This is a genomic window from Pseudomonas japonica, from assembly GCF_900188455.1.
Classification (GTDB): domain Bacteria; phylum Pseudomonadota; class Gammaproteobacteria; order Pseudomonadales; family Pseudomonadaceae; genus Aquipseudomonas; species Aquipseudomonas japonica.
In genome coordinates this window covers 112,287-169,957 of the sequence record NZ_FZOL01000013.1, presented here as the reverse complement: position 1 = coordinate 169,957, position 57,671 = coordinate 112,287, and the positions used below count along the sequence as shown (strand labels likewise).

The following is a 57,671-nucleotide window of genomic DNA, read 5'->3' as shown; positions in this document are numbered from 1 at the left end:
AGGAAGACCCGAAAACCGAAGCCATCGTCATGATCGGCGAAATCGGTGGTTCGGCCGAGGAAGAAGCAGCTGCCTACATCAAGGCCAACGTGACCAAGCCAGTGGTTTCCTACATCGCCGGTGTGACTGCCCCAGCGGGCAAGCGCATGGGCCATGCTGGCGCCATCATCTCTGGCGGCAAGGGCACCGCGGACGAGAAGTTCGCTGCCCTGCAGGACGCCGGCGTGAAAACCGTGCGTTCGCTGGCGGACATCGGCAAGGCCCTGGCCGAGCTGACCGGTTGGGAAGCGAAGAAGTAATTCTTCGCTGACCAGCAGAGAGAGGCCACCTTCGGGTGGCCTTTTTCGTTTCTGCATTCCGGACTCTTGCGGCTGGCGCGATCCCTGTAGGAGCTGGCTTGCCTGCGATGGACCGCTGTGCGGTCTTTCGCAGGCAAGCCAGCTCCTACGGGGGCTTGTCGCTTGATGCAGCGCAACCGTTTGCGACATTCGGGTTCACTCATCGGACAAACCGCCCTGAAACCGTGCGCCAGAGCGGCAAATTGAGTACCATGCGCGTTCATTTCGTGTCCGCTGCCCAAAAGGAAGCGCCACGCTATAAAAATCCGCCTCAATCAGGGCGGAAAAAACATTTCCCTAACCCAAGGGGAAATCCCTCTCTAAATTCCGATTTACGCAGTGTGGTATTTCCTTAAATGAAAGTTTTGAAAGGCCAGGACATCCTGGCGCTTGGCTTCATGACGTTCGCGTTGTTCGTCGGGGCCGGCAATATCATTTTCCCGCCTATCGTTGGTCTGCAGTCCGGTCCGCACGTGTGGATGGCGGCCCTCGGCTTCCTGGTCACCGCTGTCGGTCTGCCGGTGGTCACCGTGGTCGCCCTGGCCAAGGTCGGTGGCGGCATGGACGAACTGAGCAGCCCGATCGGCAAGATCGCCGGCGGTCTGCTGGCCGCGGCCGCGTACCTGGCGGTGGGTCCGTTGTTCGCCACCCCGCGTACCGCGACCGTGTCCTTCGAAGTAGGCGTCGCGCCGCTGACTGGCGAGAGCCCGCTGGCGCTGTTCCTCTACAGCCTGGTGTACTTCCTGGTGGTGCTGGCGGTGTCCATGTACCCCGGCAAGCTGCTCGACACGGTTGGCCGCTTCCTCGCACCGCTGAAGATCATCGCGCTGGCCGCGCTCGGCATCGCCGCGTTCGCCCTGCCGGCCGGGACCATCGGCGACGCGCAGCCGGCATACGTTGCCGCGCCGTTCTCGCAGGGGTTCATCCAGGGTTACCTGACCATGGATACCCTCGGGGCGCTGGTGTTCGGCATCGTCATCGTCAACGCGATCCGCTCCCGCGGCGTCGAGTCGCCACGCCTGATCACCCGCTACGCGGTGATCGCCGGCCTGATCGCCGGTGTCGGTCTGACCCTGGTCTACATCAGCCTGTTCCGTCTGGGCGCCGGCAGTCATGACATCGCCGCTACCGCCACCAATGGCGCGGTGGTCCTGCATGCCTACGTGCAGCACACTTTCGGCTCCCTGGGCAGCGGCTTCCTGGCTGTACTGATCGCCTTGGCCTGCCTGGTCACCGCGGTCGGCCTGACCTGCGCCTGCGCCGAATACTTCAGCCGTCTGCTGCCGCTGTCCTACCGCGCACTGGTGGTGCTGCTGGCCGGGTTCTCGCTGCTGGTGTCGAACCTCGGCCTGACCAAGCTGATCATGTTCTCGGTACCGGTGCTCACCGCCATCTACCCGCCGTGCATCGTGCTGGTCGGCCTGAGCTTCTGCAAAGGCATGTGGCATTCGCAGACCCGCATCATGGCGCCGGTCATGGCCGTGTCGCTGATCTTCGGCACCATCGACGCGCTCAAGGGCGCCGGCTTCAACATGCCGGAATCCCTGGCCCACCTGCCGCTGAGCGAGCAGGGCCTGGCCTGGCTGGTGCCGTGCGTGGCAACGCTGTTCGTCGCGGTGGTCTGCGACCGCCTGCTGGGCAAGCCGCGCGAAGTGATTGCCTGACGTAATGCCCGCAGGCGGACGAGGCCACAAGCCATGAACGTCCGCCAAAGGTGATTGCGCGAAGCCCCGTCTTCTATCCAGGAGACGGGGCTTTTTCATGTCGGCCTGGGGCCGCGGTGTGTCTTTTTCTGTTGTCTGGCGTCGAATGGCCGTCTATCCCGACCAGGACTGTCCATGAGCTTCATTGAAAACAACCTGACCAACCTGCTCGCCGCCCTGTGGTTCATCGTCTGCTGGGGCGGCTACACCCGTTACGCCACCTGGAAAGGCCGCGACACCGCCTGCCTGGCCAGTGTCATGCACCTCTACCGCGAAGACTGGATGCGGCGCATGCTCCTGCGCGATAACCGTATCGCCGACGCCAGCGTGATCGGCAACCTGGAGCGCAACGCGTCGTTCTTCGCCTCCAGCACCCTGATCATCCTCGCCGGCATCCTGACGGTCCTTGGCGCCTCGGACCGCGCCCTGTCGTTGCTGGCCGACCTGCCGCTGGTGCAGCAGACCTCGCAGAGCATGTCGGAAATCAAGCTGTTGTGCCTGGCAATCGTCTTCGTCTATGCCTTCTTCACGTTCAGCTGGTGCATGCGCCAATACAACTTCGCCGCGGTGCTGGTGGGGTCGGCGCCGATGATCGGTGAGCGGCAGGTCAGCGAACTGGAGCGCAAGGCCTTCGCTTCGCGGGCGGCGCGGGTAATTTCACTGGCGGCCAACCAGTTCAACTTCGGTCTGCGCTCTTATTACTTCGGCATGGCCTTGCTGAGCTGGTTCATCAGCCCCTGGGCGTTCATGGGGATGAGTGCGGGGGTCGTGTTGATTCTCTACCGTCGGGAGTTCCATTCCGACGTTCTCGATGTGATGGTCTATACCCCGACAGAGGCGGTGGTGGCCGAGCCGGGCAAAGAGGCGCAAACATAACTGCTGCGCGGAAGTGTTCTCGTATAAATAAAAAAACCCGACCGAAGTCGGGTTTTCTTATTCCAGCAGTAATTACTGCTTGGCGGGCTCGGCCGGAGCGGCTGGCGCAGCCGGTGCGGCTTCTGGGGCCGGAGCAGCAGGAGCTGCTTCTTCAGCGGCTTTTTGTTCAGCTTCGGCGGAGTCTTTGGCGGCTTCGGCGTTTTCTTTCGCGGCCTCGTTCACTTTATCCTGAGCTTCGTCCATCTTCTGCTGGGCTTGCTCGGCATGTTTTTGAGCGTCCTGAGCCTTGTCTTCGCTGGCTTTGTCGCAAGCGGCGAGGCCCAGAGCGGCGGCGAGCATGACGGCATAAGCAAAAGGTTTACGCATGGGGTGTTTCTCCTTGTGGAATAACATTACTTAAACCGTTTGAGTTGTCCCTGGTGGTTTAAGTTCCGCGCACGATACACATATATAAGTTACGGATCCATATAGACTTTTTTCTTGGCTTGTGCAGGTCTTCACAATTATGGAGAAATCTACGCGAATGAATGATTCGTCGCTGCTGGAACGGGCCAGGCGCTTCCTTGGCGCATTGCGTCATTGCCAGAAATTGAACATGCAAGTTCATTCCGTGGACCAGGACGGTATTGTCCTGCGCTTGCCTTATTCGCCATCGATCGTCGGCAACCCGCAGACTGGAGCCATTCACGGCGGTGCGATCACCACCCTGATGGACACCGCGCTGGGCATGGCCACGCTGTGTGCGCTGCCGGAGTTCGAGGTCTGTCCGACCCTGGATCTGCGGATCGACTACATGAGCCCCGGGCTCGCCGACCAGGACGTGTTCGGTCATGCCCACTGCTACCGGGTCAGCCGCGATGTGATCTTCATCCGCGGGACCGCCTACCAGGACGATCCGGCACAACCCATCGCCCAGGTGGTGGGCACCTATATGCGCCTGGGCAAGGACATCAAGGGCGGCATCAATTTCGCCCGCAAGCTCAAGGGAGAGGAGCAATGATCCCGGACGACATCCACCAGCAACTGCGCGAGGCGCACAGTCGCGGCGATTACTCTGCCTTGCTGCAACTGATCCCCTACGCCGGCCTCATCGGCATCGAATGCAGCCGCGACGGCGACGACCTGCTGTTTCGCCTGCCGGCCAACCCGGACAATATCGGCAATCCCTTGCTGCCGGCGATCCACGGCGGGGTGATCGCCGGGTTCATGGAACTGGCGGCCGCGTTGTACCTGCTGATCTTCAGCGAAAGCGCGAGCATTCCGAAGATCATCGACTTCTCCATCGACTACCTGCGCGCCGGGCACTTCCGTGACACCTACGCGCGTTGCCAGTTATGGCGTCAGGGGCGCCGCGTGACCAACGTGGCGATCACCGCCTGGCAGGGCGATGCCGGCGAGCCCATCGCCACCGCTCGCGCGCATTTCAAGATCAAAGAGCCGGGGGCGCCCTTGAAATAGCCAGCCACGTCCCCATCTGCTGTTCATCCCGCTGCGACTGGCGAGGTGTGGCCCGGAAGGCTCGCCTGCCAGCGCGACCAATGCCATCAGATCGGAGTTTTGAAGACCATGAGTGTGGAGACTCAAAAACAAACCCTGGGCTTCCAGACCGAGGTGAAGCAACTGCTGCATCTCATGATCCATTCGCTGTACTCGAACAAGGAGATCTTTCTCCGCGAGCTGATTTCCAACGCCTCCGACGCCGTGGACAAGCTGCGCTTCGAAGCGCTGGCCAAGCCCGAACTGCTCGAAGGCGGTGCCGAGCTGAAGATCCGCGTCAGCTTCGACAAGGACGCCAACACCGTCACCCTCGAAGACAACGGCATCGGCATGAGCCGCGATGAAGTCATCGCGCACCTCGGCACCATCGCCAAGTCCGGCACCGCCGACTTCATGAAGAACCTCACCGGCGACCAGAAGAAGGACTCGCACCTGATCGGTCAGTTCGGTGTGGGCTTCTACTCCGCGTTCATCGTCGCCGACCAGGTCGATGTGTTCAGCCGCCGTGCTGGCCAGCCGGCCGCTGAAGGCGTGCATTGGTCGTCGAAAGGCGAGGGCGACTTCGAAGTCGCCACCGTCGACAAGGCCGAGCGTGGTACCCGCATCGTTCTGCACTTGAAGAAGGGCGAGGAAGAGTTCGCCGACGGCTGGCGCCTGCGCAATATCGTCAAGAAGTACTCCGACCACATCGCCCTGCCGATCGAGCTGCCCAAGCAGGCAGAAGCCGCCGAAGGCGAGGACAAGCCGGCCGAGGAATGGGAAACCGTCAACCGCGCCAGCGCCCTCTGGACCCGTCCGCGTACCGAGATCAAGGACGAGGAATACCAGGAGTTCTACAAGCACATCGGTCACGATTTCGAGAACCCGCTGGCCTGGAGCCACAACAAGGTCGAGGGCAAGCTCGAGTACAACTCGCTGCTGTACGTCCCGGCCCGCGCGCCGTTCGACCTGTACCAGCGTGAAGCGCCACGCGGCCTGAAGCTGTACGTGCAGCGCGTGTTCATCATGGACCAGGCCGAGTCGTTCCTGCCGCTGTACCTGCGCTTCATCAAGGGTGTGGTCGATTCCAACGACCTGTCGCTGAACGTCTCCCGCGAGATCCTGCAGAAAGACCCGATCATCGATTCGATGAAGTCGGCGCTGACCAAGCGCGTGCTGGACATGCTGGAAAAACTGGCGAAGAACGAACCCGAGCAGTACAAGGCGTTCTGGAAGAACTTCGGCCAGGTGCTCAAGGAAGGCCCGGCGGAAGACTTCGCCAACAAGGAGAAGATCGCCGGCCTGCTGCGCTTCGCCTCGACCCATGAAGAGGGCGGCGAGCAGAGCGTGGCCCTGGCCGACTACCTGGCCCGCGCCAAGGAAGGTCAGGACAAGATCTACTTCCTTACCGGCGAGTCCTATGCGCAGGTCAAGAACAGCCCGCACCTGGAGGTCTTCCGCAAGAAAGGCATCGAAGTGCTGCTGCTGACCGACCGTATCGACGAGTGGCTGATGAGCTACCTCAACGAATTCGACGGCAAGAGCTTCGTCGACGTCGCCCGTGGCGACCTGGACCTGGGCAAGCTGGACTCGGAAGAGGACAAGAAGGCCCAGGAAGAGATCGCCAAGGACAAGGAAGGCCTGGTCGAGCGCCTCAAGGCCGCGCTGGGCGACAGCGTCAGCGAAGTGCGCGTGTCGCACCGCCTGACCGATTCGCCGGCGATCCTCGCCATCGGCGAACAGGACCTCGGCCTGCAGATGCGCCAGATCCTCGAAGCCAGCGGGCAGAAGGTGCCGGACTCCAAGCCGATCTTCGAATTCAACCCGAGCCACCCGCTGATCGAGAAGCTGGACAACGAGCAGAGCGAAGACCGTTTCGCCGACTTCTCGCACATCCTCTTCGACCAGGCGGCCCTGGCCGCCGGCGACAGCCTGAAGGACCCGGCTGCCTATGTGCGCCGGCTGAACAAGCTGCTGGTCGAACTGGCAGTCTGATCTGATGCACGAAAAGCCCGCCTCGGCGGGCTTTTTTTTTCAGGGTCCAAGGAGAATCCGATGAGCAAGGTGACAATCGAATCGCTGGTCTATCACCTCGGCGGCAAGGCCTATGAAAGCCGCCTGTTGTACACCCACGGTGCAACGCAGCAGCCGGCGCTGCTCATGGCACCGAACTGGATGGGAGTCACCGAGGGCGCCGAGCGCATTGCCCGTGCGGTGGCCGAGCAGGGTTACGTGGTGTTGATCGCCGACCTCTACGGTCAATCGCTGCGTCCGCAGAATGCCGAGGAAGCCGGTGCGGCGATGATGCCGCTGAAGAACGACCGTGCCGAGCTGCGCAAGCGCATGCAGGCGGCGCTGGCCCAGTTGCTGGGGCAGTCGAAGGCCGTCCTGACCCCGGGCAAGCTGGCGGCGTTCGGTTTCTGCTTCGGCGGTTGCTGTGCCCTGGAGCTGGCCCGCGATGGCGCGCCGCTGCAGGCCGCGGTGTCGTTCCACGGTACGCTGGATACGCCGAATCCGGCGGACGCGAAGAAGATCAAGGGCTCGGTGCTGGTGCTGCATGGCGCTGCCGATCCGCTGGTGCCGAAGGAGCAGCTGCCGGCGTTCGAGGTCGAGATGAATGCTGCCGGGGTGGATTGGCAACTGACCAGCTATGGCGGTGCGGTGCACTCGTTCACCGATCCGGGGGCGAACGTGCCGGGCAAGATGATGTACGACGCGCGGACCGCCAAGCGGGCGTTTACGGCGATGCACAATCTGCTGGAAGAAGTGTTCAAGGCTTGAGGGCCTCATCGCGGGCAACGCCCGCTCCCACAATGTCCGGTGTCCGCCGATCCGTTGTGGGAGCGGGCGTTGCCCGCGACGGCTGACTTCAGGGCAACTCGATCCTCCCGGTTTCCCCCGCAACCACCGGCCAATCCCCGGCCGCCCATCTTTCCCGGGCTTTCTCGATCAAGGCGGGATCGCTCGCCACGAAATTCCAGTTCATCCGCCGCGGTCCATCCAGCGGCGCGCCGCCGAAGATCACCAGGTGGCTCTCGCCTTCGGCATGCAGGCTGAAGGCCTCGCCTTCCGCCAGAACCACCAGGGTCTGCGGCTCCAGCAACTCGTCATCCAGGCGAACCTCGCCGGACAGCACATACACCGCCCGCTCCCGATGCTCGGTCGGCACGCACAGGGTCGTCGCCGTTTCCATGAACACCTCGGCATACAGGGTCGGGGAGAGCACCGGTACCGGCGATTCCAGGCAGAATCCGCTGCCGGCGATCATGCGGATCCGCACCCCCAGCGCGTCGCTCAGCGGCAGGCTGGTGGCGCTGTGATGGCTGTAGTGCCCGACGCCCTGTTCGTGTTCCTTGGGCGACGCCAGCCACACCTGCAGGCCATGCAACCGTGAGCCGCGCTGGAGCAGGTCTGCCGGCGTGCGCTCGACATGCGCCACCGCCGCTCCCGCGGTCATCCAGCTCACTTCTCCCGGCCCGACCCGCTGCTCCGAACCGAGACTGTCCTTGTGCAGCAACTCGCCTTCGAACAGGTAGGTCAGGGTGGACAGGCCGATGTGCGGATGCTGGCGGATATCCATGCCATGGCCGGCGGCGTAGTCCGTTTCCAGCATATGGTCGAAGAACACGAAGGGCCCGACACTGCGGCATTTCGCCGAGGGCAGTGGGCGCAGGATCGGCTGGCCCTCGACCGATTCGGCGCGCGGGCGGATTACCAGGGGCAGGGTCATGGGTGGGCTCCAGCAAGGACGACGTCGGCCTAGCATAGCGAACCGGGATGGGCGGCGCGCGGTCTACCCTGTCCGAACGATGCCTGCTGGTACAGCGCCACCGATCTCTATCTCGCCGCGGCCTGGGAAAACTGCCTCGCGGTGCTGCCGAAGCCGCGTTGAGCGGGATTGTCATCAGCCTGTCATGCCGGAGTCATAGTCTGCCGCGATCCACAACAGAGGAAGCGCAGTATGTTGACTAGCCGTTTTAGCGCCCTGGTCGGGCTGATGTGCATCGCTGGCCTGGCTCATGCCGAGGTGCGCGTGCAGGGACCGGTGGAATATGGTGTGTTCGAGACCAACCTCAAGAATCCCCAGCCCGGTGAGCGGGTGATCACCATGAACAGCCAGAATATCGACGCCACCGACGTGGTGCCGGCCAAGCTGGGCAGCAAGTTCGGCATCCGTTACCGCCTCGAGGGCAAGACCGCCGACGATACCCCGCTGACCCTGCTGTACCTGACCCCGGGCATCGTCACCCCGGACGGCAAGCGCCACGACAAGTTCGAAGTGGTGCAGAAGCTGGTTCCCGGCGCGCCGCAGGACGTCATGGCCTATGAATTCACCGAGCATCACGAAGCCGTGCCGGGCGAGTGGCATTTCATGGTGTTCCAGGGCGACCGGCTGCTCGCGGAGAAACGATTCACTGTTCGATGAGCCCGATGGTGATTGTGCTGTCGCAATCACCGGGCAATTTGATATCACCAATTCTTCTTACGCAAAAAATCAACGGTCCGATACCTTCTAAAAAGAATGTCAGCTGCCGACCTGCGCAGCACTTCCGGAAGGAACCGTTCGATGAGTCTGAGAAGCTTGAACATAGCGCCACGGGCTGGTTTGGGGTTCGGCTTGCTGGCGTTGCTGGTGGTGACCCTCGGTCTGTTCGCGCTGTCGCAGATGGCCAGCATGCGCGAGCAGTCCGATCAGGTGGAGAGCAACTGGCTGCCCAGCGTGATCAACGTCGGCACCATGAGTCAGGACATGCTGCGGATCCGTGCGTTGACCCTGCGCTTGCTGGTCAACCGCGATCCGGCGGCGCAGCAGCAGAACGTGGCGCGCATCGAATCGCTCAAGCAGGGGTTGGCCAAGGCGCAAAGCGACTACAACGCGCTGATCGTGCTGCCCGAGGAGCGCACCCTGTTCGACCGTTACCTCGACCTGCAGAAGCAGTACCTGGACATGCAGGCGCAGGTGATGAGGCTGGCGACCGGCAATCAGATCGAGGCGGCGCAAACGCTGGTCAACGGTGAAATGAACCAGGTGGCCGACAACCTCACCGTGACGCTCAATCAACTGATCGACCTCAACAACCAGCATGCCCATCTGTCCACCGACAAGGCGCAGGCGGTGTATGTCAGCGCGCGGCTGTGGGTGATGGTCCTGCTCGGCGGGGCGCTGGTGCTGACGGTGATCCTCGCCCTGGTACTGACCCGCAGCATCGTCCATCCGCTGGCGCAGTCGCTGCAGGTCGCCGAGGTGGTCGCCACCGGCGACCTGACCCCGCAGATCAGCATTCACGGCCGTGACGAGCCGGCGCGCCTGCTGGTGGCGCTGAAGAAGATGCAGCAGAGCCTGCGCGACACCATCGGGCGCATTTCCGACTCGTCGAACCAGCTGGCCTCGGCCTCGGAAGAGCTCAGCGCAGTCACCGAGGACGCCACCCGGGGCCTGCAGCAACAGACCCAGGAAATCGAGCAGGCGGCCACCGCGGTGAACCAGATGACCGCTGCGGTGGAGGAGGTGGCCAGCAATGCCGTGGCGACGTCGGAAGCGTCCCGCGAGTCCGACCGCATCGCCCGTCAGGGCCAGGCCCAGGTGCGTCAGACCGTGGTGTCGATCGAGGAGCTGGCGGCGGGGGTGAGCACCAACGTCGACGAGGTCGGGCAACTGGCCGAGCAGGTCCATGGGATTTCCAAGGTGCTCGACGTGATCGGTTCGATCGCCGAGCAGACCAACCTGCTGGCGCTCAATGCGGCCATCGAAGCGGCGCGGGCCGGCGATGCCGGGCGTGGTTTCGCCGTGGTGGCGGATGAAGTGCGGGCGCTGGCCCATCGCACCCAGCAGTCGACCCGGGAAATCGAGCAGATGATCGATGGCATCCAGCAGGGCACCGACCGCGCGGTGGATGGCATGCAGCAGACCCGCGAGCGGGCGCGCAACACCCTGGAAGGGGCGCATGCGGCGGGGGCGGCGCTGGAGGAAATTGCCCAGGCCATCAGCCGCATCAACGAGCGCAACCTGGTGATCGCCAGCGCTTCGGAGCAGCAGGCGCAGGTGGCGCGGGAGGTGGACCGCAACCTGACCAATATCCGTGATCTGGCGCTGCAGAGTTCGGCGGGGGCGAGTCAGACGGTGGAGGCGAGTCAGGCGTTGTCGCAGTTGGCGGTGGATCTGAACACCCTGGTGCGGCGTTTTTCGGTGTGATCCAAACGACCGCGCCAGCCCAAACAAAAACGCCCCGAACCAGTCGGGGCGTTTTCACAAGCGAGGCCTGAGCCTTACTTGCCCTGCCAGCGCTTCAGTACCAGGGTGGCGTTGGTGCCGCCGAAGCCGAAGCTGTTGCTCATCACGGTGTCGATCTTGGCGTTCTCGCGGGTTTCGCGCAGAACCGGCAGATCGGCGACTTCCGGATCCAGCTCGTCGATGTTGGCGGAACCGGCGATGAAGTTGCCTTCCATCATCAGCAGGCAGTAGATCGCCTCGTGCACACCCGCGGCGCCCAGGGAGTGGCCGGACAGGCTCTTGGTCGAGCTGATGGCCGGGGCCTTGTCGCCGAACACTTCGCGCACGCCCTTCATTTCCGCGACGTCGCCGACCGGAGTCGAGGTGCCGTGGGTGTTCAGGTAGTCGATCGGGGTGTCGACGGTGGACAGCGCCTGCTGCATGCAGCGGATCGCGCCTTCGCCGCTCGGGGCGACCATGTCGTAGCCGTCGGAAGTGGCGCCGTAGCCGACGATTTCCGCGTAGATCTTGGCGCCACGGGCCAGGGCGTGTTCCAGCTCTTCGACCACCACCATGCCGCCACCGCCGGCGATGACGAAGCCGTCACGGTCGGCGTCGTAGGCGCGGGAGGCTTGTTCCGGGGTGTCGTTGCGCTTGCTGGACAGGGCGCCCATGGCATCGAACAGGAACGACTGGCTCCAGTGTTCTTCTTCACCGCCACCGGCGAAGACCACGTCCTGCTTGCCCATCTGGATCTGTTCCATCGCGGTGCCGATGCAGTGCGCGGAAGTGGCGCAGGCCGAGGCGATGGAGTAGTTCAGGCCCTTGATCTTGAACGGCGTGGCCAGGCACGCGGAGACCGTGCTGCTCATGGTGCGGGTCACGCGGTACGGACCGACGCGCTTGACGCCTTTCTCGCGCAGGATGTCCAGCGCTTCCATCTGGTTCAGGGTCGAAGCGCCGCCAGAGCCGGCGATCAGGCCGGTACGCGGGTTGGAAACCTGCTCTTCGCTCAGGCCGGAGTCCTTGATCGCGTCCTGCATCGCCAGGTAGGCGTAGGCTGCGGCATGGCCGACGAAGCGATAGACCTTGCGGTCGATCAGCTCTTCGAGGTTGAGGTCGATGGAGCCGGAAACCTGGCTGCGCAGCCCCATTTCCTTGTATTCCGGGTTGAAACGGATGCCCGGACGGCTTTTACGCAGGTTTTCGGAGACGGTCTCTTTGTCATTGCCCAGGCAGGAAACGATGCCCAGACCGGTGATTACGACGCGGCGCATGCGAATAACCCTTAGAAATTGTCAGTGGAGGTGAAGACACCGACGCGAAGACCTTCGGCGGTGTAGATCTCGCGACCGTCGACGCTGACCGAACCATCGGCGATGGCCATGTTCAGCTTGCCCTTCAGGACGCGCTTGATTTGAATGTTGTAGGTGACCTTCTTCGCTTCCGGCAGTACCTGACCGAAGAACTTCACTTCGCCCGAGCCCAGGGCGCGGCCGCGGCCTGGCAGACCCTGCCAGCCGAGGAAGAAGCCGACCAGCTGCCACATGGCGTCGAGGCCCAGGCAGCCCGGCATCACCGGATCGCCTTCGAAGTGGCAGGCGAAGAACCACAGGTCCGGATTGATATCCAGCTCGGCGACCAACTCACCTTTGCCGTACTTGCCACCCTCGGCACTGATGTGGGTGATGCGATCCACCATCAGCATGTTGGGGGCGGGCAGTTGCGCGTTACCTGGGCCGAACAGCTCACCGCGACTGCAGCGCAGCAGGTCTTCCCGAGTAAAGGCGTTTTGTTTGGTCATGCGAGCTCCTCAATAATCCTCGTGCGGCAGGGGCAGTTCTTCCCGACCGTCCCAGAACCCTTGGTCTGAGGCGGCAGCCTACTCATAGACTATTGCGTTGTAGTGAAAGTCACAGCACAGCGGACGAAGATGTACACTTGTGCACTGAAATTTTTCCGACAGACCTTTCTTAGGTCAGTTCCGGCCTCTAAGACTGCCGCAATTTAGCATTATTCGCCAGTCGCGACTGCCTGACCGGGCACCCAACGCTGCAGAATTTGCTGTAAATCAGTCCGTTTGAAGGGCTTGGTCAGATAATCGTTCATTCCGCTGGCCAGACAGCGCTCGCGGTCGCCCTGCAAGGCGTTGGCGGTCAGGGCGACGATCGGCAGATCACGGCACTGGGGCATCTGCCGGATGCGCCGGGTGGCCTCGTAGCCATCGACGATCGGCAGGCGGCAATCCATCAGCACCGCGGCGAAGCGCTGCCGGGCCACCAGGCTGATGGCCTGGGCGCCGTCGGCGGCGACACAGACCTCGAAGCCCAGGCTGCGTAGCATGGCCTGGATCACTGCCTGGTTGACCGGATTGTCTTCCACCAGCAGCACCGACTGGCCGCTGACATCGCCGCAGGCCTGGACGTTGTCCGGCAGCGCTTGCGCTCGGTCGGGCAGGCGCAGGGTCAGGGGCATTTCCAGGGTGAAGGTCGAGCCCGCGCCCTCGCGGCTTTCCGCGCGCAGGCTGCCGCCCATGCGCTCGGCCAGGTTGCGTGCGATCGACAGGCCCAGGCCGGTGCCGCCGTAACGCCGGGAAATCGAGCTGTCGGCCTGCTGGAAGGCGACGAACATGGTTTCCAGGCGGGCGTTGTCGATGCCGATGCCGGTGTCGCTTACCGCGCAGGTGAACCAGATCAGTTGGCGGTCCAGCACCTGCCAGCGTGGCAGCACCTGGACGCTGCCGTGCTCGGTGAACTTCAGCGCATTGCCGATCAGGTTGACCAGCACCTGGCGGATCCGTGTCGGATCGCCGCAGACCTGCAGTTGCTCCAGGCCCTCGGGCATTTCCAGGCGCAGGGCCAACTGGCGTTGCTGAGCGGTGTGGAGGAACGATTGCACGCAGTTGCCGATCAGTTCGGCGAGGTTGAAGTCGATCTGCTCCAGCTGCAGCGCGGTGCGCTCGATACGCGAGAAATCGAGAATGTCGTTGATGACCTTGAGCAGATGCCCGGTGGACTCGCTGGCCACCGTACTGTACTCGGCCTGTTCGTCGCTCAGTTCGGTGGTCTGCAGCAGTTGCAGCATGCCCAGCACGCCGTTCATCGGGGTGCGCAGTTCGTGACTCATCATCGCCAGGAAGTCCGACTTGGCCTTGTTCGCCTGTTCGGCCTCCTCGCGGGCCTGGATCATCTGCGCCATGGCCTGCTGTTGTTCGCGGGAGGCCTGGGCCAGGGCGCTGGCGAGGTTGTTGATGTGCCGCGCCAGGTGCCCCAGCTCGCTGTCGTCGACTTCCGGCAGCGGTGTGTCGAAATCGCCTTTCTGGATGGCCTTGACCGCGTGCCCCATGTCGCTGATCGGGGTCGACAGGCTGCGTGCCAGGCGCCGGGCGAGGAGGAAGGTGAACAGCAGCGCGAACAGGGCGAGGATCGCCGCCTTGATCACGATTTCCTGCTGGCGCTGGCTGAAGGCATCGTTGGACATGCCGACGATGACCCGTCCCAGGTAGTCGTCGGCGGCGATGTTCGACGGCTGCTCGGGGTTGTGCAGGAAGTCGCCATCGAGGCTGATGCGCTGCAGGCGGATCGGCGCCTGGAACACTTCCACCTGCTGCGCCCGGTTGACGTGCTCGTCGGGCTGCTCGACGTAGACCAGGATGTGGTTGGCGTTGTCCTGCACTTCCAGGAAGCGTACGTGGGGAATGGTCAGGGTGGCGCGCATCAGGCCTTCCAGCACTTCGTCGTTGCCGGAGATCACCCCGTACTCCGAGGCCGGCGCCAGCTGGTTGGCGATCAGTTGGCCGGTGTGGTTGAGCTCCTGACGCAGGTCCTGGATACGCACGAAGGTGAAGAAGCTGATCAGCAGCAAGGTCAGGACCAGGGCCGGGCCCAGGCTGATCATCTGCGTACGAGTGCTGATGTCCCAGGCTTTCATCGAATGGGTTCTCCTGCTGACACGGCCTGGCCGGCGGCACGCGGGTCGATCGGCTCGATGCCCAGGGCGCGGGCGACCTGCTGGTTGCCGGAAACGCTGAAATGTTCGGGGTAATGCGTGCGCGGCCATTGCTCCGGGGGCTGGTCGAGCAGGCGGTCGAGCACTGCCAGCCAGTCGTTCTGGTCGCTCAGGGTGCTGGCCAGGGCACCGGCGCGGACGAAGCCGACGTTCGGGCCGATCAGTGCCATCTGCCGGGCATAGGCGCTGAGCAGCAGGTTTTTCGCGGTCTTGGGGTTGTACAGCAGCGGATCGTCGAGGCCCAGGAGCACGTCGGTGTCCTTGAGCAGGGTCTGCAACGGCCGGTTGTCGCGCAGATCGGGCCAGGGCTCGGCGTCGATCTCCAGGCCCAGCGGGCGCGCCGCCTGGCGCAGTTCATCGAGAAGGAAGCGGCTCTGTTCGCCATACAGCACGCCGACCCGCCGGGCCTGCGGCAGCAGGTACTGGATCAGGCGCAATTGCCTGGCCAGCGGCGGGTCGCTCCACAGCAGGCTGAGGTAGGGCGGACGCAGCCCGCCAAGGCGTTGCTGGGCCTGGACGCGGCTGATGCGCAGTACCAGGGCCGGTGGCCCGGCCGGCTCGCGCAGGCGCCAGTCGAGGGCTTCGGGGTCGAGCAGGATCAGTCGGGTACCGGCCTGCAACTGGCTGGGGGGCGGCAATTGCGCCAGCGGCAGGAAGCGCACCTTGTCCTTCGGCCGGCGCTCGCTCAGGGCCTGAACGAAGTCGCGCACGCCGGTGCTGTCCTGGGCGCCGGTGAGGAGAATTTCCCCGCCGGCGAACGACACCAGGGGCCACAGCAGGACCAGCAGCAGGCAGCGCCGCCACAGGCGCATCAGAATTCCAGCTCCGCGCTGAGGTACAGCAGGTGGCGGCTGTCGTAGCGGTTGTCGATGTTGCTGGTGGGTTCGTCGTCGAGACGCTGCTGCAGGGTGCCGGCCAGTTCCAGGCTGCCGCCGGGCAGGGCGAAGCGCTTGGCCAGGCGCAGGTCGATGCGTTCGAAGCGGTACTGGTTCAGGGCATCGTCTCCGTAATAGAAGAGGGCGCTGGACCAGCCCCGTCCCCAGTCGCGCATCCAGCCGGCGGAACCGCTGTTGCGCGCGCTGAGGCGCTGGTCGGCGGGGTTGCTGGCCGAGGCGTCGACGTAAGCGTAGGTCAGGCGCAGGCGGTCGGCGGGACTCAGGCGCCAGTCCAGCTGCGCCTCGCTGCCGCTGAAACGGGCCTCGTTGCTGTTGCTGGCGATGTACTGGTTGTTGCGCAGCGGTTCGCTGATCATCCCGCTGATTTCGTCGTAGAACAGCTTGACGTCGACACTCAGGTCGAGATCGGCGAAGTAACCGTTGTAGCCCAGCTCCCGCGAGCGCATCCGTTCCTGGTCGAGATCGCCCGGACCGCGGGTCTTGACGAAGTACTCGGCGGTGCGCTGGCCGAACGCCGGCGGCGTCAGGTTGCTGACCCGATAGCTCCAGTTGACGTTGTTCTCGAACATGTCCGGCGAGCGCACCGCCTCGGAATACACCGCGCGCAGGCCGTGGCGCGGGGTGATCAGGTAGTTGACCGCCAGGCGCGGGGTCAGCGAGTCACCGGCCAGTTGCGAGTTCTCGTACATGGCGCCGCCCTGGACGATCCAGTGCTCGTCGACCCGCCATTCCAGCTGGCCGAACAGGCGCCAGGTCTGGTCGTCGAGGCTGCCGTCGAAGTAGGTCTCGGAGTCGGCGCGGTCGTAGCGGTAGTTGATCCCGCTGAGCAGGCGCAGGTTGTCGGCCAGGCTCAGGGTGTCCTGGATCTCCAGGTCGTAGCGGGTTTCCCGGGTGCTCTGGTCGACGTCGCCGCAGACCACGTTCCTGCCGCCGTTGTTCCACTGTTGGCCGACCTGGGTGGCCAGGGCCTGCAGCACCGGGTCGGCATTGGGCGGCGGGCGATTGGCGTTGCGCGCCACCTGTTCGGCGTAGTCCGGGTTCAGTTGCCAGAGCCGGGTCAGTTCCGGGCTGAAGGCCAGCTGGGCGTCGCAGGCACGCCAGACCTGCTGGCGATCCCAGTGCTGCGCCGAACCCTGGATGTACAGGCTGTGGCTCGGGTCGAAGTCGATGTTCCAGCGCACCGAGCCGGCGTAGTCCTTGGCCTTGACGTCGGCATTGTCGCCACGCTCGGTGACGTAGGGGAAAACCGGCTGGTAGGTGTAGGGCCGCTGGTTGCCGCCCTCCTTGGCCGACAGTTGCCAGTCGATGCTCTGGCTCGGGTCGAGGGTATGGCTGGCGCTGATGTTGAAGCGGGTCAGGCGGCGGCTGTCACGGTAGTCGTTGCCGAAGCGGTTTTCGTCGAAGCCGTCGTCCTGCATGCCGGACAGCGACAGGCGCAGGTCGCCGCCGTCCCAGCCCATGCCCTGGCTGGCGTAGAAATCGTCGATGCCGCGCTGGCCGCGGGTCACCTTGAGCCGCGTGCCATGGCTGTCGGCCGGGCTGCGGGTGAGGATGTTGACCACCGCCATCAGCGCGTTGGCGCCGTAGCTGACAGTATTCGGGCCGCGGAACACCTCGATGCGCTCGATGTCTTCCATGGCCAGGGGAATATCGCTCCAGTCCACCGTGGCCAGGCCGGCCCGGTAGACCGAGCGGCCGTCGATCAGCACCTGCATGCGCCGCGCGTCGTTGACGTTGCTGCCGTGGTAGTTGACCGTCGGCTGGTTGCCCGCGCCGTAGCCGATCATCATCCCCGGCACCAGGCGCAGCAGTTCGGGAATGTCGCGGGCACCGCTGGCCCTGATCAGCTCGGCGTCGAGCACGGTCATGCTCCCGGGCACCGCGGCCGGCGACTGTTTCAGGCGGGTGGCGGTCAATACCTCGGGCAGGGCCTGGCTGTCGACGAACAGATCGTCGGCCATGGCGGGGGCGCCGAGCAGGGCGGCAAGCAGCAAGTAGGGAGACGCGGGGCGCGGGCCTGGGTGCACGGGGCGGCCTTGATCGATGGGACAAGCGGGCAATGTTAACTGACCAGCCGGCATTTTCCAGTGATCTGGCGCTGGTCGCGGGGCTCCGTATAATGCCGGCTTCGCCACTCATTTATGGTTTTAACGGATTGGATATGACTGAACAGCAACCTGTTGCGGTTCTCGGAGGCGGGAGTTTCGGTACCGCCGTGGCGAACCTGCTGGCCGAAAACGGTGTCGGGGTACGCCAATGGATGCGCGACCCCGAGCAGGCCGAGGCCATGCGCACGACCCGGGAGAACCCGCGTTATCTCAAGGGCATCAAGGTCCATCCGGGGGTCGATCCGGTCAGCGATCTGCTGCCCGTGCTGCAGGGCAGCGCGCTGATCTTCGTCGCCTTGCCATCCAGTGCCCTGCGCAGCGTCCTGGCCCCGCATGCCGAACTGCTCGAAGGCAAGATGCTGGTCAGCCTGACCAAGGGCATCGAGGCGCAGACCTTCAAGCTGATGAGCCAGATTCTCGAAGACATCGCGCCCAAGGCGCGCATCGGTGTGCTCTCCGGGCCGAACCTGGCGCGGGAAATCGCCGAGCACGCGCTGACCGCCACGGTGGTCGCCAGCGAAGATGAAGCACTCTGCCAGCGCGTCCAGGCCGTGCTGCACGGGCGTACCTTCCGCGTCTACGCCAGCGCCGATCGCTTCGGTGTCGAGCTGGGCGGAGCGCTGAAGAACGTCTACGCCATCATCGCCGGCATGGCGGTGGCCCTGGGCATGGGCGAGAACACCAAGAGCATGCTGATCACCCGCGCACTTGCGGAAATGACCCGTTTCGCCGTGAGCCAGGGCGCCAACCCGATGACCTTCCTCGGCCTGGCCGGGGTCGGCGACCTGATCGTCACCTGTTCCTCGCCCAAGAGCCGCAACTACCAGGTCGGCTACGCCCTCGGCCAGGGCCTGAGCCTGGACGAGGCGGTCAATCGCCTCGGCGAGGTGGCCGAAGGGGTCAACACGCTCAAGGTACTCAAGGCCAAGGCCCAGCAGGTGCAGGTGTACATGCCGCTGGTGGCCGGGTTGCACGCGATCCTGTTCGAGGGCCGGACGCTCAACCAGGTCATCGAGCTGCTGATGCGCGGCGAGCCGAAGACCGACGTCGATTTCATTTCCACCAGTGGTTTCAATTGAGCGAAACAGGAGCACATTGATGAACGAATCCCCCAACCAGATGCAGCGTGAGTCGATCATCCTGCGGGTTCTCTGGATGCTGTTGTTCCTGCTGGTATGGCAGGTCGCCGTGACCCTGCTCGGCGCGCTGGTGCTGGTGCAGCTGGTCTACCGCCTGGTCTACGGCGCGCCCAACGCCAGCCTGATGAACTTCGGCGACAGCCTCAGCCAGTTCCTCGCCCAGATCGGCCGCTTCGGCAGCTTCCACACCGAACAGAAGCCCTGGCCGTTCGCCGACTGGCCGACGCCGCGCCCGGCCGACGGCGAAGCGCCGCACAGCGTGCCGCCCGCCGCGCACCCGGTGCGTGACGAGGAGCCGAAGCTGTGAAGGTCTGGGTGTTGCGTCACGGCGAGGCCGAGCCCCAGGCGCGCAGTGACGATCAGCGCAACCTGACCGCGCACGGGCGCAAGCAGGTCCTGCGCAGTGCCGCCCATCTGCTCGGCCAGCCGCTGGATGCGATCGTCGCCAGCCCCTATGTGCGAGCGCAGCAGACCGCCACGCTGGTCCACGATGCCCTCGGTTTCAGCGCGCCGCTGACGACCGTGTCCTGGCTGACCCCGGACAGCGATCCGGCGCGGGTGATCGCTGAACTCGACGCGCTGAACCTGGACAACGTCCTGCTGGTCAGCCACCAGCCGCTGGTCAGCAGCCTGCTCGGGCTGCTGGTCCACGGCAGTCGCCAGGCCGGCGAGCCGATGAGCACCGCCAGCCTCGCCGAGCTGCAGGGCGATGCGGCACTGGCCGGGTTGATGACCCTCGAAGCGCTGCACCACGCCTGAAGCGCTGGTGCTTCACTGGTAGCTGACGGTGAAGCTCAGCGCGCCCTTGGCACTGCCCGGCCTGACCTGCGGCGCGGTGCCGGTCTGGTAGTAGCGGGCGCTGAACGGCAGGACCGTATCGCCGGACGGCGCGATCACTTTCAGCGGCACATCCCGACCCAGCGGGACCGGGGTGATGCCGTCGGCCATGAGCATCTGGATGCCGAGGCCGGCGGCGGACGAGTCGCTGCTCAGGCTGAACACGCCGCGCTCGGCATCGACCGCCGTCGAACCCTGCACCCCATCGAGACGGATATGCGCGGTCGCCACGTTGTTTTCCGGGTTGTCCTGGCAATCGCTCAGGGTGATGTGGAACGGCACCGCGGTGGTGGTGACGTCGGGGGCGGTGAAGTGCGTGCGCTCCCAACTGCCCAGTTGCACCGGGTCGGCGCTCACCGGGTTGCTCGGCAGGCTGCACTGCGACTGGATGATCTGTCCTTCGAGGTGCCAGTCGAACACCCGCCCGACCATGCTCGCGGTTCCCACCAGCAACGGGCGGTTGTCGAAGTGATGGATGCCGGGAGGGATCGGTCCGGTCTTGATCAGGCTCAGGGTGATCTCGAAACGGGCGAAGAGCACGTACAGGCCGGTGTTGTGATCGATCAGGCCGGTGAAGGGCACCACCGGTTCGCCCACCGGTTTGAACTCGTTGGCCACGCCGCCGGTGAAGGGGAAGCCTACCCGCAGGTGCACGCCGACGCCGGGGATCGAGGTGTTCATCACCTTGCCGGTGAGGATCTCGCCATTGAGCGGAGGCAGCTCGCCGTCGAACATCGGGCCGTGGTTCATCATGTCGAAGCGCAGGATCTCGGTGCTGTGCCAGCGGTGGCAGAGCAGGATCGGGGTCTGCGCGCCGTGGCCTTCGCCGCGTCTTTCCTGGGCGATGATCGCGGTGCCGACCGGGGCGTCGCGGGGGACGTAGCGGGTGCCCAGTTTGCTGGAGTAGGTCGACGGGCCGTGGGGACGAAAGTCGTCCCACATACAGCCTTCCTCGGCCAGCGTCTGGGCAGAGAACCACAGGCCGGCCAGGGCCAGCAGATAACGGGTTGCCGGGATCATGATGTTCCTCGCATGTCGCCGCGCCGAAGGCATGGCGATGGGTGGGATGGCGGGTTCATTGACAGGTCAGCGACTGCAGGCGGTAGCCCTGGATCGACGCCATGCTGCGGGTGTCGATCGGCAGGCGGCACTGGCTGACCTCGCGGGCGCCCCAGCGGATGGTCAGCGCTTCGGTGTCGCGCGCGGTGCTGAGCATGACCTGGCCGGCCTGGGCGACGATGCCGAGAATCTCTCCATGCTCGTTGCTGACCTGGGCGCCGAACGGCAGTGGCTGCCGGTCGGCGCTGTGCAGGGTGAGGACCAGGCGATCGACGCTGCGCGCCTCGAAGCTGGCCTTGACTACCGCGCCACGGCGCGGCACCAACCGGGTCGCGCCGTTGGCGATTTCCACTTCCGGCCCGAGATGATCGGTGTCCAGCACGATCTGGTTGCTGCGGTACGGGCGCAGGTACGGCAGCAGCGCGTAGCCGCGGCCATCGGTGCGGACATTGCCGCTGTTGAGGACGCCGACATCCTTGACCCCCGGCACCTCCACCAGCGCCGTGGTCTCGCCCAGGTAGTGGCCCGGGGTGAGGCCACCGGCGTGCAGCAGCAGCGCGCCGTTGGCGTTGAGCGAGAGCGCGCGGTAGTCGTTGCCCTGGCTGTAGCCGGCGCCGAGGCTGGCGTGTGCGCTCTGGTAGCCGACGGCGAGGGCGGCGGAGCGGTTGCGATTCTGGTCGTCGCCCAGCGACAGCCGGTAGTTCAGGCTGTCGTCGTGCAACCGGCCATTGAGACTGGCCCGGCGACTGGCGCGGCCGCCGCTGCTGAACACATCGAAGGTGGCGCTGGCCGGACGTCGACCGAGGTCCAGTGGCAGGGTCACGCTCAGGCCCACCTGGCGGTCGCTGGTCGTGCGTCGTTCGCGCAGTGACTGCGAGGCGAACAGGTTGTAGCTGATGCCGCGGTGCTGGGTATTGAAATTGAACTGGAACTGGCGCTGCTGGTAGCTGCTGCGCCAGTAGTCCTGCTGCGACAGGCTCAGGTTCAGCGCGCTGTTGCCGCCGATGTTCTGATAGACCACGGCTTCCAGGCGGCTGCGCCGGCTGCCGCGAAAACCGCCGTCGTGGCTGCGCTGACGCAGGGCCTCGTCGAAGTCGCGGTAGCCTTCGGTGGAGTAGCGGTAACCGGCGAAACGCAGGTTGGTGCGGCTGGTGAACGACTTGCCGTACTTGAGGGCATAGCTCAGGCCGTTGACGCGCCCCGTCGCCAGGCTGTCGATGTCGGCGCTGGAGTGGGTCAGGTCCGCGGCCAGTGCGCCCCAGCCCCCCAGGTCGCGGGCCAGTCCGAGGTTGCCGGCGCGGTAGAAGTCGCTGGCCATCAGGCCACCGTAGAGTGTCGAGTCGAAGACCCCGCCCACGGCCAGGGTGCCCTGCCACAGCAGTGGATCGTCCAGTTGCCCGACCGCGTTGTAGCGACCCAGGGCAGCGCTGTAGCGCCAGACGCCGTCGCGCAGCAGATTGCCCAGGGTCGAATAGGGCTGGGTGAAGCGACGTACCTGGCCGTCGGCTTCGGTGAGGACGATTTCCAGCTCGCCGCTGCCGGCGCCGGTGCTCAGGTCGTCGATCTGGTAAGGCCCGGGGCTGACGTAGGTGCTGTAGATCGGGTAGCCGTTCTGGCGGATCTCCAGTTTCGCCCGGGTATAGGCCACGCCCCGCACGCTGGGGGCATAGCTCTGCTGCTGGTCGGACAGCATGCCCAGGTCCGAGGCGACCAGCAGGCCCTTGATCGGTACGCTGCGGAACATGTCGCCCTGGGTGAAGGTTTCGCCCAGGGTCAGATTGGCGTAGGTGCCGGGCAGGTCGCGCTGCACGTAGGTGAATGCCCGGGTCCACTCCCGTGCGCCCTGCTCGTTGCGCCGCAGCGCCTGGTTGCTGCGCAGGCGCCACGGTCCGAGGTTGACCCCGGCGTCGAGGTTGAGGTCCTGGTCGCTGGAATGGCCAGAGAAGCGGTTGTGCCCCTGATAGGCCGAGACCTGATAGTTGAGGAACGCGGCATTGATCCCGTCGCTCCAGTCCTGCGCGTGCGTGGCCAGGCTGGTATCGCGACGCAGGGCGATCTGCGGGACGGACAGCAGCACCTGCAGCTTGCCGGCATCGAACTCCACCTGGGCGCCGGGGATCGCCGCAGGCAGGTCGACGCAGTCCGCCAGCAGGTCGGCGGGGCGGGCCAGACGGTCGGCACGCAGGCCCAGGCTCTCCACCAGCGCCGGCGGCAGGCAGGGCTGCAGACCGTGGCCATGCGGATCGGCGCTGAACGCCAGGCGCTGCTGACCGAGGCTGTCCAGATTGACCAGCAGTTCCACCGGGTAGACCCCGGGTACCAGCGCACTGCTCATGGCCAGGTTGTCCAGGGCGATGCTGCCGGCCCGCGGGTCGTGGTGAATGGACTGATGCATGAAGCTCGACTCGAAGCCGACGAGGCCGGCGACGGGTTCCGCAGCGGCGGGCGTCAGGGCGAAACCGCCGCTGGCGGTCAGCAGCAGGAGGGAGGGATGGCGCGCGCGCAGGCGCCATCGCCATGGAAAGACAGGCATGGGCGGGATCCTGAGAGAGGTGGGGGGAGAGGCGTCAGTGCGCCAGGTGTACCGGCATGCTGAGCGGGTCGCTGTAGCCGCCGTAGTCGTTGATGGCGGCGAAGGTCACCTGGGCATCGCTGCCGACGTGCGCCGACTCCACGGCGAAACGCTGGCGCGACAGGGGTGTCGCCATCGGTGCTCCGCCGGGTTGGCTGAGGCGTTCGCCGCTGCGCAGTTCGAGGCGGCTGAAGGAGAAATGGAAGGGCGTCGGGTTATCCACCACCAGGTACGTCTTGTCGTCGGCGCGTTCGACCGACCAGCGCAGTTCGTGGAGGCGGCCCATGGGGTCGTTGCCCAGCTGGGTGGGCCGGTAGAACAGCTTGATGCGGGTGCGCAGGGCGATGTTCAGGACATTGCGTTGCTCGCCGCGGGACTGCGGGATTTCCTGGACGTTGAAGAAGAACAGCGACTCGCGATCGCTGGGCAGATCGCCGGGCAGTGCGTTGATCTGCACCCGCTGTTCCTTGCCGGGATCGATGCGGAACAGCGGCGGCGAGGCGATCAGCGGTACCGCGCTGGTGGTGTCGTCGGCCTCGGTATTGACCCAGGTCTGCACGGCGAAGGTGCTGTCGCTGGGGTTGTTGACCAGCACGGAGACGCTGCGCTTGTCGCTGTCGAACACCACGCGGGTGCTGGCCAGGCTCAGCGCTGCCTGGCTGGCGGGCAGCCAGGTGCTCAGTAAAAGCAGGACAGCCGCGTGCGACCGGCGCGAAGGACGGGGAAGGGCGAACATGGGGAGCTACCTGTGACGTTGGGCGGGACAGACCCCCGGGCGCTGTCGCGCCCGGGGGACGGCAGGGTCAGTTGACGCTGACGAGGAAGGCGACGTCGGCGTCGGCGGAACCGGCGGTGACCACGGCAGTGGATTTGTACACCGCGGTGAAGTGCAGGTCGCTGGCACCGGTGGCGTTCAGCGGGTACTGGGCGGAGGCCTCGCCGTTCTTCACCTGGTTGCCGGTGCGGTCCCGGATGGCCACGGCCACGCCCTTGGCGGTGCCGGCGCCGGGCTTGATGCCGAACAGCGACTGGTCGGCGCCGGCGCCACCCTGGATGCCGCCGAACTTGACCGTGGCGTAGTTGGGATCCTCGGCGCTGAGGCCGCATTCGCCCTTGACCCGCAGGGCGAAGCTGCGGCCGCCGGCCTCGCTGCCTACGGTGGGGAAATCACCGACCAGCGGTGCGCCCATCTGCACCAGGTTGCCGACGGCACCGCTGTCCGGGTTGACCACCTCCACCGAGCAGGTGCTGCCGTTGATCTGCCCGCTGAAGTTGATGGTGCCGGTGGTGGCGAAGGCCGAGGTACCGACGAGCAGAAGGGGTAAAGCGATTAAGAGCGTTTTCATGATCGAACCAAAATGTTGGCGCAGTGAATGCAATTCATGCGCGGGTTTCAGGGTAGGGATGTAACGGTTTGTAGGACTGCTCCGGTATTGACCGAGGCGTTGACCTACAGGGCAGGGAGTCTATTTGCGGGTTTTGGCGGGGTATGTAGGAAAAGACAATGCTTCGGGTAGACCATTGGGTGTTGGTGGGTGGGCTGGATGACAGGAGGTAGGTGAGGACTTGTAGGAAGGCTGGATGCTTGAAGGCCGACGGTTGATGTTCGGCCTTCAAGTCCAGGGGCTATCGGTTAGGGAAAAAGGTCGGTTTCTGCAGAATCTTGGTCATGTTTTTTCCGCCAGGGCCGTTATAGCGAGTCAGCCACATTTTGGGGCCGTCCCAGAAAGTGGCCGTCCTCAACGTGAGCGATCCCGGTGACCCTGGCGCCGGCACTTGTGCCTGCGCCGCAGGCGCAGGGCCTGCCGACGCGGCGCTGGGCGCTGGTCCCGAGCCGGCCATGGGCGCGGCGGTCTGTGCAGGTGCCGCTGTCGCATTGGGTGCATCCGGGGTCAGCAGGCTATCCCGACTGCCGCGAATGCTCGCGCTGGTGGGCGTTCCGGCGGGACGCCCATTTCTGGCGAACAGTCCCCCGATCTTTTCACCCAGTGCCCGGCCGGCCACCTTGTACAGGGACGGGCTCGGCGCGTTCTTGACATCAAGTTGCGGATTCTTCGCCTGCCAGGCCTTCCTGTAGGAACTTCTCGCCCTGGCATTGCCGATGCCCGAGATCATCGAGCCGGCCGCCACCAGGAGGCCGCCCACGGTGATCAGGGTTTCGTTGTCCGTCAGCGTCCCCCACACCGCCAGACCGGTACCGGCCACGGCAATCCCCGCGCCGGCGATCGCCATGACCAGACCGACCCCGACCGGTGCGGCAATTGGAATGACCGCTATCAAGGCGATCGTGGTCACGGCCATGAGGATCACCGGCAACCAGTTCAGCCAGGATTTCTTCGGTTTCTTCGGCGGTTCGATCGGATCGGTGTAGATCGGGTCAGTACCCGGGCGCCGGGTATAGCGGTGTCCCGAAGGGTCGTGGAAACGCACCGGGTTGCCCAGGCAATACATGTAGGGGTTGATCCCGCCTTCATGGAACGGGCTCAGTGAGTCCGGGCTGTGGAAGCGCATCAGGCTCGGGTTGTAGGCGCGGTAACCGCGGCCCAGCAGGTACCAGCCGCTGGCTTCTTCGCGCGATTCGCCGTTGAACGCCATCAGGCTCTGCAGGCGCTGTTCGTCCTGGATTTCCCCGTAGACGCTGTAGACCGCTTCGCGCATTCCGGCCTTGAGGCTTTCGCCGATCACGCTGGGGCTGGCATCGGTGAGCAGGAGCATGGTGCGTTCGTGGTCGTCGAGTTGCTGCTGGCCGAGGGGAATGCCGTCGTGGCCGAAGTACAGGGTCTGGGTCGTACCCTGCACGGTGTAGGCGAGATCGAAGCCGTGGTAGAAGCGCAGGACTTCCTCGTCGTCGCCCAGGCGGCTGGCCAGCAGGTGCTGGTGACCATCGTAGCGATAGCCGGCCAGTGAGCGGTTGCCGTCGGGGCTGGTCACTTCCAGCAGGCGGCCGAGGCTGTCGTAGCGCAACTGCTGGCCCAGTTCGTCGTTGAGCTGGTTGCCATCGTCGTCGTAGGCGAAGGACTGCCGGCCCGGGTAGCCACCCGCGGTGTAGCTGTTGGTCACCTCGCGCAACTGGCAGGGGTCGTCGTCGGCATAGGTGTAGCGCGCCACGTTCTGCTGACCGTTGGCGAAGCCGGTGACGCAACGGCGGATATTGTCCAGTGCGTCAATGAGAAACAGCTGGCTTGTGATCGCATTGCCGTAGCGGTCGCAGGGCAGGCGCTCGCCCGAGCAGGTGTAGTGTTCCAGGCGGCCGCGGGCATCGTAGCGGTAGTTCTCCAGCAGCAGGCTGCGTCCGTCCATGCACTGGTGGCGTTCCAGCAACTGGTCGTCGGCGCGCCAGACATGTTTGATCGTGCGGGCCGGTTGGTCGTTGAACCAGAGGCTGCGCAGTTCGATGCGTCCGAGACTGTCGTAGAGGTTTTCGCTGATCAGCGTGTCGCCGCTGTCCAGGTCGCGGGTGGTGGTGCGCCACGCCCGGCCCAGTGCGTCGAATTCGAAGTCGGCCTGGAGCTGGCCCTGGGTCATGCACTCGACCCGGCCCAGCGGGTCGTAGTGGTAGTGGGTGGCGACGCCGTCGTGTTCCACCCACTGCGGCTGGCCGAGCAGGGAGGTCTCGTAGTGGGTCTCGTGGGGCTGGCGGGCGTTGTCCACCCAGCGTTCCACTTGCAGATGGCCGACGGCGTCGTATTCGTACTCGCGTGTGCCTTCGGCGTTGCCGACGCTGCCGAGGCTGGCATCGTGGCGATCATGGGTGTACCAGGCATGGTTGCCCGGCGCGCGGATCGCACTGGCCTGTTCGCTCAGGTTCGGGTCGTAGTCGTACTCGATGTGCTGCCTGGACGGCGTGATGCGCTCTCTGACCAGGGTGCGCGACCCCTGGTAGAGATACTCCTCGACACGCGGACCGACGCTGCGTTGGTTCAGGCGCTCGAGGCCGTCGAAGCGTTGTTCGCCGACGAGAACGCTGGGCTCGTCGAGATCGCCGGGGATGACCCGCAGGCTGGTGGTCAGCTCGGCGATGCTGTGGCTGGCGAAGCCGCGTTCGACCACGGTCGCATCGGGCAGGCGGGTGCGCTGCACGCGACCCCGGGTGTCGTATTCGAACCAGGTGCTGAGGGTCACCGATTCCAGTTCTTCGTCCTGGCGCGTGCAGTGTCCATAGCCGTCGTAGTGGAAGACCTGGCGGCCGACCACGTTGCCCTGGTCGTCGTGACGCTCGATCCAGTCGGGTTTGTCGAACGGGTTGAACTGGGTCACCGTGAGCAGGCCGGACTGGCTCGGGTCGTCGGCATTCTCCAGCCAGGTGCGGCGAAGGTCGCCACCCTGGCCGAAGGGCGTGTTGTCGTTGACCTCGACCACCCGGTCCGGGTGGATGGTCCGGCACACCTCGCCCCAGTCGTCGTAGGTGTACTGGCTGGTCAAGGCCTGCCGTTCACCGGCGAACCAGTCGATTCGGGTTTCCTCGACCAACTGGCCGAGGGCGTCGTGTCGTGCGCTGTAGATCGGCAGCCAGTCGCTGCCGTTCCAGTGTTCCATGGCCACGGTGCGCCCGATTCCGTCGAAGCGGGTCCGGGTCAGCACACCCTTGACATCGCGAACGGTCTGCATCGCCTGCTGGCCCTGCAGCGACGTCAGGGTGTAGCTGTATTCGCGGGTGGCCTCGACGTCGGTACCGGGGGCGACCACCTCGTGCGTGGTACGCCGGTTGCGGTCGAAGCGGCACAGGACCTCGACACCATTGGCGTCGTCGCTGAGCAGGACTTCGCCATGTTCGAGCGACTCGTGCCAGGTCAGGCTCTGCTGCTGCTGATCGAAGGTGGTGAGCGTCTCGACGGTGTGCAGGCTGTCTTCGGCCAGCAGTGCGTGGCGGCTGCTGGCGTAGTGGAAGTCCGTGGTGTTGATACCGGCCTCCAGGTACTCGCGCAGCTGTTTGCGCCGACCGTGCAGCAGGGCGTTGGCGGGAGTCTCGAAATAGTCGATCCGACTCAGGTTCAGCGCCTCGCGCTGTTCGCCGCGCTGGGCGAAATCCGTTTCCTCGCTGCGCAGCAGACAGGCCTTGTTCGGCGTTCCCGGCAGCGGTTGCAGGGCCACGTAACGGTACTGGTTGACGATCTCGGGGGCGTCGTCATAGGGGCCGGGGGCCGGAATCAGGCGTGATTCCTTCAGGTGCCTGACGAAGCCGTCCGGGTCTTCCGGGCAGCCCTCCTCGCCGGCCGCTGCGTAGTAGCTGTAGCGCCGTTGTGAACCATCCTCGCGTGTCTCGGCGACCAGGTTGCCGTATTCGTCGAACGTGCTGTGGGTGAGTTCGACGCGCAGGCGGGTCGAGTCATCGGCCTGTTCCCAGCGGGTCTCCACGGTTTTCGGCAATTGGAACCATGGCGGTTGCTGGTCGAAATTGGCGTTGCTGGCGTGATAGGTGGTGACTATGTGTTTCACGCACTGGTTCTGCTGGGTGCGTTCCTCGACCAGCAGGTGAAAGCGGTTGTAGGTGCGCTCGACCTCGCGAACCATCGCGCCGTCCACCCGGTAGCGGGTGGTGCTGCCGTAGTGATAGGTGTGGGTGACGTTGTACAACTGGTCCAGGCCATCGTCGTGCCACGGGATGCTGGTGCCGTAGCCGAGAAAATTCCCGGGGGTGTACTCGTACTCGATGTCCATCATCGGCTGGTCGAAACCGGGAAACAGTTGGTGGCGCGTGACCCGTGGCAGGTTGGCGCGGCCGCTGTTGCCCGGGAACGGATGGCCCGTGTCGCGGTATTCGATGATTTCCCGCCCGCCCAACGGTGTCTGCACCTCGGTCACGCAGACCTTGCCGAGCACCTCGGCATAGCTGAAGCGCCAGGAGGCCTGGTCGTCGGTGGGCAGCACGATCGCCACCACGCGCCGGTTGGTCAGGCGCATGACGACGGCGTTCTCCTGCGGCACGTCGAAGGGCGGGCGGAGCAGTTTCACCGTGTCGTTGCTGCGCACGATACGCAGCAGTTCACCGTTCTGGTCGCGCACGCCCTTGAGGCATTGATGACCGTCGTAGCTGTCGTATTCGAGGTCGAGACGATGGCCCAGCGGACCATGGATGTGTACCGGCAGGGCGACCCGGCGATCGCTGGCGCCGAAGGTCTTGAGCACTTCGACCGTGCCGTTGATGTGGACGATGCGGTAGCTGTCGCTGGCGTCGCGGAAAAAACGGAAGTTGAAGAGCTTGCGCTCCTTGATCGCCAGCTCGTTGTCGCTGCCGCTGCCGGTGATCTTGTAGCTCTCGCCGCTGTACAGCGAGAGCATGTCGGCACCGGGCACGAACTGCGACAGGCGCAGGTTCCAGCCCAGGCCGAAACCGCTATCCAGCAGGTTGAGCGGGTTGAAGTTCAACGCCAGTGGCAGGTCGGGGCCGCTCAGGTGATTGCCCTTGAGTTCGGGCAGATCGACGCTGACGGTGTATTGACCGGTGCGCGGGTCCACCGCGCTGGTGACGAAGCCGGGAAAATTGAAGGCGTTGGAGCTGACGTCGCTGTGGGCGGTCATGTGCGCGGTCTCCTCGCTCGCATCAAGGCTGTGGCGTGCCGCTGGTGGCACTGGGGATGCCTTGCGAGGCCTTGACTCTCAGGCAGGACATCTTGTCGATCACCTTGTCGCCGTAGATGAAGTGGCCGAGCACCTGGACGCCGCGCTCGATGAGCTGGCCGGGCCGGTAGGAGTAGAAGGTCGGCAGCTGGATCTGCGGGGTCGATGTGTGCTGGGCGGTGGTTCTCAGCTGGATCCAGAAGTCGGGGATGTCAGCTCCTGATACATGCTTCATCCGACACTCGTCGTTGTCGGTCATGATGATGTTCACGGCGGACTGCAGGTTGCTGAAGATGACCGAACGCACCTTGTTCTGCAGTGCCTTGCAGGGCGAGCCATCCGCCGTGAACGAGTAGGTCACGGTGATTCCGCTGCCTTCCGGGGGGACGGGCAGGGCGCAGGAGGCGTTGTCCTTGTCGTAGAGAATGATCGTGCCCTGGGGGTTGTCCGCGGGGGGCGCGACGTCTTCCGTCTGGGCCTGGACCAGGGTGGCGAACGCCAGCGCCAGGCCGATGGTGGTCAATCTGAAGTTCATGGCAGGGCTCCCGGTCAGGACCGTGTGGTCGCAGCAAGCGCTGCTGGCTCGATTAGATACTCGGGGTGGCGAGCTTGCCTACCTGTCAGAACTGTCAGGGTGACGCGGGGGAGCCTGGCGAGGCATCGTCCATGCACGAGGCTGTCTGCGGGAGGATACCGGGCCGAATAATGGCAGTTTGAGTCCTGTCATTTCTGCCAGTTATCCGCTGCCGCTGCCCCGGTGTAAAAACGCTCAATCACTGATCGCGTCATCGCCAAAGGACCGTTTGCAATGAGCGAGTTTCCCGAGCCGCACATTCCGCTGTTGCGTGACGACGACACCATCGATCTTGGCCAGGTGGGCGCCAGCCCCCTGCTGACCTATGTGAAGTATCCCGGTATCGCCATGGGCGACACGATTCACCTGAACTGGCGCGGCTGCAGCCCGGCCAAGCGGGTGGTCGATGCGCTGGGTCTGAGCGTGGTGGTGTCCGAAGACGGCGGTTATGACGAAACCCTCGGCATGCGCGTGCAGATCCCCAACAGCCTGCTGAGCGGCGTGGATCAGGGCTGGGCGTTCTATTCCTATGTGATCGAGCGCGGCGCGCAGTTCGAGCCCGAATCGCTGCGCCAGTTCATCCAGGTCGGCATCCGCCCGCTGCCCAGGGTGCATCTGCCGGTGGTGCAATTGCGCGAAGCCCATGGGCTGCTGCTGAATCCGCAGGCCATGGGGCCGTTGGGGGTGACCGCGGTGGCTGCGCCCTACCTGGCCATGCAGGTCGGCGATCGGGTCACCCTGCACTGGCGGGGCTACTTCGACGACGAGCTGGACAATCAGCACAACGTGGTCAAGACCCTGGCTGCCGGCGATATCGGCAAACCGCTGCAATGGGTCGTGCCCTCCATCCATGTGCTGCTCGCCGAAGGCGGCGAGGCTCATCTTCACTACAGCGTGCAGTACCGCGAGGGCGGGCAGGTGAGCCAGTCCGGGCAGCAGGTGTTTCGCGTGGCACGGGAGAACGGCGTATTGCTGCCGTCGCTGCGCATCGATGGTCATGACGGCGGCGAACAGCTCGATCCGGGCCTGTTCCCCAACGGGCTGGTCCTGCGCATCGATCTCTACCCGGACATCCGTGTGGGCGACGAGATACTGCTGTACTGGCTGGGCAACCGCGAAAGCTTCAGCACGGTCAAGTCGCTGCGCGTCGACACTTCGACCCTCGACAGCGGCGTGCTCCTGGCGCACCTGGAGCCGCAGTGGCTGGAGGCGGCCCAGGGCGAACGGATCAGCCTGTTCCACCAGTTCGCCCGCGGTGGCGCCGCGGCCAGTTCGCTGCCGCTGGCGCTGCAGATCCGTCGTCCTCTCAACCTGTTGCCGCCGATCGTCGACGACGCCAGCGCCGAAGGTGGCAACGGTGAGAACAAGGGCGTGCTGGCGGCCGGCGATGCCGTGTTCGGTGCCCAGGTGAATGTGCCGGAGACGGTGCCGATCGGTAGCCAGGACCGTCTTGAAGTGCACTGGCAAGGCCATCCCGAGGGCGGTCGGCATATCGCCACGACGCCGATCAGCGAGCAGCAGAACCGCAGTTTCTTCATTCCCCCGAGCGCCATCGCGGCCAACATGAGCGCGGGGGAAAGCAAGCGGTTTCCGGTGTTCTATCGCCTGACCCCGGCCGGCGAAGCGCCGCAGGATTCCGTGCCGTTCAACCTGCGCATCGCCCCCTTGCCCAGTGGCGTCTACCCCAACGTCCAGTGTCTGGAGGCCCAGGGGAACCAGAGCCTGTCGCTGCGCGATGTGCCGGTAGGGGGGGCCAATCTGCGCCTGGATGGCTGGCTATTCATCGCGGTGGGGCAACTGCTGACCCTGGAGGCGGTCGGCGTGGCCGCCACCGGTGCCGAGTCCGTGGTCGTGCGCGATGCCTGGCCGGTCAGTGCCAGCGAGTTCGCCGGCAACCGCGTGCATGCCCTGTTGCCGCGCTGGTTCTTGCAGCGCCTGCTGCTCAACCAGCAGTTCTTCCTGAAGGCGCGGGTAAGTTTCGACAAGGGTGAGAGCTTTACCTCGTTCAACGACACGGCGATCAACCTGGTCGCTTGAAGCAAGACCGGGGGATGGCGATCCGCGCGGGTGGAGAAGGTCTATTCGCTGGATGCCGGGGCCACCGCCGATGATCGGCTACTGCGTGCTGCCGCTGCCGTTGATCCCCCTGCCCGAGCTCATCGAGGTGATCGGCAAGGCTGAAAAACTGCTGTCCAGCCCCGGCAAGGAGTGAAACACCAGGCCTGATCCCGCGCTGCAGGAACTGCCGGACCTGGTCGGAGACAACGATCCTGGCGATCACCACATGCTTGCGCATTCAAACATGATGTCGTTGTCCTTGGTGGAACCGCGCCCGATCATCACGCCAGGCATGTCCACGGCACAATCGGTGGTGGTATCGGAGTCGGGAATTTCCCCTGACCATCCATGGCTCACGACCTGCATGGGATCGTTGCCCCAGTTCTCACTGACAGGGATGGCGCAGCGATAGAAGGACTCCCCCGAAGAACCGGCGCCATAGTGGCTGCGCCCGACCATGACGCGGTCACTCGGGCAGCTCCACTGATGGCCACCGTTCGAGTTTTCCTGGAACGGACCATAGGACTTCGTGTCGACCATCCTGACGTACCCGTCCCGGCTCTCGTACATCGCGCATTCGTAACGCGTAGGGCCGCGGTCATTGCCAACATGGCTGCGGGCGACAATGGCCTGGTCCGCCGGACAGGTGAAACGGTGATCGCTTTCGGGCACCTCTGCTGACCACTCCCGGCGATAGATGGTGGCGGACCAGCGGTTGCGTTCCGATGCCCTGGCGCTTGCCTCGTCAGGACGGGAAGCGGTCCCCGCGGGGCTGCAGCCAAGGATTGCGCAGGTCGACAACAGACAAGCGATTGCCAGTTGGTTTTTCATTTCAGCCACTCCCCGGTTGGGTCACGAGACGCGTCGATGCGGGCCTGGGTTCACCTTCGACCTGCCTCGGCCTGCTCGATTTAATCCGCTGCCCGCGTCGTTTGCTACCTGTCAGAACTATCAGGGTGGCTTGTGACGCGTGGCCATGCAGACCCACCACGCGAGACGCTGGAGCACCGCGCCAGCACAGGTTATGGCGTATTGATACCTGTCAATTCTGTCAGTTTCGAACGACTTCAACGGGGTGTAAAAACATTCGAAGCAAACTGGCGATTGCCATGGGCCTTCGCTCGGAAGCGCACCCCCGCGAGTTGAAACGGTTGACCGGACAGGACCACGAAGATGAACGATAAAGCGCCGATATCCGAACTGTTGCAGTGGCTTGCCGGAGCCCCCCGCACCTACGGCTGGAGCTCGATCCTCGCCTATGACCGCGACAAGGCCAACACCGTCCTGCTCCAGGAGTACATCGAACGCTTCGACAGCAATAGCTATCTGCCGCCGTTCCGCGAGCTGATCGCAACGACCGACGACACCGCGGAGTACATCTACGACTACGTCTTCGATGCCGCGCGCCTGTCGTTCACCAATGCCACCATCAGCCACTCCAACGCGATGCTGACGCAGCGGGTGATCGGTGGCTCGCAGTTGACCCTGAGCAAGCCGACGGGCTCCTACGTCCGGGTGGAAAAGGTCTATTCCCTGGATGCCATGGACGGTCCGCTGATGGAGTCCGAAATCTCCTTGCAGGCGAGCACGGGACATGTCAACCGGGCCGGCGAGGTCATCCTGGATATCTCGACGGGCCGCAATCCCCGCCTGAGCTTCGCGCGTACCGAGCACGAGCGCGAGAAGGGCGGCCAGTACCTGCTCGCCCGATTCGCCAGGGAGGAAGAGCCCAAAAGGGTTCTGGTATTGAACCAGCTGGCGGTGGAGGACGATCAGTTCCTGAAACCCGGCAAGTTCGAGATTCGCACCCACGCCGCACCCAACAGCCATGTCGTCGGCACGCCCGGACATGGGTCGGGGGCGGTGCTGGCGTTCATCGCCATGGAGGACGAAAGCAACGGCAGCATCCCCGTCGATGACCGCGACATGCCGTTCCTGATTCCCGACGGTCATTCCGCGACGGTGCTCATGGGACAGGCGTTTCTCGCACGGCGGATCATCGTCCAGGGCTGTCGGGCGTTCGCCGCCGGAAGCAACTTCACCTACGAGTTGTTCCATCAGGACCACTTTGTCCATGAATTGCGGGCGACCTCCGGCCGCGTCAGCCTGGGGCCCCAGCAGAAAAGTTCGGAATTGCTCGAGAGCGTGCAGATCGCCGACCTCGCGCTGCCGCTCCACAATGACTTCGCGAGCTTCTCCGTGACGTTCCGCGACAATCAGCTGCGGGTGGAGATCGAGGGCAACGCGTACCAGCTGGTTCAGGTAAAGGTGCGTCAGAGCGGCCAGACGATCAACGGCAACGTCCAGTTGTTCTGGCACGCAAGATTGACCTACGAGCTGGACGCGGACCCGTTGGCCGGGACCCTCAGGCTCAAGGAGGTTGGCGGAGTGGCCACCGAGGGCCGGATAAAACCCCTGGATTTCGCTTCCCTGCCTTACGCGGCGCTCGATGAGCTGGCCGGACTGATCATATGGATGCTGCGGGACGGACTCGACAGCAAGCTCGGTGCCTTCCGCGAGGCGGTGGGCACCATCGATGTGTTTCGCCTCAACAGTCTCCTCTTCAAGGGCGACAACGCCGTGGTGCTCAAGAGCGTTCATCTGCCGGGTGACGTGGCGTTGTTCGGCCAGGTCGCGCCAAGCCTGACCGACTTCGTCATCACGCCGCTGGAGCCGATCGTCGGTCACGGGCAGCAAGAAGCGTTCTTCATCGATCCGCCCCGCATCGGCGTCGTCTGGAGCGTGGAGGCCCTGCCCGGAGACAGTGGCGCGGTCGGCAGCATCGACCAGAACGGCAACTACACCGCGCCCGACGCCAGCCTGATCGAAGGGGTCTACAAGCGGGTGAGGGTCAGGGCGACCCTGGAGGCGCACACCAGCACGGCGCTGGTCACCGTGGTGGTCCGCGACATTTCCGTCAACCCGCTGATACAGACCTGTGGCCCGCGCAATACCCGAGCGATGTCGGCGGGCGCCCTGAGCACGGGCACGCTGACCTGGAGGATCGCCGACACCGCCAGCGGCGCGACCATCGCACCGAGCACCGAACCGGATGGCGATCACCTGTACACCGCCGGACCGGCGAGTTTCACCGAGTCATTCGTCGTCGACGAGGTGGTGGTCACCAACGAGGCGACGGGCAATCAGCAGTCGGCGTATGTCCTGGTCGTGCACGGCATGGTGGGCCTGCAGGTGCTGTACGAGGCGGATGCCAATCCCGACCGCGTGCAGTGCAAGGCACTGTTCCTCAACGGCGCGCCCACCGACGGGTTCGAGCTGGAGTGGGTGCTGCTGGCGGGCTCGGGCAGCATCGACGGCAATGGTCTGTTCAGCGTCGATCCGGCCGGGAAACACCGGTTTGCAGTAGTCGGCTGCCTCATGGCGTTACCCGGAATGCCTTTCCCCTACATCGGCTACTGCATCCTGCCGATCCCGCTGATCCCCTTGCCCGCCTGGCTGAACGTCATGGGTGAGGCCGAGCGTCTGCTCTCGAGCCCAGCCGGAGAAAGAGGCGAAAAATGAACGACAAGACACCACTCGCGGAATTGTTGCAATGGCTCGCCGGAGCGCCCCGGACCTATGGCTGGAGCGCGATCCTCGCCTACGATCGCGACAAGACCAACACCGTGCTGCGCCAGGAGTACATCGAGCGTTTCGACAGCGGCAATTATCTGCGACCGCTCCGCGAACTGATTCTCACCACCGACGACACCGCGGAGTACATCTACGACTACGTCTTCGATGCCGCGCGCCTGTCGTTCAGCAATGCCACCATCAGCAGCTCCAACGCGCTGCTGACGCAGAAGGTCATCGGTGGTACGCAATTGAGTCTGAGCAAACCGACGGGCTCCTACACCCGGGTGGAAAAGGTGTTCTCCCTGGATGCCATGGACGGACCGCTGCTGGAATCCGAGGTTTCCCTGCTGGCGAGCACCGGGCATGTCAACCGGGCCGGCGAGATCATCCTGGATATCTCCCAGGGCAGGAACCCTCGCCTGACCTTCGCCCGCAGCGAGTACGAGCGCGAGAAGGGCGGCAGGCACCTGATGGCACGCTTCGCCGAGGAGGAGGAGCCCCGGCGGCGGCTCGTCCTGAACGAGCTGGGCGTGAGTGACGAGCAGTTCCTCAAGCCGGGCAAGTTCGAGATTCGTACCCATGCGGCGCCCAACAGCCGTATCCCTGGTACGCCGGAGCACGGATCGGGGGCGGTGCTGGCGTTCATCGCCATGGAGGGAGAAAGCAACGGCAGCCTGCCCGTCGATGACCGTGACCTGCTGTTCCTGATTCCCGATGGCCACTCGGCGACCGTGCTGCTGGGGCAGGCGTTCTGCATCCATCGGATACTCATGCCGTCCTTCGAGCCCGCGCTGGCGGCCGGGCCGGTGTACTCGCTGGTTCAGGATGGCAGCGGACTCGTCAGTCGGGTCCGGATCGAGACTGCATTGGCCTGGGAGGTCTGGAAGTACGTCCACGACGATCCCGTCTATGAATCCATGCGGATCGATCGTCTGGTCATGTCGTTCGCCGGGGTGGAAAAGCGTTTCGATGTGGTCTTCCAGGGACAAAGGGTCATTGTCGAGATGGAAGGACGCGACTGGCCCTTCATGGTGCTCAAGTTGCGCAATGACAGCAGGGAGTACCAGGGCTCCGTCAGAGTGGACTGGAACTTGCGCCATACCTACTCGGTCAGTGTCGACCCGTCATCGGGTGCCGTCGGCCTGGTGCTGGAGCCCGACGATTCCTACGCCCGGTACGAAGTGGACCCGAACCAGTTGATCAGTCATCCACCGGTCATGGCGAACTTCGAACCGGTAGCGAGGCTGGCCAGGACAACCGTTGCCTGGTACGTCGAGCATCTGCTGGTCGACAAGCTGATTCCGTACTTCGCTGGTGTCGATGTGTTCCGCCTCAACAGCTTGCTGTTCAGGGGCGATAACGCCGTGCTGTTCGACAGTGCCCATGTGCCAGGAGACCTGGCCTTTTTCGGCCGTGTCTCGCCGGCGCTGACCGAGTTCGCCATCACTCCGTTGGAACCGGTCGTCGGTCACGGACAGCGACAAGAGTTCGCTATCGATCCGCACCGCATCGGCGTCGCCTGGAGCGTGGAGGCCCTGCCCGGAGACAGTGGCGCGGTCGGCAGCATCGACCAGGACGGCAACTACACCGCGCCCGACGCCAGCCTGATCGAGGGCGTCTACAAGCGGGTGAGAGTCAGGGCGACCCTGGGCGCGCACACCAGCACGGCGCTGGTCACCGTGGTGGTCCGCGACATTTCCGTCAACCCGCTGGTGCAGGCCTGCGGCCCAAGGCACATACGGGCGATGTCGGCGGGCACCCTGGGCACGGGCACGCTGACCTGGAGGATCGCCGACCCCGCCAGCGGCGCGACCATCGCACCGAGCACCGAACCGGATGGCGATCACCTGTACACCGCCGGCCCGGCGAGTCTCACCGAGTCATTCGTCGTCGACGAGGTGGTGGTCACCAACGATGCGACGGGCAATCAGCAGTCGGCGTATGTCCTGGTCGTGCACGGCATGGTGGGGCTGCAGGTGCTGTACGAGGCGGACGCCAATCCCGACCGCGTGCAGTGCAAGGCGCTGTTCCTCAACGGCGGGCCCACCGACGGGTTCGAGCTGGAGTGGGTGCTGCTGGCGGGCTCGGGCAGCATCGACGGCAATGGCCTGTTCAGCGTCGATTCGGCCGGGAAACACCGGTTTGCGGTAGTCGGCTGCCTCATGGCGTTACCCGGAATGCCTTTCCCCTACATCGGCTACTGCATCCTGCCGATCCCGCTGATCCCCTTGCCCGCCTGGCTGAACGTCATGGGTGAGGCCGAGCGTCTGCTCTCGAGCCCAGCCGGAGAAAGAGGCGAAAAATGAACGACAAGACACCACTCGCGGAATTGTTGCAATGGCTCGCCGGAGCGCCCCGGACCTATGGCTGGAGCGCCATCCTCGCCTACGATCGCGACAAGACCAATACCGTGCTGCGCCAGGAGTACATCGAGCGCTTCGACAGCGGCAGTTACCTGCCACCGTTCCGGGAACTGATTCCCACCACCGACGAGACAGCCGAGTATACCTACGACTACATCTTCGACGCCGCGCGCTTGTCCTTCACCAATGCCACCCTCAAGGACTCCAAGGTCATGCTGACCCAGAAGGTCATCGGCGGCAGCCAGTTGACCCTGAGCAAGCCGGGGGGCTGGAGATCCGCGCGGGTGGAGAAGATCCATTCGCTGGATGCCATGGATGGTCCGCTGCTGGAGTCCGAAGTCTCCCTGCAGGCGAGCACGGGGCACGTCAATCGGTCGGGCCAGGTCATTCTGGATATCTCGACGGGTGAAAATCCTCGCCTGACCTTCGCCCGCACCAAGCATGAGCGGGAGAAGGGTGGCAAGCACTTCATGGCGCGTTTCGGCGAGGAGGAGGAACCCAGAAGAACGCTCGTGCTCAACGAGATGGGCATGGCGGATGACCAGTTCCTGAAACCGGGCAAGTTCGAGATCCGTACCCATGCGGCGCCCAATAGCCGCACGCCCGGCACTCGCGAATATGGCTCGGGGGAGGTGCTGGTGTTCATCGCCATGGAAGGGGAAAGCAACGGCAGCCTACCCGTCGATGATGGTGACCTGCCGTTCCTGATTCCCGAGGGTTGTTCCGCGACTGTACTCATGGGACGGGAATTCTTGGTGCGCAGCATCATGCTTCGTGCCTGCGAGCAATTCGCTGCGCGAGATTCCTTCCAGTACAAGTGGGTTCACCAGGGCGGACTTCTACAGGGGCTGGAGGCGACCGCCGGCTACTTGGACATGGGTTACCAGAGAGAGTCTTCGGATTTTTTCGCGTTCGTCGAGATCAATGTCCTCTGGCTTCCACTTCACGATGCGTCCAATTTCAGCTTCGTTCTTCACCAGGATAATTTCCTGACCGTGACTATGTCCGGCAGTACCGATCGATTCATCTGGGTGAAGTTGCGTGGGCCCAATGGCGCGGACAAAGCGGACTACGTTCGACTGGACTGGAAAACGACGGTGCTGTTGGGATTGGCATTGAACCCGGTGACGGGGGCCGTCGAGCTCAAGAGCTCTTATGCGGTACCGGTGTATGCCGGGGTAGAACCCCTGGATTTCGTGCATTTTCTTTCACCCGTGATGCTCAATGACATGACCCGACTTGTGAGGTCGATGGTGATACGTGAGCTCTCCGCCAAGTTGCGTGGTTTTGGTGACACGGTGGACCCGGTCGAGGCTTTTCGCCTCAACAGCCTGTTGTTCAAGGGCGACAACAGCGTGGTGCTCGACAGCGTTCACCTGCCGGCCGACCTGGCGCTGTTCGGGCATGTCTCGCCCAGCCTGACCGAGTTCGTCATCACGCCGCTGGAGCCAATCGTCGGTCATGGGCAACGGGAAAAGTTCGACACCGAGCCGAACCGCAACGGTGTCACCTGGAGCGTGGAGCCTTTACCCGGAGAAAGCGGGGCGGTCGGTTCCATCGATCAGAACGGTTGGTACACCGCGCCGCCCGCGAGCGCGATCGAGGGCGTCTACAAGCGGGTGAAGGTCAAGGCGACACTGGGTCAGCACACCAGCACCGCGTTGGTCACCGTGGTGGTCAGGGACATTTCGGTCAATCCGCTGGTGCAGGTCTGCGGCGTGGGGCAGAGCCGGGCCATGTCCGCGGGAACCCTGGGTGACGGCGTGCTGACCTGGAAAGTCGCCAACCCCGAAAACGGCGCGACCATCGCTCCGAGCAACGAGCCTGACGTCGATCACCTGTACACCGCCGGTCCCTACATCAAGGACGCGGAGTTCGTTGTCGATGAAGTGGTGGTCACCAATAGCCAGACCAAGCATCAGCAGTCGGCTTACGTAATCGTCCCCCATGGCCTGGAGGGTCTGCAGGTCTTCTACGAGGCAACGGCCAACGCCAAACAGGTGCAATGCAAGGCGCTGTTTTCCAACGGCGCCCCGACCGATGGCTTCGATCTGGAATGGGGACTGCTGGCCGGCTCCGGCAGCATTGATGGCAATGGCCTGTTCACCGTCGATACGACGGGGCAGCACCGCTTCGCCGTAGTCTCCTGCGTCTGGCGGGGACCGATGTCGATGATCGGCTACTGCGTGCTGCCACTGCCGCTGATTCCGCTACCCGACATGCTGAAGATACTGGCCGATGCCGGCGCGTTGCTTTCCCGTCCCGTTGAGGAGGATCACTGATGGACAGACAGTCATTGCAAGACCTGCTGACGGCGATGCAAGGCCGCCCGATCACCCTTGGCTGGGGTGCGATCCTGTGTTTCGGTCGCAGCCGTCTCAACGCCCTGCTGGAAGAGCAGTTCGTCGACCGTATGGGCCAGTTCCACCAGATGCTGCCGGTCAGCGGCATGCTCAATCTGAATCCGGACGGTACCGTGGTCGCGACCTTGAGCCGCATCAGGCTGGGCACGCCGCGGCTGTCGTTCGAGTCGGCGTCGCTGCGCAACTCCACGGTCACCCTGACCCTGCCGCTGATCAGCGGCAGCTACAGCCTGATGACCCAGCACTCGGGCATGCCGGCGCTGCTGGTGTCCACCGGCGAGCTGGACGAACAGCACGGTTTCAGCGTGACCATGAAACTCAAGCTGGCCCAGGCGGTGGGGGATATCGACGGCAGCGGGCGGATCGTTCTGGACCTCGCTCAGGGTTACGAAGCCCGCTGCAACCTGGGTAACCAGGTGCCGGAGCAGGAGGCGCTGGGCGAGTTCATCCTGCAGCGCATGCGGCTGCAGCCGGACAACCGCCTGCGCTTCGAACTGGGGCTGCTCGACTTCAACAGTTATCACCCCCTGGCACCGGTCTCGTTCCACCTGGCCACCCAGGCCGCGCCTGGCGACAGCGGGGGCGACGGTGGGGTGCTGGTGTTCGTGCGTCTGCGCGCCAATCAGGGCAATGGCTCGGCACCGGTCGACGACGGCGACTTCCCCTACCTGATCCCTGACGACCTCCAGGGGCAGGACCCACGCTGGTCGGCATCGCTGGTGATTGCCGAGGAACTGGTCGGTTGGGTCGACGAAACGCAGCTCGATGTGCTGAAGAACCTGATGTTTCCCGGGCGCAGCCTGTTCGTCGAGAGCGGCCCGCGGCATCAGCCCCATGACCTGCTGATCCTTGGCAACATCGCTGCCGGCCCCGGCACGGCGCGCAGTGAACCGCGGCTGGGCAGTATCGAAGCGGGGCATACGCAGCAGTTCGTCGCCCGGCGCGCCGACGGCAGCGTGATCCCCAATGTGACCTGGAGTACCGAAAGCCTGGGCAGTCCGCTGGCGCTGGGCAAGATCACCGCGACCGGGCTGTACACCGCGCCGGATGCCCAGACCATGGCCCTGGACGCGACGCCGGCGCTGGTGCGCGGGCAGTACAGCGAGAACGGACAGGCGCGCCAGGTCACCGCCTCGCTGCTCGGGCGCATGGCCGGCATGAGCCTGTATCCGCGGTGCATGGTACGCGCCGTGGGCGCGGCGGCCATCGAGTTCAGGGCGTCGCGGCTGGCGGGCGGAACCCTGCGCTGGCGTCTGCCGCAACCCGCGCTGGGCAGCCTGGAAGACCTGGGCGGCGGACGCGCGCGCTACACGCCGCCGACGGACATCGACGAGCCGTTCGTGCTGCAACCCATCGAATGTTTCGTGACCTCCGGCAACGAGCGCATCGAGGCTGCGGTGGTGCTCAGCAAAGGTGCCGCCGGCGTGCCGATCGAGCCGTACTTCGTCCCGGAGATCGATTTCGGCGTACCGATCCGCTTCTACGGCAATTTCCCGCCGGAGTGGATGCGCTGGAGCGTGCAGGGTGGCGGCAGCATCGACAGCGGCGGTACGTTCATTGCGCCGCAGGAGGCAGGCGCTTCGCCGATCAGCCTGGTGCGCTGCGACCTCGTGCCCGAGGGCATGGAACTGCCCATCGCCAGCGGCTTCAGCATCGTGCGCCTGAAGGCCAGGGAGATCGCGCCGCCGCGCTGGCGCAACCTGGACAAGTTCACCGTGTCGCCCGCCGGTGGCCTGGTCCAGGCCTATGCCAATGGCCAGCAGCAGATTCCCCTGGTGATCGAGATCGCGACCAAGACGGTCGAGATGGGTGGTCAGGACGTGTACATCAAGCTCAGTCCGACGGAGCTGGCGACCCTGCGTCTGGTGGATGCGCACACCGGCAACGACCTGAAGTTCATCGCGGCCGACCAGGAGGGCATCGCCGAGGGCGACAGCACGGACTGGGCCGTCCACGAAAAGCGCAACCGCTTCAACCTGTATTCACCCACCGCGGCCGGGGAGAGCGACGACCCGCCACCCGCAGTGCCGGCCAACACCGGTACCAGCTTCCGCACGCTGTGGATGCACATGGGCAAGGAGGGGTCGCATACCTTCTTCGCGCGTTTCACCGGCGACGACAATCAGGTCTACAACTCCAACGATCCGAGCGTGAACATCTCCGAGATCGAGCTGACCGGGGTGGAGCCACCACGCAAGGACCCGATCGTCGGGCCGGGACGTGACTACGACATCGTGCGCGAGCGGGTCTACAACGGCGAAGGCGACTTCGAAGGCGATGACGATTTCACCTACTTCCTCGATACAGTGGACTACTGGCGCATCGCTTACCGGCGCGCGAGCCTGTACCCGGTGCCGTTCGCCACGCTGCGCATCGAGGCCAACGCTTCGACCATCCGCTGGGAAAGCGAGCAACTGGACGAGACCTTCTTCAGCTATACCGGCTACGCGTTCCATCCCTTCCGCTCGGACTTTTCCGGGGTCGAACAGCGGCCCACGCACCTGACCTTCGACACCAGTTTCCACCGCCTGCTCGACAAGGTGCCGTCGTCCCCCGCGCGCGAACTGCTGGAACCGGGCAAGGAGCCGTCGCCGGGGCAACTGCTGGTCAGCCTGCATCGCGTCGCCGACATGGGCTTCTGGTACGACGGCATGGCCGAAGGCAAGCCGTACTGGATGTTCCGCGCGCTGCTCGACGGGCCGGTGACGTTCACCCTGCGCGACGTGGAGGGCAACCGCCATCGCCTGCGTGTGTCGTTCCTGGCGCCGAGCGTGATCGACGGCCGTAACGTCCTGACCCTGAACATTCAATGAGTAGGCATGCCCCGCGCTTGTGGCGGTTGCGCTCACGAGCGCGGGGCTGTGCCTGATTGCCTTTGTCGAGAGTGCCGCCATGACCAGCAAGACCGCGATCCAGTCCAACGCCTTCAACTTCATGAGTTTCATGCAGAGCAGCGTCGATCCGCGCACGGGCCAGTACACCCTGTCCGTGAGCCTGCCCGAACTCAAGAGCAACGCCTTGTGCGGCCCCGACCTGCCGCTGCGGCTGGACTTCAATCCGCTCAACATGATCGACAGCGGCTATGGCCTCGGCTGGAACCTGAACCTGTCGCAGTACACCCCCGCCGACAGCCTGCTGACGCTGTACACCGGGGAAACCTTCAAGGTCACCGGCAGCGGCGAGGAGCCGGCGATCAAGGAGCGCAAGCTGCTCAGCTTCCGTTTTTTCGTCGATGACGAGAACACCTATCGCATCGTGCACAAGAGCGGCCTGGTCGAGATCCTCAAGGCCGCCGGCAGCGCCGATCAGCGCGTTGCCCTGCCGCGCTGGATCCATGCTCCCAGCGGCCATCGCCTGGAATTGGAATACGCCTCGTACAACGGCAGCCAGCGCCTCGCGAGTGTGCGTGACCAGCACGGCGAACTGCTGCGCGTGCTGCGCGAAACCTCGGCGCTGAAAATCCTCGCCGCGCCCTTCGAGGACGTGCCGGGCAAGCGCGTGCTGATGGACATGACCGCCGGGCTGGTGCGCGAGATCGTCCTGCCCAGCGCGGACCTGGCCTCCTGGCGCCTGCGCTACGACACCCTCCGCGGCGTCACCTGCCTGGTCGAAGTGCAGACCCCGGTGGGCGGGCGCGAGACCATCGATTACCTGGACCCGGGGCATCCGTTTCCCGGCAGCACCCCGCGGCCCAGTCTGCCGCGGGTCACGCGTCACCGCCTCGAACCCGGTTTCGGCCAGCCACCGATGGAGGTGGACTACACCTATTCGGTCGGCAACTTCCTCGGCAACGGTTCGGCCATCGAGTATCAGGTCGATGGCCTGGACCAGTTGTACAAGATCGACCACACCTACCAGTACGACAGCACCGCCGAGCACCGGGTGGATGGCGTCGTGGTGCGCACCGTCAAGCGCGTGTACAACCGCTTCCATCTGCTGATCGAGGAAACCACCCGGCAGAACCGCTTCATCCGGCGGACGCTGAACACCTACCACGCCGAAGACGTGAACTTCGACCAGCAACCCAATCAGTTCCAGCTGCCCAAGCGCGTGGAGACCCGCTGGGAACTGGCCGATGATGCCAGCCGCTGGCGCAGCGAGGCGCTCGAGACCGGCTTCGACGAGCACGGCAACCTGACCTTGGAAATCGATGCCAGCGGCATCGCCACCCGCCACACCTACTACGCGGTGACCGGCGAGGACGGCTGCCCGGCGGATCCCGACGGTTTCGTCCGCAGCCTCAAGCAGACCAGCGTGACCCCGGCGCCGGACGGCGAGGGCGAGGCGCCGGTACTGATCACCGGCTTTCGCTACGAGGCCTTCGCGCCCCTCGACGGTATGCCGGTCAAGCCCTGGCTGGGCAACACCCAGGAGTCGCTGTCCGAAGGCGGGCGAATGCTGAGCCTGGTGCAGCGCGAGTACGTGCTGACGCCCGGCGATGCCACCCACCACGGTCGTCTGCTTCGTGAAATCGAGACCTTCAATGGCATTCCCCGGGTGACGGCGTTCACCTACGCGCTTGTGCCTGGCGAAGGCGTGCTGCGTACCGTGGAAACCCTCAATGCCGCCGACGGTACCCGCAAGACCACCACCCTGGAACACTCCCTGGTGCTCGGCGAAGCGGTACTGACCCGCGACGACAACGATGTGGAAATCCGCTACGCCTATGACGACCTGCGCCGGGTGGTCAGCGAGACCGTGGCACCCGGCACGCCGTTCGCGGCCTCGCGCTTCTACAGCTATTCGCTGACCCGCCTGCACGGCCAGCAGGCCAGCCAGGAGATGGTCGACGTCAAGAACGTACACACCCGCACCTGGGTCGACGGCCTCAATCGCGCGGTGCGCGAGGAACGCGAGGATGTCGATGGCGGCACCCGGGCCTGGCGCGATATCTGGATCGGGCAGTTCGATGAGCTTGGCCAGCAGATCGGCGAAATCGAATACGACTGGCTGGGCCCGGACACCCGGGCGTTGCCGCGCACCATCGCCTATGACGATTGGGGTCAGCAGTGCTGCGTGACCGGCCCCGACGGGGTGGCGCAGCACGAGGAGACCGACCCGATCGGCACCCCGGCCTCCAACGGGCCGATCCTGCGCGTCTGGAAACAGGCCACGGGTGCGTCCGCGCTGCGTGGCGGCGAGACCGTCACCTGGCTCAACCGCTTCGACAAGCCCGCGCGCATCGAGCGCTTCGATCTCGCCGGCGAGCGCGTCAGCCTGCACGAGTACCGCTACGACGGACTTGGCCGGACCCACGGTGAAACCGATGCCCGCGACCTCGACACCGAATACCGCTACGACGTGTTCTCGCGCCTGATCGAGACGCGGCTGCCAGGTGGGTCCGTGGTTACCCGGCGGTATGTCGAGCACGCCGCCGACGACCTGCCGACCCGCATCAGCGTGGATGGCAAGGTGCTCGGCGAGCAGACCTTCGACGGCCTGCTGCGCATGAGCAGTTCGACCACCGGCGGGCGCCTGCGCCTCTACACCTACGACCCCGGACAGACCCAGCCATCGCAGGTGACCACGCCGGCGGGAAAAAGCATTCTCTACGAGTACCAGCCGCAACTGGGCGACGAACCCTCGCTGCGTCAGGTGGTCGGCGAACCGGCCAGCGAATACGACTACGACCACCAGAATGCCCGCCTGACGTACTGCCATGAGCCGAATGACGAACTGCACCGCGACTATTTCAGCACCGGCGAGCTGAAAAGCGAGACGCGCAGACACAACGGCCAGTACTACGAAATGCACTACAGCTACAGCCTGCGCGGGCGCCAACTGGCCTATACCGATGTGCTCGGGCAGACCCAGGAGTACCGCTACGACGGTTTCGGCAGGTTGTTCCATACCGAACTGGGCAGCACCGTCACGGAGCTGGGCTACGACGATCTGGGGCGGCTGCGCAGCATCGATACCCGGGACCAGGGCCAGCGCGTGCACACCCTCATCGACTACGACGAGTTCGACCGCGAGGTCCTGCGCACCTTCGAGTTCGGCCAGCTCACCCAGTACCTGAGCCAGACCTACAACGAGGTCGATGCCCTGGCCACCCGCACCCTGGAGGAGGGCGACGAGGTGCTGCGCGCGGAAACCTACCAATACGATGCGCGCGGCCGCCTGTACAACTACACCTGCAGCGGCAGCCAGCCGCCCGTGGATGCCTATGGTCAGGTCATCGTCAGCCAGTTGTTCCTGTTCGACGGGCTGGACAACATGACCCGGGTGATCACCCAGTCGCCGCAGGCGACCAACCGCGCCGACTATCACTACGACAATCCCGCCGACCCCGCGCAACTGACCAGCATCACCAACAACGCCGCGGCCTACCCCGGGGAGATCCTTCTGGAGTACGACGCCGACGGCAACCTGATCCGCGACGAACAGGGCCGCCAGCTCGCCTACGACGCCCTCGGGCGCCTGCTCACGGTCAGCGACACCGCGGGCGCGCAGGCGGGCAGCTATCGCTACGACCCGCTGGACCGCCTTGCCAGCCTGTCCGATGCGCAGGGCACCGGGCGGCGTTTCTACCGCGAGGACGAGCTGGCCAGTCTGGTCCAGGGGGAGGAGGGCACGACCTTCATGCGCGCGGCGGGCAACCTGCTGGCCGAACGGCAGAGCGGCCTGGCGACCCCGCCCGAGGCTGAAGAGGGGGCGGCGCGGTAATTCCGGATCACCCCCGTGCGTTGCCCGGCCGGTGCCTGGCGCGCCGGCTTTTTCGCGGGTGCGTCGCCCGTTCCTACCTGGCAGTTCTGTCAGTACCCGGCGCTTCGTCCCGGGTATTAAATGGTCCGCAGGCGTTCGGTGCCACGCTGGTCGTGGTCAGCGTGGCGGGCGCGTCAACGGTCTCGAAGAGGATGCACGACATGACAGATTCACAGCAGCAAGACAGGGCGGCGCAGGCGCGCGCGCGCTTTCGTGAAGACCAGCTCCGGCGCCGCGCCGAGACGCGGATGCTGGCACCGCTGGAGCTGGAGGCGGGCGCGATCGTCGATGTCGACGGTACCCTGCACAAGGATTTCCTGCGCAACGACCTGGTGGTGACCATCCATGAATGGGACCTGCCACTCAGTCCGGGACTCACCGATACCCTGTACCTGGAATGGGCGCGCGGTCACGCGCCGCAGGAAAGCGATTTCATCGAGATCGCCAGCCAGGAAATCACCGCGCCGGTCGCCGATGGCACCTTCCCCCTGAAAACCCTGAAGATCCCCGTCGACCTGCTGCAGGTCGACGGGCCCTACACCCTGCGCTACTGGGTCTTGCGCTACAACCACGAGGAAGGCTATTCGCCACCGCTGCATATCGTCTGCGACGGCACCCGGCCCTGGTTCGACGAACGTCCACCGGCGCTGGTGCTGCCCGAGGTGCCGATCACCGATCAGTACCTGGTCGAGCATCCGCAGGGCGTGGTCGCCACCATCCCGGCCTATGCCGACCGCCAGCCCGGGGATGTGGTGACCTACCGCTGGATCGCCATGCCGCTGCCCGAGAACCCCGCCGACGTACCCATCGCCGGCAGCGCGCCGGTGACCGGCGAGCCCGCGCAGATCACCTTTTCCGCCGACACCGTGCGCGCGCAGGGTGACGGTGGCTGCGTGGTGTTCTACGAGCTGATGGACAAGGCCACCAACCTCAGTCGCCTGTCGTACTACACCTCGGTGGGCGTGGCCCTCGGGCCGCTGCCCACCGGTCTGCTGCCGCCGAAGGTGCCGCAGGCGGAAGGCGACAACCTGGTCGACCTGGCCGATGCCCGCGAAGGTGTGGTGGTGAGGATTCCCGAGTTCCAGAACGCCAAGCCCAGCGATCGCATCGAGGTGACCTGGGGCAGCACCGTGCTGTATGCCGAGGAAATCGGTTCTTCACCGGTGACCCCGATTCAGGTGTCGGTGCCGGCCTCGGTGCTGCGCAGCGAGTACGCCGATGCCCAGGGACCGCTGCCGACCAACGTCAGCTACCGGGTCCTGCGTGGCACGGTGCCCTTCGTCGCGCCGGCGATTTCCGTCGACGTGGATTTCTCGGTGATCGGCCCGCCGCGTCCCGAGCCCGACCCGGACTGGCCGGACCCGATCAACCCGGTCCTGGACATCCTGCAGACCCGCGGCAAGGTGTCGGGGAACCTCGATCACCTGGAGCGTGCCGATGCCGGGCAGGACGCCATGCAGAGCTTCCTCGCCTGGGCGCCGATCAATCCCGGCGAGATCGTCGAGTTCTACTGGAACAACGTGCCGGTTCCCGAGGCGCGCTTCATCGTCGAGGCCGGCATGGCGCCGGGCGATACCATCGCCGTGGAGATTCCCTGGTCCTATATCGAGGATGCCGGCAACAACGCGCAGATCCCCGTGTATTACCGCATCGGCTCGCCCGGTTCGAACAACTGGCAGCATTCGCCGACCGCGTACGTCAACGTCGAAGCGATCATCCTGACCCCCACCGCGCCCACGTTCCTCGGCCTGAGCCAGCCGCTGGGCTGGTTGACCTGTCGTTCGCTGTACGACGTCGACGACCCCAGCGAGCTGGACCCGGCGGTGCGCGTGCAGGTCCCGGACCTGAGCCGCTACCTCAGCGATGGCGATCAACTGACCCTGACCTGGACCCCGTGGAACCGTATCAGCGGCGGCGAAGTCATCAACGATGCGATCAAGACCGAGACCATCACCCTGGGTGGCGCGACCCCGGCGACGGGATTCGTCTGGCGGGTGCAGCCGTACGAGACCTACATCCTGCCGACCTACAACCCCGAAGGTGGTAGCCGCGATGGTCGGGCGCAGGTGGTCTATTCGTTCCAGATGGGCGACGAAACCGTGACCTCGCTGGATGTCGAGGCGGTGGTCTCGATGCACACCCCCACGAATTCCTGCCCGATTCCGCCCCCCTCGAACTGACCTCGGAGCGACAGCCCCGTGTTCGACCGATCACGGGGCTGTCGAATAAACCGTCAGTAACGTAAGGCCATTCCTACATCTTCTTAGGCTTGGCATCTGTAGTCTCGCCGCCGTTTCACGGTGAGCCGCTTGTCTGTTGGCGTGGGTTGACCGTGGTCACTTCCAGCCAGACGAGAGAACCCCTCAGATGACAGCCACTCCTCGCTTTCGCATGCGCCCCCTGGTCCGTGTGCTGAAACTCATGACCTTCGCTCCGCTGGTCCTGCTCGCGGATCACGCCCAGGGCCGCGAGCAGATCATCGATGAAAACACACCGCTGAAAAGCTACCGGATCGCCGACGGCGCGAAGCTGATCTCGAACGGCGCCAGCACCCTGGACATCCGTGCCGGGCTGGGTTCGATGCTCGACCTCAAGGCCACCACCGTCACCGCCACCGGCGCCCGGGCGGGCGTGACGCTGATCGGCGGCGAAGCGCGCATCGGCGGCGGCAGCCTGATCACCAGCGAGCGCCAGGGCCTGGTCCTGGGGCGCACCGGCAGCACCGGGTCCAGCGCCTGGGTCGATGGCAGTACCGTCATCGGCGCGACCGTCGGCGCCGGGGTCAGCACCTACAGCAGCCTGAACCTGCAGGGCAGCCAGGTCATCGGCAGCGGCGACGGCAGCCTCGGCATCGAACTGTTCGGCGGCACCCTGAACGCCAGCGCCAGCCAGATCAGCGGCGCCAGCCACGGCCTGTACCTGCGCCCCGACGACCATCTGCCGGGCACCACCGCCAAGGTGATCCTCGACGGCACCCGGGTCGAGGGCCGCGACGGCGCGGCGATCGTGGTCGGGTCGGCCTTTACCAGCGCCAGCGGCGATATCGAGGTGCGCAATGGCTCGACCCTGCTCGGCGGCGATGGCGTGCTGATCCAGGCCCAGGCCGGATCGAGCGCCAGCGTGCGCGTCGACGACAGTCACCTGGACGGCGATATCGTCGCCGAGGAGGGCGCGGCGCTGCGTCTGGTCCTGCAGAACCGCGCGACCCTCAGCGGGCAGTTGCACAACGTCGAGCACCTGGCGCTGAACAGCCAGGCGCAGTGGAACCTGGTCGCCGATGGCGAGGTCGCCGAGCTGGCCATGGACGGTGGTTCGATCCGCTTCGGCGACGCGCAGGCGTTCCACCGCCTGACCCTGGGCAACCTCTCCGGCAACGGTCACTTCATCATGGACGCCGACTTCGCCACCGGGCAGACCGACTTTCTCGAGATCACCGGCAGCGCCAGCGGCACGCACACCGTGCTGGTGGGCAGCAGCGGTGCCGATCCCGCGGTCGACGGGCAATTGCACCTGATCCACGCCGCCGCCGGCGACGCGGCGTTTTCCCTGGTCAACGGCGAGGTGGACCTCGGCACCTTCTCCTACGACCTGGTGCAAAACGGTAACGACTGGTACCTGGATGCCTCGCTGAAGACCATCAGTCCCGCCACCCAGAGTGTGCTCAGCCTGTTCAACGCCGCGCCGACGGTGTGGTACGGCGAGCTGTCGTCGCTGCGCAGCCGCATGGGCGAGCTGCGCCTGAATGGCGCCCAGGCCGGTGGCTGGGTGCGCAGCTACGGCAACAAGTACCGGGTCGACAGCACTTCCGGGGCGGCCTACGAGCAGGTCCAGCACGGCGTTTCCCTCGGTGCCGACGCGCCGCTGCCGGTCGGCGACGGGCAATGGCTGGTGGGGCTGATGGCGGGTCACAGCCGCTCGGAGCTGAGCCTGCGCCGTGGCTCCTCGGGCACCGTCGACAGCTACTACGCGGGGGCCTACGCCACCTGGCTGGACCAGCACAGCGGTTACTACTTCGATGGCGTGCTCAAGTTCAACCGCCTGCAGAATGCCTCGACCGTGATGCTCAGCGACGGCCAGCGCACCCAGGGCGACTACGCCAGCCATGCCCTGGGCAGCTCGCTGGAATTCGGCCGGCATCTCGCCCTGGACGACGGCTGGTTCGTCGAGCCGTATACCCAACTGGCGGCGCTGGTCGTGGAGGGCCAGACCTATGCCCTGGACAACGGCCTGCAAGCCGATGGCGAGCGTACCCGATCCCTGCTCGGCAAGGTGGGCAGCAGCTTCGGGCGCACCTTCGAGCTGGGCGCGGGGCGCAAGGTCCAGCCCTATGTGCGTCTGGCCTATGCCCATGAATTCGCCACGGGCAACGAGGTACGGGTCAACGACAACGTCTTCGCCAATGACCTGTCCGGCTCGCGCGGCGAGGTCGGTGCCGGTGTCGCCGTGGCACTGGTGCGCGGCCTGCAGTTGCATGCCGACTTCGACTACAGCCATGGCCAGGCCATCGAGCAGCCCTGGGGCGCCAACCTCGGTCTGCGCTACGACTGGTAGCACTGTCCGACCTGATAGTTCTGTCAGTTACCTCGGCGCGGCACTTGCCGTTAAATGAAGCTCGTCACCCGTTTGCCGAGGAGCTTCGCGATGCCCAGCCCACTCACCGATGGCCAGGCCCTGCTCGACCCGCCGCACATTGATGTGCTGCTCGACGACATCGAAGGCGGCGACAGCAATCTGCTGCCGCGGGAGGCCTGGCAGGTCCCGTTGCGTATCGACTTTCCCATGTGGAACAACTCCGCGCCGGCGCCGGGCTTTCCCGAGCGCCTGGTGCTGCTGTGGAACGGCATCGCCATCGGCGAACGCACCTGGACCGCTCCGGTGCAGCCCGACGAGCTGTTTCTCAAGGTCGAGCCGCACTGGTTGAGCGAAGGGCAGCACACGCTGGTCTACGAGGTCACCATCTACAACAGCGAGTTCGCTAGCTCGCGGCCGCTGCTCATCACCATCGACAAGACCCGGCCTGAGCTGGGCGTCGACCACGGCCGGCTGCTGTTTCCCGTGCGGGTGATCGACGAGGGCATCACCGCCCGCTACCTCGAAGAACATCAGGACCAGGTGCTCGCCGAAGTGCCGGCCTACCATCACCCTGTGCCGGGGGATCTGCTCGACTGGTACTGGGACGCCGAACCCTTCGAGTTCAATCACGCCGGCACGCGCATGCTCACCCAGGACGACCTGCAGCAGCCGCTGCACCTGGTGTTCGACGGCGCGATGATCCGTGCCCGCGGCGACGGTCCGCGCTTCGTCCACTACCGGATCACCGACCGCTCGGGCAACCCGAGTGCGCAGGCGCGTCCGGTGACGGTACAGGTCGAGGCCACGCCCGTGCCGCGGGAGCTGCGCTGGCTCGATGTGGACAAGGCCGTGGGCACTGGTGCGCGGATCGATCTCGATCCCCTCGATGTAGAGCACGGCACCGTGGCGCTGCTCGACAGCGAGGTGACGATCCATCCCCAGGAACGGGTCTGGGTGCAGTGGGGCGCGCCCGGCAGCACCGGGGCGTTGCGCGCCTTGCTCGATACCGGCGGCGGGCCGCGCCTGTGCGTGATTCCGGCACGGCACATCGCGCCCTACATGGGCAAGACGCTGCCGCTGTACTACGAAGTCGTCGATGCCGAGCAGTCCTGGACCTCGGCGCTGCGCGAGGTGCGGGTGGCGACGGTCAGCGGGGGCTTCCCGACGATCCAGTGCTGGCAGGTCAGCGGCAATCTCCTGCGGCTGAGCGATGTCCCGGCCAGCGGCGCCCGCCTGTTCCTCCAGCCCTGGTTCATGATCGATACCGGGCAGATGCTCAACATCACCGTGAATGGCGTCGGCAATGTCGGGCAACCCCTGCAATGGCGGGTGCTGTACCAGCATCGGGTGACCGCCATGGAGGTCTTCAACGGCATCGGAGCGAGCGGCGGCGTGGTGATTCCGCGCGCCTTCCTGCAGCAACTGCGGCGCAACAACGTGTTCAGGGTCGCGGTGCATGTCAGCTTCGATGCCGGAGACACCTGGCCGCCGGAGCCAGCGCCGAATTTTCCCGAGCTGGCGCCGGTCCTCGTGGATTGAACGCGGGGGCTGGATTCAGGACAGCTCGATCAGGCCTTGCGACAGCGCCTTGAGCAGCGCCGCGCTGCGCGAGGTGACGCCGAACTTGCGGCGGATGTTGCAGAAGTGAAAGTTCACCGCCGATTCACTGCATTGCAGGATGTGCGCGATTTCCCAGGAGGTCTTGCCCGCGGCGCTCCATTGCAGAACGACTTTCTCTCGCAAGGTCAGCCTGATCGAGGACGGGGAAGTGTACGGGGCATGGGGCAGGGCATCGGCGGCGAAAGACTGGCCAGCGGTAGCCGTCTGGGACTGGAACATGGGCGTGGCTCCTGACGTTTGGTCCGTGCGGACCGCTGCGCGAGCGATCCATTCGAGGAGGTACGCTGACACTTATATGCTTCTTTGCCCGGCTTGAAACCTGACAAAAATATCAGTTCGCGACTCTCGCTACCTGGCGGTTCTGCCAGTTTGATCGGCGCGCGCGCTGGCTTATGGTGAGTCAACCCGACCCTGGAGAACGAGCATGCAGACTGACTCTCCCAGCGCTTCGCGCGCATTGCTGCTGGCCGTCGATCGACACGCCAGCCCGTTGCTGGAGACGCGTGAAGGACAGTCGCGCAGGCAGGTCTTTTCCCCGTATGGCCGCCGCGCCACGGCACCGGGGGAGGGCGCGGCGCTGGGCTTCAACGGTGAGTACCTGGAGCCCGGCGGTGTCTATCTGTTGGGCAGCCATCGCGCCTACAGCCCGGCCCTGCGGCGCTTCTGCCAGCCGGACAGCCTCAGCCCGTTCGCCGCGGGCGGGTTGAACGCATATGCCTACTGCCTGGGGGATCCGGTGAATCGTATCGACCCGGACGGGCGCGTTCCGCTGTTGGCGATCTTCGTTGTCTCGAGCGTGGTGGCGGCGGGGGGATTCATCGGTGCGATTGCCACCGAGGAGAAGATCCAGGGCCTGCTGATCGCGGTTACCGTGATCGCCGGGATTGGGGCGCTGGCCTCGGGTGGGGGCATGATGATCAAGCGCAGCGCGGCAGCGACTCGCGCGAGGATGGGCAGGCAGGACTCGCATTCCATGTCGCCGGAGCCCGCCGCGCAGAATGTCATACCGCTGCAAGCGCTGCGCCCGACGTCAGGATCTGATTCACCTCCGGCCTACCGCCTTGGCACGCCGCCGGCCTACCGCGAGGACACACCTCCGCCGAATTATCAGCCGTCGCCGTCGTCATCGGGCATCCACTCGGAGGCGGCGTCGAATCGCATCGGTCTTGTTAGCCATATGCAGCCACGCTCACCCACAGGGTCGATAGCCAGTGGCATGAGCAGACACGGTTCCTTCGGCTCCCTGGGCGGTTCCTCTGGCGGGGGCTGGTCGTCGAGCTCTTCCATCGGACGCGGCTGGATGAGCGATGGACCAACGTCGTCCCCGCCTCCCCGTGTCAGGGGGAGGGGGATTCGCCAAACTCCTTAGCCAATACCGCAATAGCCGCCCATTCATGGAGACCGACGCCATGCAATCTGCTCGTTTCACACCTGCCCGTTCGCTGCTGCTGGCCGCGAACCGGCTCAACACGCCGATGGTCGAGATGCACGGGCAGCGCAGGCTTGTCCGGTGCTTCTGCGCCTATGGCACGCACTCGGCAGCGCGGGATGCCGTCGGTTTGCTGGGATTCAACGGCGAGTACCTGGAGCATGGCGATCTCTACATTCTGGGCAGTTACCGCGCCTACAGCCCGGCGTTGCGCCGCTTCCACCAGCCGGACAACCTCAGTCCCTTTGGTGCCGGTGGTCTCAACGCCTATGCCTACTGCGTGGGGGATCCGGTCAACCATATCGATCCCGACGGACATAAGACTTTGCAGTGGGTATTCGGGATTTCCAGCGTAAGCATGCTGGGGGCACTGGCGGGCTCGATAACCAGCAGAGGCGTGGGGCAGGAAGTGCTGATCACCCTAACCATGATCACCGCCTTCAGCATGTTCGTTTCCGGGGGGATGATGCTCTTCAAACGTCAGTCGGTGTCTGGTCGCGCTGGCTTGCGGCGACAGGAGCCTTCCGCACGATCCTTTCCATCGGTACCAGATAATTGGGACCTCGACCCACCGCCAGGCTATTTCACCTCCGGACCGCCCTTGCCGCACGGGTCGCCACCCCCTGTCCACAAGGCTCGGCCAATGTCGCGGAGCAGCAGCACCTCGACCCTGTTCGATCTTGACCGTACCCCTCCCGCATCCCCACGCGATTTTCGCGGGACGTCGCTGGACAACCTGCAGGGTTCGCTGTCCAGGGCCAGCCGTGAATCCGGGTACATCACCGCGCCATCCTCACCCGCGGTTTCCATCCGCGGCCAGAGGTCACTCCGGCGTCGTTCAAGCGCTTCTGACCTGGGCTACTGATATTTTTGTCAGTTGTTGCATCGGCGGCCGCTTGCTAGCGTGAGGCCTACACAGCGGTCATGTCCCAGGAGACGCAATCATGACTGGACGCAACGAAGGACCCGCCTGCTCGGCCGATCTGCGGCAGGTGCTGGACGAAGTCAATCTGAACTACGACCTGGATTTCTCCGAGTTCCAGGTCCTCCATGATGCCGCCGACGAGCGCCTGGACGCCCTGGTGCGGCGTTACGGCCATCGTCGCGAATCGCAGTCGTTGCAGCAGTTCCAACTGGCCTGCGACCAGATGGCGAAGATGCTCCAGGTGTCCTGCCTGGCCATGCAGCGCGCGCACTTGAACGAGCAGGAGCGTTATCAGGTGCGCGAAGCCTACGAATTCCAGGTGGCCTATATCCAGGCCTGCCTGCAGCGCTCGTTCGAAGGTTTCTGAGCGCCAGCGGCGGCGCAGCAGGGCGCTTTGGCCGATTGCTGACCGGAGTGCCATCGCTGATGGCGGTTCCGGACATTGCTCACCCTCCGATGGTTGCGGACAATCGATGTCAGTTTTTTCCGCATCAGGCCGTCAGTCATGTCGCAACAGATCTTCTTCGCTCACGCCAACGGCTTTCCCTCGGCCACCTACGGCAAGCTCTTCGCCGGACTGGCGCCGGATTACCAGGTCAGGCATCTGCCGCAGCACGCCCATGACCCGCGCTTTCCGGTAGGCGACAACTGGCTGCTGCTGGTGGACGAGCTGATCCACCATCTGGAGCAGCAGGCCGAACCGGTGTGGGGCGTCGGCCATTCCCTCGGCGGTGTCCTTCATCTGCATGCGGCGCTGCGTTGCCCGCAGCTGTATCGCGGGGTGGTGATGCTCGACTCGCCGGTACTGACCCTCGCCGACCAGTGGCTGATCCGGCTGGCCAAGCGCTGGGGCTTCATCGACCGCATCACCCCGGCCGGGCGCACCGAGGGGCGCCGCGAAACTTTCGCCGACCTTGACCAGGCCCGTGCCTATTTCGCCGGCAAGTCGCTGTTCCGCGCCTTTGATCCGGAATGCCTGGAAGCCTACCTGCAACATGGCCTGAAGCAGGAAGGCGAGGGCTGGCGCCTGCGTTTCGATCCGGCCATCGAGATGCAGATCTATCGCAGCATCCCGCACACCCGCCCGGCCCATCCCGGCAAGCTGAAAGTGCCGCTGGCCATGGTTCGCGGCAGCGACAGCCGGATTGTCCGCGCCCATCACGCCCAGGCGGTGCAACGCATGCCGCTGGGGGAAAACCACAGTGTCGCCGGTGGCCACATGTTCCCGCTGGAGCGTCCGGACGACACCGCACGGCTGATCCGCACCGTGTTCCAGCGCTGGGAGGGACGGCAGGCATGAGTCATCAGGTCGAAGAAGTGCGTCTGGACCTCGGTCATATCGAACTGGCCGCGCATCTGTACGGGCCGCCGGACGGTCGCCCGGTCATCGCCCTGCATGGCTGGCTGGACAACGCCAACAGCTTCGCGCGCCTGGCGCCGAAACTGCACGGCCTGCGCATCGTCGCCCTGGATTTCGCCGGGCACGGCTATTCCGGACATCGTCCGCCCGGCGCCGGCTATACCCTGGCGGACTACGCCCACGATGTCCTGCGGGTCGCCGAGCAACTGGGCTGGGAGCGCTTCTCCCTGCTCGGGCATTCGCTGGGGGCGATCGTTTCGGTGATCCTCGCCGGCAGTCTGCCGGAGCGTGTCGTGCGCCTGGCGCTGATCGACGGGGTGATTCCACCAGGCGCGGCGGCGCAGG

The 57,671-nt window shown here is 65.0% G+C and carries 42 protein-coding genes and 1 pseudogene (2 of these 43 cut by a window edge); 28 read left to right on the top strand and 15 right to left on the bottom strand.

Going from position 1 to position 57,671, the window contains the following annotated elements; genetic code table 11:
- The 3 genes from sucD to CHB99_RS17145 form a co-directional block, all read left to right on the top strand.
- Positions 1-299, top strand: the final stretch of a protein-coding gene (gene sucD / locus CHB99_RS17155; protein ID WP_016393102.1) for a succinate--CoA ligase subunit alpha. It extends 586 nt beyond the left edge of the window; only the last 299 of its 885 coding nucleotides appear in the window; the start codon falls outside the window, past its left edge; its stop codon occupies positions 297-299.
- Positions 300-694: 395 nt separating this feature from the next.
- Complete coding sequence (gene brnQ / locus CHB99_RS17150; RefSeq protein ID WP_042123375.1) at positions 695-2,002, top strand: branched-chain amino acid transport system II carrier protein; 1,308 nt, start codon at positions 695-697, stop codon at positions 2,000-2,002.
- A gap of 174 nt (positions 2,003-2,176) precedes the next feature.
- Positions 2,177-2,917 carry a DUF599 domain-containing protein gene (locus tag CHB99_RS17145; protein ID WP_042123378.1) on the top strand — a complete coding sequence of 247 codons (741 nt, stop codon included), beginning with the start codon at positions 2,177-2,179 and terminating at the stop codon, positions 2,915-2,917.
- Between the two features lie 72 nt (positions 2,918-2,989).
- On the opposite strand, the gene CHB99_RS17140 is transcribed toward CHB99_RS17145, so the two are convergent.
- Positions 2,990-3,283, bottom strand: coding sequence for a hypothetical protein (locus CHB99_RS17140; protein WP_084702638.1), 294 nt, complete (start codon positions 3,281-3,283; stop codon positions 2,990-2,992).
- A gap of 157 nt (positions 3,284-3,440) precedes the next feature.
- Between CHB99_RS17140 and CHB99_RS17135 the strand changes: the two genes are divergently transcribed.
- The 4 genes from CHB99_RS17135 (at position 3,441) to CHB99_RS17120 (ending at position 7,174) form a co-directional block, all read left to right on the top strand.
- Positions 3,441-3,917, top strand: a complete 477-nt coding sequence (locus tag CHB99_RS17135; RefSeq protein WP_042123382.1) for a PaaI family thioesterase — start codon at positions 3,441-3,443, stop codon at positions 3,915-3,917.
- Positions 3,914-4,375: a PaaI family thioesterase gene (locus CHB99_RS17130; protein ID WP_042123384.1), complete on the top strand. Its 462-nt coding sequence runs from the start codon at positions 3,914-3,916 to the stop codon at positions 4,373-4,375. Before CHB99_RS17135 ends, CHB99_RS17130 begins: the two co-directional genes overlap by 4 nt.
- A gap of 108 nt (positions 4,376-4,483) precedes the next feature.
- The gene (htpG, locus tag CHB99_RS17125; RefSeq protein ID WP_042123385.1) at positions 4,484-6,388 is read left to right on the top strand and encodes a molecular chaperone HtpG; all 1,905 of its coding nucleotides are present in this window, start codon (positions 4,484-4,486) and stop codon (positions 6,386-6,388) included.
- 60 nt (positions 6,389-6,448) lie between these two features.
- Complete coding sequence (locus CHB99_RS17120) at positions 6,449-7,174, top strand: dienelactone hydrolase family protein (RefSeq protein WP_042123387.1); 726 nt, start codon at positions 6,449-6,451, stop codon at positions 7,172-7,174.
- Between the two features lie 88 nt (positions 7,175-7,262).
- Here the strand turns inward: CHB99_RS17120 and CHB99_RS17115 are convergent, their stop codons facing one another.
- Entirely contained in the window at positions 7,263-8,123 is an 861-nt protein-coding gene (locus CHB99_RS17115; RefSeq protein WP_042123391.1) for a pirin family protein, read from the bottom strand.
- A gap of 231 nt (positions 8,124-8,354) precedes the next feature.
- On the opposite strand from CHB99_RS17115, the gene CHB99_RS17110 reads away from it, so the two are divergent.
- The 3 genes and pseudogenes from CHB99_RS17110 (at position 8,355) to CHB99_RS30615 (ending at position 10,586) form a co-directional block, all read left to right on the top strand.
- Positions 8,355-8,819, top strand: a complete 465-nt coding sequence (locus CHB99_RS17110; RefSeq protein WP_042123393.1) for a DUF3859 domain-containing protein — start codon at positions 8,355-8,357, stop codon at positions 8,817-8,819.
- A gap of 96 nt (positions 8,820-8,915) precedes the next feature.
- Positions 8,916-9,731, top strand: a pseudogene (locus CHB99_RS30620) (MCP four helix bundle domain-containing protein); the annotation flags it as partial.
- On the top strand, positions 9,723-10,586 hold the full coding sequence (locus CHB99_RS30615; RefSeq protein ID WP_377697987.1) for a methyl-accepting chemotaxis protein: 864 nt from the start codon (positions 9,723-9,725) through the stop codon (positions 10,584-10,586). The pseudogene CHB99_RS30620 and the gene CHB99_RS30615, both read left to right, overlap by 9 nt.
- Before the next feature lie 74 nt (positions 10,587-10,660).
- Here the strand turns inward: CHB99_RS30615 and fabB are convergent, their stop codons facing one another.
- The 5 genes from fabB to CHB99_RS17080 form a co-directional block, all read right to left on the bottom strand.
- On the bottom strand, positions 10,661-11,881 hold the full coding sequence (gene fabB / locus CHB99_RS17100) for a beta-ketoacyl-ACP synthase I (protein ID WP_042123396.1): 1,221 nt from the start codon (positions 11,879-11,881) through the stop codon (positions 10,661-10,663).
- A gap of 11 nt (positions 11,882-11,892) precedes the next feature.
- A complete protein-coding gene (gene fabA / locus CHB99_RS17095; RefSeq protein ID WP_042123398.1) occupies positions 11,893-12,408 on the bottom strand; it encodes a 3-hydroxyacyl-[acyl-carrier-protein] dehydratase FabA in 516 nt (171 codons plus the stop codon).
- 209 nt (positions 12,409-12,617) lie between these two features.
- Positions 12,618-14,534 carry a response regulator gene (locus CHB99_RS17090; protein ID WP_042123400.1) on the bottom strand — a complete coding sequence of 639 codons (1,917 nt, stop codon included), beginning with the start codon at positions 14,532-14,534 and terminating at the stop codon, positions 12,618-12,620.
- A complete protein-coding gene (locus CHB99_RS17085; protein ID WP_042123401.1) occupies positions 14,531-15,424 on the bottom strand; it encodes an ABC transporter substrate-binding protein in 894 nt (297 codons plus the stop codon). The genes CHB99_RS17090 and CHB99_RS17085 overlap by 4 nt, the downstream gene beginning before the upstream one ends.
- Positions 15,424-17,589: a TonB-dependent receptor plug domain-containing protein gene (locus CHB99_RS17080; RefSeq protein WP_487379634.1), complete on the bottom strand. Its 2,166-nt coding sequence runs from the start codon at positions 17,587-17,589 to the stop codon at positions 15,424-15,426. Before CHB99_RS17080 ends, CHB99_RS17085 begins: the two co-directional genes overlap by 1 nt.
- A gap of 80 nt (positions 17,590-17,669) precedes the next feature.
- Here CHB99_RS17080 and CHB99_RS17075 point away from each other — a divergent pair, with 80 nt between their 5' ends.
- Genes CHB99_RS17075 through sixA form a run of 3 tightly spaced genes read left to right on the top strand, consistent with a single transcriptional unit; the run spans position 17,670 to position 19,514 of the window.
- Entirely contained in the window at positions 17,670-18,695 is a 1,026-nt protein-coding gene (locus tag CHB99_RS17075; protein ID WP_042123404.1) for an NAD(P)H-dependent glycerol-3-phosphate dehydrogenase, read from the top strand.
- A 19-nt stretch (positions 18,696-18,714) separates the two neighbouring features.
- Positions 18,715-19,062 carry a DUF4389 domain-containing protein gene (locus CHB99_RS17070; RefSeq protein WP_042123407.1) on the top strand — a complete coding sequence of 116 codons (348 nt, stop codon included), beginning with the start codon at positions 18,715-18,717 and terminating at the stop codon, positions 19,060-19,062.
- A complete protein-coding gene (sixA, locus tag CHB99_RS17065) occupies positions 19,059-19,514 on the top strand; it encodes a phosphohistidine phosphatase SixA (RefSeq protein ID WP_042123409.1) in 456 nt (151 codons plus the stop codon). The genes CHB99_RS17070 and sixA overlap by 4 nt, the downstream gene beginning before the upstream one ends.
- A 12-nt stretch (positions 19,515-19,526) precedes the next feature.
- On the opposite strand, the gene CHB99_RS17060 is transcribed toward sixA, so the two are convergent.
- From CHB99_RS17060 to CHB99_RS17035, 6 genes are all read right to left on the bottom strand, one after another.
- Positions 19,527-20,612 carry a fimbrial protein gene (locus CHB99_RS17060; RefSeq protein WP_042123411.1) on the bottom strand — a complete coding sequence of 362 codons (1,086 nt, stop codon included), beginning with the start codon at positions 20,610-20,612 and terminating at the stop codon, positions 19,527-19,529.
- Positions 20,613-20,667: 55 nt separating this feature from the next.
- Positions 20,668-23,184 (bottom strand): fimbria/pilus outer membrane usher protein, encoded by a 2,517-nt coding sequence (locus tag CHB99_RS17055; protein ID WP_052419403.1) that lies wholly within the window; start codon positions 23,182-23,184, stop codon positions 20,668-20,670.
- Positions 23,185-23,218: 34 nt separating this feature from the next.
- Positions 23,219-23,959, bottom strand: coding sequence for a fimbrial biogenesis chaperone (locus CHB99_RS17050; RefSeq protein WP_042123414.1), 741 nt, complete (start codon positions 23,957-23,959; stop codon positions 23,219-23,221).
- A 67-nt stretch (positions 23,960-24,026) separates the two neighbouring features.
- Positions 24,027-24,569, bottom strand: coding sequence for a fimbrial protein (locus CHB99_RS17045; protein ID WP_042123415.1), 543 nt, complete (start codon positions 24,567-24,569; stop codon positions 24,027-24,029).
- 280 nt (positions 24,570-24,849) lie between these two features.
- Positions 24,850-29,742, bottom strand: a complete 4,893-nt coding sequence (locus CHB99_RS17040) for an RHS repeat domain-containing protein (RefSeq protein ID WP_052419404.1) — start codon at positions 29,740-29,742, stop codon at positions 24,850-24,852.
- Between the two features lie 22 nt (positions 29,743-29,764).
- Positions 29,765-30,316 (bottom strand): hypothetical protein, encoded by a 552-nt coding sequence (locus CHB99_RS17035; RefSeq protein ID WP_042123417.1) that lies wholly within the window; start codon positions 30,314-30,316, stop codon positions 29,765-29,767.
- A gap of 273 nt (positions 30,317-30,589) precedes the next feature.
- On the opposite strand from CHB99_RS17035, the gene CHB99_RS17030 reads away from it, so the two are divergent.
- Positions 30,590-32,392, top strand: a complete 1,803-nt coding sequence (locus CHB99_RS17030; RefSeq protein ID WP_042123420.1) for a hypothetical protein — start codon at positions 30,590-30,592, stop codon at positions 32,390-32,392.
- 52 nt (positions 32,393-32,444) lie between these two features.
- The gene (locus CHB99_RS30350) at positions 32,445-32,567 is read left to right on the top strand and encodes a hypothetical protein (RefSeq protein WP_281177117.1); all 123 of its coding nucleotides are present in this window, start codon (positions 32,445-32,447) and stop codon (positions 32,565-32,567) included.
- Between the two features lie 65 nt (positions 32,568-32,632).
- On the opposite strand, the gene CHB99_RS29575 is transcribed toward CHB99_RS30350, so the two are convergent.
- Positions 32,633-33,244 (bottom strand): hypothetical protein, encoded by a 612-nt coding sequence (locus CHB99_RS29575; protein WP_141137302.1) that lies wholly within the window; start codon positions 33,242-33,244, stop codon positions 32,633-32,635.
- Positions 33,245-33,586: 342 nt separating this feature from the next.
- Here CHB99_RS29575 and CHB99_RS17020 point away from each other — a divergent pair, with 342 nt between their 5' ends.
- The 8 genes from CHB99_RS17020 to CHB99_RS16985 all read left to right on the top strand — a co-directional run bounded on the left by CHB99_RS17020 (position 33,587) and on the right by CHB99_RS16985 (position 53,531).
- Positions 33,587-35,935: a hypothetical protein gene (locus CHB99_RS17020; protein WP_042123424.1), complete on the top strand. Its 2,349-nt coding sequence runs from the start codon at positions 33,587-33,589 to the stop codon at positions 35,933-35,935.
- Positions 35,932-38,295 (top strand): hypothetical protein, encoded by a 2,364-nt coding sequence (locus tag CHB99_RS17015; protein ID WP_042123426.1) that lies wholly within the window; start codon positions 35,932-35,934, stop codon positions 38,293-38,295. Before CHB99_RS17020 ends, CHB99_RS17015 begins: the two co-directional genes overlap by 4 nt.
- Positions 38,292-40,634, top strand: coding sequence for a hypothetical protein (locus CHB99_RS17010; RefSeq protein WP_042123427.1), 2,343 nt, complete (start codon positions 38,292-38,294; stop codon positions 40,632-40,634). The genes CHB99_RS17015 and CHB99_RS17010 overlap by 4 nt, the downstream gene beginning before the upstream one ends.
- Entirely contained in the window at positions 40,634-43,528 is a 2,895-nt protein-coding gene (locus tag CHB99_RS17005) for a hypothetical protein (RefSeq protein WP_042123428.1), read from the top strand. Before CHB99_RS17010 ends, CHB99_RS17005 begins: the two co-directional genes overlap by 1 nt.
- Before the next feature lie 79 nt (positions 43,529-43,607).
- On the top strand, positions 43,608-47,381 hold the full coding sequence (locus CHB99_RS17000; protein WP_052419405.1) for an RHS repeat domain-containing protein: 3,774 nt from the start codon (positions 43,608-43,610) through the stop codon (positions 47,379-47,381).
- A 200-nt stretch (positions 47,382-47,581) separates the two neighbouring features.
- Positions 47,582-49,600, top strand: coding sequence for a hypothetical protein (locus CHB99_RS16995; RefSeq protein ID WP_052419406.1), 2,019 nt, complete (start codon positions 47,582-47,584; stop codon positions 49,598-49,600).
- A gap of 187 nt (positions 49,601-49,787) precedes the next feature.
- Positions 49,788-51,971: an autotransporter outer membrane beta-barrel domain-containing protein gene (locus CHB99_RS16990; protein ID WP_042123431.1), complete on the top strand. Its 2,184-nt coding sequence runs from the start codon at positions 49,788-49,790 to the stop codon at positions 51,969-51,971.
- A gap of 90 nt (positions 51,972-52,061) precedes the next feature.
- Positions 52,062-53,531 (top strand): hypothetical protein, encoded by a 1,470-nt coding sequence (locus CHB99_RS16985; protein ID WP_052419407.1) that lies wholly within the window; start codon positions 52,062-52,064, stop codon positions 53,529-53,531.
- Positions 53,532-53,546: 15 nt separating this feature from the next.
- Here the strand turns inward: CHB99_RS16985 and CHB99_RS16980 are convergent, their stop codons facing one another.
- Positions 53,547-53,831, bottom strand: a complete 285-nt coding sequence (locus tag CHB99_RS16980; protein WP_042123433.1) for a LuxR family transcriptional regulator — start codon at positions 53,829-53,831, stop codon at positions 53,547-53,549.
- A 205-nt stretch (positions 53,832-54,036) separates the two neighbouring features.
- Here CHB99_RS16980 and CHB99_RS16975 point away from each other — a divergent pair, with 205 nt between their 5' ends.
- The 5 genes from CHB99_RS16975 to CHB99_RS16955 all read left to right on the top strand — a co-directional run.
- The gene (locus CHB99_RS16975) at positions 54,037-54,981 is read left to right on the top strand and encodes an RHS repeat-associated core domain-containing protein (RefSeq protein WP_052419408.1); all 945 of its coding nucleotides are present in this window, start codon (positions 54,037-54,039) and stop codon (positions 54,979-54,981) included.
- A 40-nt stretch (positions 54,982-55,021) separates the two neighbouring features.
- Positions 55,022-55,906 (top strand): RHS repeat-associated core domain-containing protein, encoded by an 885-nt coding sequence (locus tag CHB99_RS16970; RefSeq protein WP_052419409.1) that lies wholly within the window; start codon positions 55,022-55,024, stop codon positions 55,904-55,906.
- 79 nt (positions 55,907-55,985) lie between these two features.
- A complete protein-coding gene (locus CHB99_RS16965; protein WP_042123434.1) occupies positions 55,986-56,333 on the top strand; it encodes a hypothetical protein in 348 nt (115 codons plus the stop codon).
- 138 nt (positions 56,334-56,471) lie between these two features.
- On the top strand, positions 56,472-57,266 hold the full coding sequence (locus CHB99_RS16960) for an alpha/beta fold hydrolase (RefSeq protein ID WP_042123436.1): 795 nt from the start codon (positions 56,472-56,474) through the stop codon (positions 57,264-57,266).
- A protein-coding gene (locus CHB99_RS16955) for an alpha/beta hydrolase (protein WP_042123438.1) crosses the window boundary here: on the top strand, positions 57,263-57,671 show its start. Its footprint extends 446 nt past the window's final position; the window shows 409 of its 855 coding nt (coding positions 1-409); its start codon is at positions 57,263-57,265; the stop codon falls past the right edge of the window. Before CHB99_RS16960 ends, CHB99_RS16955 begins: the two co-directional genes overlap by 4 nt.

Bases quoted from the DNA above. Each gene is read 5' to 3' on its own strand.
- CHB99_RS17145 (WP_042123378.1), top strand. From the start codon at position 2,177: ATGAGCTTCATTGAAAACAACCTGACCAACCTGCTCGCCGCCCTGTGG.
- CHB99_RS29575 (WP_141137302.1), bottom strand. From the start codon at position 33,244: ATGAAAAACCAACTGGCAATCGCTTGTCTGTTGTCGACCTGCGCAATC.
- CHB99_RS16995 (WP_052419406.1), top strand. From the start codon at position 47,582: ATGACAGATTCACAGCAGCAAGACAGGGCGGCGCAGGCGCGCGCGCGC.
- CHB99_RS17075 (WP_042123404.1), top strand. From the start codon at position 17,670: ATGACTGAACAGCAACCTGTTGCGGTTCTCGGAGGCGGGAGTTTCGGT.
- fabB (WP_042123396.1), bottom strand. From the start codon at position 11,881: ATGCGCCGCGTCGTAATCACCGGTCTGGGCATCGTTTCCTGCCTGGGC.
- CHB99_RS17060 (WP_042123411.1), bottom strand. From the start codon at position 20,612: ATGATCCCGGCAACCCGTTATCTGCTGGCCCTGGCCGGCCTGTGGTTC.
- fabA (WP_042123398.1), bottom strand. From the start codon at position 12,408: ATGACCAAACAAAACGCCTTTACTCGGGAAGACCTGCTGCGCTGCAGT.
- CHB99_RS17110 (WP_042123393.1), top strand. From the start codon at position 8,355: ATGTTGACTAGCCGTTTTAGCGCCCTGGTCGGGCTGATGTGCATCGCT.
- CHB99_RS17015 (WP_042123426.1), top strand. From the start codon at position 35,932: ATGAACGACAAGACACCACTCGCGGAATTGTTGCAATGGCTCGCCGGA.
- CHB99_RS16975 (WP_052419408.1), top strand. From the start codon at position 54,037: ATGCAGACTGACTCTCCCAGCGCTTCGCGCGCATTGCTGCTGGCCGTC.
- CHB99_RS30615 (WP_377697987.1), top strand. From the start codon at position 9,723: ATGCAGCAGAGCCTGCGCGACACCATCGGGCGCATTTCCGACTCGTCG.
- CHB99_RS17035 (WP_042123417.1), bottom strand. From the start codon at position 30,316: ATGAACTTCAGATTGACCACCATCGGCCTGGCGCTGGCGTTCGCCACC.
- CHB99_RS17130 (WP_042123384.1), top strand. From the start codon at position 3,914: ATGATCCCGGACGACATCCACCAGCAACTGCGCGAGGCGCACAGTCGC.
- htpG (WP_042123385.1), top strand. From the start codon at position 4,484: ATGAGTGTGGAGACTCAAAAACAAACCCTGGGCTTCCAGACCGAGGTG.
- CHB99_RS17080 (WP_487379634.1), bottom strand. From the start codon at position 17,589: ATGCCGGCTGGTCAGTTAACATTGCCCGCTTGTCCCATCGATCAAGGC.
- CHB99_RS30350 (WP_281177117.1), top strand. From the start codon at position 32,445: ATGCCGGGGCCACCGCCGATGATCGGCTACTGCGTGCTGCCGCTGCCG.
- CHB99_RS17085 (WP_042123401.1), bottom strand. From the start codon at position 15,424: ATGCGCCTGTGGCGGCGCTGCCTGCTGCTGGTCCTGCTGTGGCCCCTG.
- CHB99_RS16980 (WP_042123433.1), bottom strand. From the start codon at position 53,831: ATGTTCCAGTCCCAGACGGCTACCGCTGGCCAGTCTTTCGCCGCCGAT.
- CHB99_RS17010 (WP_042123427.1), top strand. From the start codon at position 38,292: ATGAACGACAAGACACCACTCGCGGAATTGTTGCAATGGCTCGCCGGA.
- CHB99_RS17045 (WP_042123415.1), bottom strand. From the start codon at position 24,569: ATGAAAACGCTCTTAATCGCTTTACCCCTTCTGCTCGTCGGTACCTCG.
- CHB99_RS17005 (WP_042123428.1), top strand. From the start codon at position 40,634: ATGGACAGACAGTCATTGCAAGACCTGCTGACGGCGATGCAAGGCCGC.
- brnQ (WP_042123375.1), top strand. From the start codon at position 695: ATGAAAGTTTTGAAAGGCCAGGACATCCTGGCGCTTGGCTTCATGACG.
- CHB99_RS17000 (WP_052419405.1), top strand. From the start codon at position 43,608: ATGACCAGCAAGACCGCGATCCAGTCCAACGCCTTCAACTTCATGAGT.
- CHB99_RS17115 (WP_042123391.1), bottom strand. From the start codon at position 8,123: ATGACCCTGCCCCTGGTAATCCGCCCGCGCGCCGAATCGGTCGAGGGC.
- CHB99_RS17120 (WP_042123387.1), top strand. From the start codon at position 6,449: ATGAGCAAGGTGACAATCGAATCGCTGGTCTATCACCTCGGCGGCAAG.
- CHB99_RS17030 (WP_042123420.1), top strand. From the start codon at position 30,590: ATGAGCGAGTTTCCCGAGCCGCACATTCCGCTGTTGCGTGACGACGAC.
- CHB99_RS17055 (WP_052419403.1), bottom strand. From the start codon at position 23,184: ATGCCTGTCTTTCCATGGCGATGGCGCCTGCGCGCGCGCCATCCCTCC.
- CHB99_RS17050 (WP_042123414.1), bottom strand. From the start codon at position 23,959: ATGTTCGCCCTTCCCCGTCCTTCGCGCCGGTCGCACGCGGCTGTCCTG.
- CHB99_RS16960 (WP_042123436.1), top strand. From the start codon at position 56,472: ATGTCGCAACAGATCTTCTTCGCTCACGCCAACGGCTTTCCCTCGGCC.
- CHB99_RS17040 (WP_052419404.1), bottom strand. From the start codon at position 29,742: ATGACCGCCCACAGCGACGTCAGCTCCAACGCCTTCAATTTTCCCGGC.
- CHB99_RS16970 (WP_052419409.1), top strand. From the start codon at position 55,022: ATGCAATCTGCTCGTTTCACACCTGCCCGTTCGCTGCTGCTGGCCGCG.
- CHB99_RS16965 (WP_042123434.1), top strand. From the start codon at position 55,986: ATGACTGGACGCAACGAAGGACCCGCCTGCTCGGCCGATCTGCGGCAG.
- CHB99_RS17140 (WP_084702638.1), bottom strand. From the start codon at position 3,283: ATGCGTAAACCTTTTGCTTATGCCGTCATGCTCGCCGCCGCTCTGGGC.
- CHB99_RS17135 (WP_042123382.1), top strand. From the start codon at position 3,441: ATGAATGATTCGTCGCTGCTGGAACGGGCCAGGCGCTTCCTTGGCGCA.
- CHB99_RS16990 (WP_042123431.1), top strand. From the start codon at position 49,788: ATGACAGCCACTCCTCGCTTTCGCATGCGCCCCCTGGTCCGTGTGCTG.
- CHB99_RS17090 (WP_042123400.1), bottom strand. From the start codon at position 14,534: ATGAAAGCCTGGGACATCAGCACTCGTACGCAGATGATCAGCCTGGGC.
- CHB99_RS16985 (WP_052419407.1), top strand. From the start codon at position 52,062: ATGCCCAGCCCACTCACCGATGGCCAGGCCCTGCTCGACCCGCCGCAC.
- CHB99_RS17070 (WP_042123407.1), top strand. From the start codon at position 18,715: ATGAACGAATCCCCCAACCAGATGCAGCGTGAGTCGATCATCCTGCGG.
- CHB99_RS17020 (WP_042123424.1), top strand. From the start codon at position 33,587: ATGAACGATAAAGCGCCGATATCCGAACTGTTGCAGTGGCTTGCCGGA.